Source organism: Burkholderia sp. 22313 (genome assembly GCF_052045245.1).
Lineage (GTDB): Bacteria > Pseudomonadota > Gammaproteobacteria > Burkholderiales > Burkholderiaceae > Burkholderia.
The window spans coordinates 1-51,971 of record NZ_JBQEON010000045.1 but is presented as its reverse complement, the minus strand read 5'-3'; the positions used below and the strand labels follow the sequence as shown (position 1 = coordinate 51,971).

At 64.9% G+C, this 51,971-nt stretch carries 39 protein-coding genes; 12 read left to right on the top strand and 27 right to left on the bottom strand.

What is annotated here, in order from left to right:
* Positions 1 to 53: 53 nt before the first annotated feature.
* Positions 54 to 1,276 (top strand): IS3 family transposase gene (locus tag ACTJKF_RS28145; RefSeq protein WP_440623306.1). Its coding sequence is split into 2 segments (ribosomal slippage): positions 54 to 419 and positions 422 to 1,276, totalling 1,221 coding nucleotides; the frame shifts between segments, so codons are not numbered across the junction.
* 86 nt (positions 1,277 to 1,362) lie between these two features.
* On the opposite strand, the gene ACTJKF_RS28140 is transcribed toward ACTJKF_RS28145, so the two are convergent.
* From ACTJKF_RS28140 to ACTJKF_RS28130, 3 genes are all read right to left on the bottom strand, one after another.
* Positions 1,363 to 2,613, bottom strand: a complete 1,251-nt coding sequence (locus ACTJKF_RS28140; protein WP_440628038.1) for an Hsp70 family protein — start codon at positions 2,611 to 2,613, stop codon at positions 1,363 to 1,365.
* Positions 2,614 to 2,867: 254 nt separating this feature from the next.
* Positions 2,868 to 3,473, bottom strand: a complete 606-nt coding sequence (locus ACTJKF_RS28135; protein ID WP_440628036.1) for a nitroreductase family protein — start codon at positions 3,471 to 3,473, stop codon at positions 2,868 to 2,870.
* Positions 3,474 to 3,622: 149 nt separating this feature from the next.
* Positions 3,623 to 4,906, bottom strand: coding sequence for an MFS transporter (locus tag ACTJKF_RS28130; protein ID WP_440628043.1), 1,284 nt, complete (start codon positions 4,904 to 4,906; stop codon positions 3,623 to 3,625).
* 219 nt (positions 4,907 to 5,125) lie between these two features.
* Between ACTJKF_RS28130 and ACTJKF_RS28125 the strand changes: the two genes are divergently transcribed.
* Together ACTJKF_RS28125 and ACTJKF_RS28120 are read left to right on the top strand one after the other, a co-directional pair.
* Positions 5,126 to 5,746: a TetR/AcrR family transcriptional regulator gene (locus ACTJKF_RS28125; RefSeq protein WP_440628034.1), complete on the top strand. Its 621-nt coding sequence runs from the start codon at positions 5,126 to 5,128 to the stop codon at positions 5,744 to 5,746.
* Between the two features lie 82 nt (positions 5,747 to 5,828).
* Entirely contained in the window at positions 5,829 to 6,401 is a 573-nt protein-coding gene (locus ACTJKF_RS28120; RefSeq protein ID WP_440628032.1) for a DUF1415 domain-containing protein, read from the top strand.
* 73 nt (positions 6,402 to 6,474) lie between these two features.
* Here the strand turns inward: ACTJKF_RS28120 and ACTJKF_RS28115 are convergent, their stop codons facing one another.
* The 3 genes from ACTJKF_RS28115 to ACTJKF_RS28105 form a co-directional block, all read right to left on the bottom strand.
* Positions 6,475 to 7,365, bottom strand: a complete 891-nt coding sequence (locus ACTJKF_RS28115) for a class I SAM-dependent methyltransferase (protein WP_440628030.1) — start codon at positions 7,363 to 7,365, stop codon at positions 6,475 to 6,477.
* An 89-nt stretch (positions 7,366 to 7,454) separates the two neighbouring features.
* On the bottom strand, positions 7,455 to 8,588 hold the full coding sequence (locus ACTJKF_RS28110; protein ID WP_440628028.1) for a methyltransferase: 1,134 nt from the start codon (positions 8,586 to 8,588) through the stop codon (positions 7,455 to 7,457).
* Between the two features lie 134 nt (positions 8,589 to 8,722).
* Positions 8,723 to 9,217 carry an LEA type 2 family protein gene (locus ACTJKF_RS28105; protein WP_440628027.1) on the bottom strand — a complete coding sequence of 165 codons (495 nt, stop codon included), beginning with the start codon at positions 9,215 to 9,217 and terminating at the stop codon, positions 8,723 to 8,725.
* A gap of 644 nt (positions 9,218 to 9,861) precedes the next feature.
* Between ACTJKF_RS28105 and ACTJKF_RS28100 the strand changes: the two genes are divergently transcribed.
* Positions 9,862 to 12,030, top strand: a complete 2,169-nt coding sequence (locus tag ACTJKF_RS28100) for a M1 family metallopeptidase (RefSeq protein ID WP_440628025.1) — start codon at positions 9,862 to 9,864, stop codon at positions 12,028 to 12,030.
* 135 nt (positions 12,031 to 12,165) lie between these two features.
* Here the strand turns inward: ACTJKF_RS28100 and ACTJKF_RS28095 are convergent, their stop codons facing one another.
* Both ACTJKF_RS28095 and ACTJKF_RS28090 read right to left on the bottom strand, forming a co-directional pair.
* Positions 12,166 to 13,194, bottom strand: a complete 1,029-nt coding sequence (locus ACTJKF_RS28095; RefSeq protein WP_440628023.1) for a transporter — start codon at positions 13,192 to 13,194, stop codon at positions 12,166 to 12,168.
* A gap of 187 nt (positions 13,195 to 13,381) precedes the next feature.
* Complete coding sequence (locus ACTJKF_RS28090) at positions 13,382 to 14,350, bottom strand: phage tail protein (protein WP_440628021.1); 969 nt, start codon at positions 14,348 to 14,350, stop codon at positions 13,382 to 13,384.
* 121 nt (positions 14,351 to 14,471) lie between these two features.
* Here ACTJKF_RS28090 and ACTJKF_RS28085 point away from each other — a divergent pair, with 121 nt between their 5' ends.
* From ACTJKF_RS28085 to ACTJKF_RS28065, 5 genes are all read left to right on the top strand, one after another.
* Positions 14,472 to 15,317 (top strand): M15 family metallopeptidase, encoded by an 846-nt coding sequence (locus ACTJKF_RS28085; RefSeq protein ID WP_440628019.1) that lies wholly within the window; start codon positions 14,472 to 14,474, stop codon positions 15,315 to 15,317.
* Between the two features lie 301 nt (positions 15,318 to 15,618).
* Positions 15,619 to 19,566, top strand: coding sequence for a type VI secretion system membrane subunit TssM (gene tssM / locus ACTJKF_RS28080; RefSeq protein ID WP_440628017.1), 3,948 nt, complete (start codon positions 15,619 to 15,621; stop codon positions 19,564 to 19,566).
* The gene (gene tagF, locus ACTJKF_RS28075) at positions 19,563 to 20,552 is read left to right on the top strand and encodes a type VI secretion system-associated protein TagF (RefSeq protein WP_440628015.1); all 990 of its coding nucleotides are present in this window, start codon (positions 19,563 to 19,565) and stop codon (positions 20,550 to 20,552) included. Before tssM ends, tagF begins: the two co-directional genes overlap by 4 nt.
* Positions 20,553 to 20,556: 4 nt before the next feature.
* The gene (locus ACTJKF_RS28070; RefSeq protein ID WP_440628014.1) at positions 20,557 to 21,525 is read left to right on the top strand and encodes an OmpA family protein; all 969 of its coding nucleotides are present in this window, start codon (positions 20,557 to 20,559) and stop codon (positions 21,523 to 21,525) included.
* Between the two features lie 37 nt (positions 21,526 to 21,562).
* Positions 21,563 to 22,138 carry a DUF3592 domain-containing protein gene (locus ACTJKF_RS28065; RefSeq protein WP_440628012.1) on the top strand — a complete coding sequence of 192 codons (576 nt, stop codon included), beginning with the start codon at positions 21,563 to 21,565 and terminating at the stop codon, positions 22,136 to 22,138.
* 179 nt (positions 22,139 to 22,317) lie between these two features.
* On the opposite strand, the gene ACTJKF_RS28060 is transcribed toward ACTJKF_RS28065, so the two are convergent.
* The 14 genes from ACTJKF_RS28060 to ACTJKF_RS27995 all read right to left on the bottom strand — a co-directional run bounded on the left by ACTJKF_RS28060 (position 22,318) and on the right by ACTJKF_RS27995 (position 40,714).
* Positions 22,318 to 24,612 carry a hypothetical protein gene (locus ACTJKF_RS28060; RefSeq protein WP_440628010.1) on the bottom strand — a complete coding sequence of 765 codons (2,295 nt, stop codon included), beginning with the start codon at positions 24,610 to 24,612 and terminating at the stop codon, positions 22,318 to 22,320.
* Complete coding sequence (locus ACTJKF_RS28055; protein ID WP_440628041.1) at positions 24,605 to 25,381, bottom strand: DUF3304 domain-containing protein; 777 nt, start codon at positions 25,379 to 25,381, stop codon at positions 24,605 to 24,607. The genes ACTJKF_RS28060 and ACTJKF_RS28055 overlap by 8 nt, the downstream gene beginning before the upstream one ends.
* 186 nt (positions 25,382 to 25,567) lie before the next feature.
* Positions 25,568 to 26,374 carry a DUF3304 domain-containing protein gene (locus ACTJKF_RS28050; RefSeq protein ID WP_440628008.1) on the bottom strand — a complete coding sequence of 269 codons (807 nt, stop codon included), beginning with the start codon at positions 26,372 to 26,374 and terminating at the stop codon, positions 25,568 to 25,570.
* A gap of 16 nt (positions 26,375 to 26,390) precedes the next feature.
* On the bottom strand, positions 26,391 to 27,413 hold the full coding sequence (locus tag ACTJKF_RS28045; protein ID WP_440628006.1) for a DUF4123 domain-containing protein: 1,023 nt from the start codon (positions 27,411 to 27,413) through the stop codon (positions 26,391 to 26,393).
* Complete coding sequence (locus ACTJKF_RS28040) at positions 27,413 to 29,974, bottom strand: type VI secretion system Vgr family protein (protein WP_440628005.1); 2,562 nt, start codon at positions 29,972 to 29,974, stop codon at positions 27,413 to 27,415. Before ACTJKF_RS28040 ends, ACTJKF_RS28045 begins: the two co-directional genes overlap by 1 nt.
* Before the next feature lie 65 nt (positions 29,975 to 30,039).
* Positions 30,040 to 31,161, bottom strand: a complete 1,122-nt coding sequence (tssA, locus tag ACTJKF_RS28035) for a type VI secretion system protein TssA (RefSeq protein ID WP_440628003.1) — start codon at positions 31,159 to 31,161, stop codon at positions 30,040 to 30,042.
* A gap of 39 nt (positions 31,162 to 31,200) precedes the next feature.
* A complete protein-coding gene (gene tssH / locus ACTJKF_RS28030; protein ID WP_440628001.1) occupies positions 31,201 to 33,870 on the bottom strand; it encodes a type VI secretion system ATPase TssH in 2,670 nt (889 codons plus the stop codon).
* Positions 33,871 to 33,904: 34 nt separating this feature from the next.
* A complete protein-coding gene (tssG, locus tag ACTJKF_RS28025) occupies positions 33,905 to 35,017 on the bottom strand; it encodes a type VI secretion system baseplate subunit TssG (protein WP_440627999.1) in 1,113 nt (370 codons plus the stop codon).
* The gene (tssF, locus tag ACTJKF_RS28020) at positions 34,981 to 36,816 is read right to left on the bottom strand and encodes a type VI secretion system baseplate subunit TssF (protein WP_440627997.1); all 1,836 of its coding nucleotides are present in this window, start codon (positions 36,814 to 36,816) and stop codon (positions 34,981 to 34,983) included. Before tssF ends, tssG begins: the two co-directional genes overlap by 37 nt.
* A gap of 77 nt (positions 36,817 to 36,893) precedes the next feature.
* A complete protein-coding gene (gene tssE, locus ACTJKF_RS28015) occupies positions 36,894 to 37,379 on the bottom strand; it encodes a type VI secretion system baseplate subunit TssE (protein ID WP_440627995.1) in 486 nt (161 codons plus the stop codon).
* 62 nt (positions 37,380 to 37,441) lie between these two features.
* A complete protein-coding gene (locus ACTJKF_RS28010) occupies positions 37,442 to 37,945 on the bottom strand; it encodes an Hcp family type VI secretion system effector (protein WP_006477093.1) in 504 nt (167 codons plus the stop codon).
* Between the two features lie 70 nt (positions 37,946 to 38,015).
* The gene (tssC, locus tag ACTJKF_RS28005; protein WP_006751237.1) at positions 38,016 to 39,506 is read right to left on the bottom strand and encodes a type VI secretion system contractile sheath large subunit; all 1,491 of its coding nucleotides are present in this window, start codon (positions 39,504 to 39,506) and stop codon (positions 38,016 to 38,018) included.
* 15 nt (positions 39,507 to 39,521) lie between these two features.
* Positions 39,522 to 40,037, bottom strand: a complete 516-nt coding sequence (gene tssB, locus ACTJKF_RS28000) for a type VI secretion system contractile sheath small subunit (RefSeq protein ID WP_440627992.1) — start codon at positions 40,035 to 40,037, stop codon at positions 39,522 to 39,524.
* 44 nt (positions 40,038 to 40,081) lie between these two features.
* The gene (locus ACTJKF_RS27995; RefSeq protein WP_440627990.1) at positions 40,082 to 40,714 is read right to left on the bottom strand and encodes a tetratricopeptide repeat protein; all 633 of its coding nucleotides are present in this window, start codon (positions 40,712 to 40,714) and stop codon (positions 40,082 to 40,084) included.
* A gap of 389 nt (positions 40,715 to 41,103) precedes the next feature.
* Here ACTJKF_RS27995 and tssJ point away from each other — a divergent pair, with 389 nt between their 5' ends.
* From tssJ to icmH, 3 genes are all read left to right on the top strand, one after another.
* A complete protein-coding gene (tssJ, locus tag ACTJKF_RS27990) occupies positions 41,104 to 41,703 on the top strand; it encodes a type VI secretion system lipoprotein TssJ (RefSeq protein ID WP_440628040.1) in 600 nt (199 codons plus the stop codon).
* 103 nt (positions 41,704 to 41,806) lie between these two features.
* Complete coding sequence (gene tssK / locus ACTJKF_RS27985) at positions 41,807 to 43,153, top strand: type VI secretion system baseplate subunit TssK (RefSeq protein WP_440627988.1); 1,347 nt, start codon at positions 41,807 to 41,809, stop codon at positions 43,151 to 43,153.
* Positions 43,150 to 43,932, top strand: coding sequence for a type IVB secretion system protein IcmH/DotU (gene icmH, locus ACTJKF_RS27980; protein ID WP_440627986.1), 783 nt, complete (start codon positions 43,150 to 43,152; stop codon positions 43,930 to 43,932). The genes tssK and icmH overlap by 4 nt, the downstream gene beginning before the upstream one ends.
* Before the next feature lie 91 nt (positions 43,933 to 44,023).
* On the opposite strand, the gene ACTJKF_RS27975 is transcribed toward icmH, so the two are convergent.
* From ACTJKF_RS27975 to ACTJKF_RS27955, 5 genes are all read right to left on the bottom strand, one after another.
* Positions 44,024 to 44,341, bottom strand: coding sequence for a DUF7716 domain-containing protein (locus tag ACTJKF_RS27975; RefSeq protein WP_440627984.1), 318 nt, complete (start codon positions 44,339 to 44,341; stop codon positions 44,024 to 44,026).
* Positions 44,342 to 44,517: 176 nt separating this feature from the next.
* Positions 44,518 to 44,850 carry a hypothetical protein gene (locus ACTJKF_RS27970; RefSeq protein WP_440627983.1) on the bottom strand — a complete coding sequence of 111 codons (333 nt, stop codon included), beginning with the start codon at positions 44,848 to 44,850 and terminating at the stop codon, positions 44,518 to 44,520.
* Positions 44,847 to 45,026, bottom strand: a complete 180-nt coding sequence (locus ACTJKF_RS27965; protein ID WP_440627982.1) for a hypothetical protein — start codon at positions 45,024 to 45,026, stop codon at positions 44,847 to 44,849. Before ACTJKF_RS27965 ends, ACTJKF_RS27970 begins: the two co-directional genes overlap by 4 nt.
* 471 nt (positions 45,027 to 45,497) lie before the next feature.
* Positions 45,498 to 50,171, bottom strand: coding sequence for a glycohydrolase toxin TNT-related protein (locus ACTJKF_RS27960; RefSeq protein ID WP_440627980.1), 4,674 nt, complete (start codon positions 50,169 to 50,171; stop codon positions 45,498 to 45,500).
* Between the two features lie 51 nt (positions 50,172 to 50,222).
* On the bottom strand, positions 50,223 to 51,971 hold a 1,749-nt coding region (locus tag ACTJKF_RS27955; RefSeq protein WP_440627978.1), incomplete at its 5' end, for a DUF2345 domain-containing protein.

Below are 51,971 nucleotides of genomic sequence, written 5' to 3'. Positions count from 1 at the left end.
TGACCCGTCCTAGAATAGGTTGACACTTTTTCGCCGAAGCGAAGAGGTGCCAAGTGGAGCAAGGGAACAAGCGGACGCAGCGGGACTACAGCCTGGCTTTTAAACTGTCGGTGGTGGCGCAGGTCGAAAAAGGCGAACTGACGTACAAAGAGGCGCAGCAGCGCTACGGCATCCAGGGACGCTCGACCGTACTGGTATGGTTACGTAAGCACGGCTTGCAGGATTGGGCCGATCCATCCGGCCGTGCGCGATCGGGTTGCACCATGCCAAAGCCAGACTCAAAGCCACTCACACCGGAGCAGCGCATCAAGGAGTTGGAGACGCAGTTGCGCGAGGCGCAGGAGAAAGCGGCGCTGTTCGAGGCCGTGCTCGACGTGATGCGCAAGGACTACGGGATCACCGTAAAAAAGCCTTCGGGCAGGTCGTTGCGCAAAAGCGGATCGAAAAGCTGAGCGTCGAGCGAGCCTGCCGCTACATGGGCATCAGTCGCCAAGCGTATTACAAGCGATGTCGCAGCGAGGCGCGCCGCTGCTCGCAAGCCGAGACCGTGACGGCATTGGTGCGCGACGTGCGACTGCGCCAGCCTAGGCTTGGGGCACGCAAACTGCATCACCTGCTTGGGCCGGCGTTGGTCGAGCGCGGCATCAAGCTGGGGCGAGATGGGCTGTTCGATGTGCTGCGCGCCGCGCGACTGCTGGTCGTGCCGCATCGGGCGTATCACAAGACAACGCAAAGCCACCATCACTTCCGGCGCCATCCGAATCTACTGAAACCCGGGCCGGATCAAATCGTGCCGAGCGGCCCCGAGCAGGTGTGGGTAGCCGACATCACGTACCTACCCACAGCGGGTCGGTTTGTGTATCTGAGCCTGGTCACGGATGCGTACTCGCGCAAGATCGTTGGACATCACGTTCACGACAGCCTGCAGACCGAACAGGTTAGCCAGGCGTTGAAGAAGGCGTTGCGCAGGCGCCAGAGCCGCCAGCCATTGATCCATCACTCCGATCGCGGGGTGCAGTACTGCTCGACCTACTATCAGGACATCCACCGGCGCCACGGCCTGCGCTGCTCGATGACGGACGGCTACGACTGCTATCAGAACGCGCTGGCCGAGCGAATCAACGGCATCCTTAAGGGCGAGTTCTTGTTGCAACGTCCCGCCGACCTTGCTCAGGCCGTCAAGATGGTCGAGCAGTCAGTGCGCATCTACAACCAGGAGCGGCCACATGCCGCCCTGAAATACAAAACGCCCGATGCGGTGCATCGGGCGTTTTAGCGCTTGGATACTGTCAACCTATTCCAGGACTTGACACCGGCGCGGCCGCCATTCGGCCGGCGCTGTCCGAATGGCCTTCCCTTGGTTCAGCCGAACAGCCGCTGCGCGTGAATGCCGAGCCCGGTCGCCACGCTCGCGAGGCGATCGCCGAACACCGGCTGCGCATCCGGGAACGCGCCGGCCAGCGCACCCGACAGGAACGCGAGCCCGGTCGAGCCGCCGGTGAAATACAGCGCGCCGACGTCGCGCGGCGCGACGCCCGCGAGCCGCACCGTTTCGCGCGCGGCATCGACGATGCGCGCGGTGTCGTCGACGCTCGCATCGACGAGGCGCGACGCGTCGAACGCGATCTGCAAATCCTCTTCCACGTCGTTCAGGTCGATCATCGTCTCCCCGCCCGCCGCGACGCCGATCTTCGCCTCTTCCGCGCGCGCCATCAGACCATGCCCGAGCCGCTGCTCGACCACCCGCGTGAGCCGGTCGTACTGCCGAACCTCGCGGTACAGGTGCTTCATCAGCTTCAGTTCACCCAGCCGCTTCGGCGTGTAGACCGTGTTGATCAGGTGCCAGGTCGCGAGGTCGAAGTAGATCCGGTTCGGCAGTTCGCGACCTTCAGGATCGAGCGATCGATAGCCGAACGCGGGCAGGATCGCCGCGAGTTCGACGCGGCGGTCGTAATCGGTGCCCGCGACGTGCACGCCGTGGTGTGCGAGCACGTCGTCCTTGCGCTCGAGGCGCGCCATCCGCTCCGGCCCGACCCGCACCAGCGAGAAGTCCGACGTACCGCCGCCGATGTCGGCCACCAGCACGAGCCGCTCGGCCTGCTGGCGCGACTCGTAGTCGAACGCCGCCGCGATCGGTTCGTACTGGAAATGCACGTCCGTGAACCCGACCGACTGCGCGGCCGCATCGAGCTGGTCCTGCGCGAGGCGGTCGGCGCGCGGATCGTCGTCGACGAAGAACACCGGCCGGCCCAGCACCGCGCGACCGATCGGCGCACCGGCGCGCGCTTCGGCCTTGCGCTTCAGATGCGTCAGGAAGCGCGCGATGATCTCCGTGTACGCCATCGCACTGCCATCGCCGAGATCGGTCGTGGTTTCCGCGAGCGGCGAGCCGAGAATGCTCTTCATCGACCGCATCAGGCGGCCGTCGAAACCGTCGATATAGGACGCAAGCGCCGCTCGGCCGTATTCGACCGTCTGCTCGTCGTTGTTGAAGAAAATCGCGGTGGGCAGCGTCAGGTGGTCGCCCTCGACGGGCGCGAGGCGCATGCCATCGCCGTCGGGCAGCGCCACGGCGGAATTGGACGTGCCGAAATCGATCGCGCAGTAAGTCATGGGAAGGTGCCGCAGCATGGCCGGCGCGAAAACGGAAAGGACGGGCTTTTTAACATGAAGCCCGCCGGATCACAACCGGGGCGGCCACCGGTGCCGCGCAACCGGCCCGGGGTGGGGGGCCGGCGCACTTGCGGTGTGCCGGCAACCGAGGCGGACGAAGTGCTCGACGCATCCCCGCCGCCCACCGCCCGCTTGCAGCGCGCCGGCAACCGATGCGGACGGGTTGCACGACGCATGCCCATCCGCCGGCCGGGTCAGGCTGCGGCGTCGAAACCCTTCTTCCACGCGCCCGCATAGACGACTTCGCCGATCGCATGACGCGTACGCGGCGCCTTCTCGCGCTCGCGCAGCACAGGGTCGAGCTTGTCGACGTTGCCGTAGTGGCCCAGCGAGATGATCGCCGGAATCGCGACGTCCGCCGGAATCGCGAACGCGTCGCGGAACGCCTTCGCGTCGAAGCCGCTCATCTGGTGCGCGGCGAGGCCCAGTGCGTGCGCCTGCAGCACCAGCGACATCGCGGCCGCGCCCGCGTCGTACAGTGCGGTCGGCGCCGGTTCGCCCTTCGGCGTGAGCGTGTGCGCGGTCACCGCGATCAGCACCGGCGCCGGCGCGTTCCAGCCCTGGTTGAACGGCACCAGCGTCGCGAATGCGCGCTTGAACGCTGCTTCGTCCTGCGTGCGGTCGAACACGATGAAGCGCCACGGTTGCGCGTTGTATGCGGACGGCGCCCAGCGCGCGGCTTCGAGCACTGCGTGGAGATCGTCGGCGCCGACCGGCTCATCCGAGTACGCACGCGGGCTCCAGCGGCCCGAGATCAGGTCGTGAATCGAAACAGTGGTGGGAGCAGGTTTGACGGACATGCGGTTCCTCGCTGACATCGATGAAGGGGCGCGAACGCCCGGCGAACCGCAAGCATAACCGCTTGAGCGGTCACGCGCCCGATCATCCCGCGCAATGCAAAGCACCGATCGTGCATTGACCGGCCGCACCCGCGCAGGGCCGGCCGCGCTCAGGCCGCCTGCGCGGCAGCGCGGGACGGGCCGCGGTTGATCCGCAGCACGATCAGCGCGCCGACGATGCAGAGGCCGCCGGATATCATCGACGCGATCGTATAGGTGCCGAGGCTCGCGCGCAGCAGCCCCGCGCCAAGCGCCGCGAACGCCGCGCCGAGCTGGTGACCGGCGACGATCCAGCCGAACACGACCGGCGCCGCGGCCTTGCCGAACACGTCGGTGGCCAACCGCACGGTCGGCGGCACGGTCGCGATCCAGTCGAGCCCGTAGAACATCGCGAACAGCGGCAGCCCGAAGAAATCGATGCCGAACGCATGCGGCAGGTAGATCAGCGACAGCCCGCGCAGCCCGTAGTACCAGAACAGCAGCACGCGGTTGTCGTAGCGGTCGGACAGCCAGCCCGACAGCGTCGTGCCGAACAGGTCGAACACGCCCATCGCGGCGAGCAGCGACGCGCCCTGCACTTCGGTCATGCCGTAGTCGCTGCACATCGCGATCAGGTGCGTGCCGACGTAGCCGTTGGTGCTCGCGCCGCAGATGAAGAAGCTGAAGAACAACAGCCAGAAATCGCGCGAGCGGCTTGCCGTCGCCAGCGTGCGGAACGCGACCGTGAGCGGGTTCTCCTTCGTCGCCTCCGGTGCGGCCGGCGCATCGGCGGGCTCGCCGTACGGACGCAGCTTCACGTCGGCCGGCCGCTCGGGCAGCAGGAACGCGACCAGCGGAATCACGATCGCGGCCGCCACCGCGACGACCAGCACGACCGGGCGCCAGCCGTGATGCTGCGCGATCGCCGCGAGCATCGGCAGGAACACCAGCTGGCCGGTGGCCGTGCTGGCGGTGAGGATGCCCATCACGAGGCCCCGCCGCGCATGAAACCAACGCGTGACGAAGGTCGCGGACAGCGTCAGCGCGACGACACCGGTCGAGCAGCCGACCATCAGGCCCCAGATCAGCACCATCTGCCAGCTCCGCGTCATCATCGACGACAGCGCGACGCCCGCGCTCATCGTCACCAGCGCGGCCAGGATCGTCGGCCGCAGCCCGAAGCGCTGCATCGCCGCGGCCGCGAACGGGCCCGTCAAGCCGTACAGCGCGATGTTCACCGAAATCGCCAGCGAAATCGCGGCGCGGCTCCAGCCGAGTTCGCGCTCGAGCGGAACCATCAGCACGCTCGGCGTCGCGCGCGTGCCGGCCGCCGCCAGCAGGATCAGGAAAACCACCGCCGCCGCGAGCCAACCGTAGTGGAAGCGCCCGCTGATTCGTGTCACTGCCCAGTTCATGTTCTCGTTCTCCAGTTGGCGGCGACCGGCACCCATGCGCCTGCTCCGCCACACTACCAGGCCAGCTCCGCCGCACGCTGCATCGGCTGACCCGGGCCGATACCCGGCATTTGTCTGTCGATCCGACCGGCATTGTTACCGATCGGTCACAAGTTTGTTGCGATCGTAGTGACCAGTCGGTAACATGTCAAGCAATTCATCACGCAGTCGAGGGTCATCATGTCGGGCATCGAGGCCGCCAAGCCGCCAGCACGCCGCACGCGCCGGCCGATCGCCGCAGCCGCCGCGCAGGAACATCTGCTGCGCGCCGCCGAGGAGCTGTTTTACAAGGAAGGGGTACGCGCGGTCGGCGTCGAGGCGGTCGTGGAACTCGCCGGCGTCAACAAGATGAGCCTGTACCGCCAGTTCTCGTCGAAGGACGAGCTGATCCTCGCGTATCTGGAACGGATGGATGCGTGCTTCTTCGAGCGTCTCGATGCGAGCGTCGCGAAGCATCCGGGCCAGCCGAAGGCGCAGTTGATCCAGTATTTCGTCGATCTCGCGGAGCGGGCGACGCAGAAGGACTATCGCGGCTGCCCGTTCGTCAACGTCGCGGCCGAATTCCCCGATACGTCGCACCCGGCGCGCGAGCGCGTCGCGCAAAACAAGGAACAGCTGATGAAGCGGCTCGTCGCGCTGTGCGAAGGCGCCGGCGCACGGCAGCCACAGGCGCTCGCCGAATCGCTCGCGCTCGTGGTCGAAGGCATCTACGCGGCCAGCCAGACCTACCGACACGGCGAAACGCCGATCGGCACCGCGCCCGCGCTGGCCACGCAACTGATCGAAGCCGCGTGCGCGTGACGGGCGACGCACGCCAGAGGCCGGCGTGCCCGCTCCGGCTACAATGCGGCCCTCGCTGCCGCCTCGCCCGACTGCCCTCGCCATGACCGACACCCGCCCCGACTCGCACGACGACATTCTCGCCGCCACGCGGCACTGGCTCGCGCGCGCGGTCATCGGGCTCAATCTGTGTCCGTTCGCGAAAAGCGTGTATGTGAAGAAACAGGTGCGTTACGCGATCAGCGAAGCGACGACGCTCGAGGATGCGCTCGCCGATCTCGAAACCGAACTGCGCGTGCTCGAAGCGGCCGACCCGCAGCAGGTCGATACGACCCTCGTGATCTATCCGCACGCGTTCGCGGATTTCGTCGACTACAACGATGCGCTGTTCTTTGCCGACCGGCTGGTGCGGCAACTGCGGCTCGACGGCGTGCTGCAGATCGCGAGCTTCCATCCCGAGTACCGGTTCGAAGGCAGCGCAGCCGACGACATCGAGAACTACACGAACCGCGCGCCGTATCCGATCCTGCACCTGCTGCGCGAGGACAGCATCGCGCGCGCGGTCGACGCGTTTCCGGACGCGTCCGCGATCTACGAGAAAAACCAGGAAACGCTGCGCCGTCTCGGCCACGAGGGCTGGCACGAATGGATGCGCCGGCCGGGCGACGACGTCTGACGCGTCGCGCGACGGCCGGCCGGGTGCGCGGCAGACGGGCCGCGGATTCGTCGGCTCGGTCGGCTCGGTCGGCTTATTCCGCGGCCGGTTCGACGGCCTCGCCGGCCGCCGCCGCGGGCGCCGGCACGAAGAAGCGCTCGTTCAGTTCGGCAAGCCCGAACATCCCGAGGATCTCGTTGAGCCGCTCGCCGGGCTTGCGGCGCGGCAGGTTCTTGTACTGCGCGATGATCAGTTCGTTCTTCATCGAATGCTCCCAGCCGACCAGCTCGGTCACGCTCACCTGGTAGCCATGCGCCTCGAGCTGCAGGCAGCGCAGCACGTTGGTGATCTGGCTGCCGAATTCGCGCGTATGCAGCGGATGCCGCCACACTTCCGTCAGCGCGTTCGCGAGCGACTTGCCCTTGTTCCTGCGCAGCACACCCGCGACTTCCGCCTGGCAGCACGGCACCAGCACGATGTGCTGCGCATGCTTCGCGAGCGCGAAGCGGATCGCGTCGTCGGTCGCCGTGTCGCAGGCATGCAGCGCGGTCACGACATCGACCGTTTCGGGCAGCTGCGGCGACGTGATCGAATCGGCGACCGACAGGTTCAGGAACGACATCCCGCCGAAGCCGAGCCGCTCGGCGAGTTCGGTGGAACGCGTGACGAGCGCCTCGCGCGTCTCGATCCCGTACACGTGCGACGCGAACGCCGGCGTGCCGTGCCCCGGTTGCTGCTTGAAGAACAGGTCGTACAGGATGAAGCCGAGATACGACTTGCCGGCGCCGTGATCGACGAGCGTCACATTGCTCTTGTCGGCCTGCACGCTCGCGAGCAGCGGCTCGATGAACTGGAACAGGTGATAGACCTGCTTCAGCTTGCGGCGGCTGTCCTGGTTCAGCTTGCCGTCGCGGGTCAGGATATGCAGTTCCTTCAGCAGCTCGACGGACTGCTCCGGACGGATTTCGTAGGTCTTGTTCGACATCGTGAAGCGGCGCCGGGCCACGGTCGGTTGACCGCGGCCCGGCGGCGGGAATTCGTGAGGAATGGCGATAGTTTACCGAAAATGCGCGCTCAGGCTCGCGCGCCGAGTCGCCAGAGCGACGTGACCTCGGCGCGCCGCGCCGCGTGCAGCGGATCGTCCGCGTCGGCCGACTTCGGGTGCGCCGGACGGATGTCGTCGCGGCCCAGCGCGACGAGGCCGGCTTCATCGATCCATTGCAGCAGCATCTCGCGCGGCCGCAGGCCGAGATGCTCGGCGAAATCGGACAGGATCAGCCAGCCTTCGCCGCCCGGTTCGAGATGGTCGGCGAGCCCCGCGAGAAAACCGCGCAGCATCCGGCTGTCGGGGTCGTAGACCGCATATTCGATCGGCGCGCTCGGACGGGCGGGCACCCACGGCGGGTTGCAGACGACGAGCGGCGCGCGGCCTGCCGGAAACAGGTCGGCTTCGATTACGTCGACGCGATCGGCATGGCCGAGCCGCGCGACGTTCTCGCGCGCGCATGCGAGCGCGCGCGGATCCTGGTCGGTCGCGACGATGCGCTCGACGCCGCGCGACGCGAGCACGGCGGCGAGCACGCCGGTGCCCGTGCCGATATCGAACGCCAGCGACGTCGCGGGCAGCGGCGCGCGCGCGACGAGTTCGACGTATTCGCCGCGCACCGGCGAGAACACGCCGTAATGCGGATGGATCGGCGCGCCGCCGAGCGCCGGAATCGGCACGCCCTTCTTGCGCCACTCGTGCGCGCCGACGAGACCGAGCAGTTCGCGCAGCGATACGACCGACGGCGCGCCGCCCGGCCCGTACGCTTCCTCGCACGCGGCGCGCACGTCGGGCGCGCGGCGCAGCGGGATCGTGTAGTCGGCGTCGAGCGGGATCAGCAGCATGCCGAGTGTGCGGGCGCGCTGCGATTGCGCGAGCCGGTGCAGGTTGAATGCGTCGACGCCGACCGCGGCCTTCGCCTTCTTCGGCTTGCGTTCGACTCGGCGAGCCATCGCCTGCACGAGCTGGCGCGCATTCTGGAAGTCGCCCTGCCAGACAAGCGCGGTACCCTCGCACGCGAGGCGGTACGCGGCATCGGCGGTGAGGCTGTCGTCGGCGCGCACGGCGCGCTTCGGCGGCTGCACGCCGGCTTCGGAGCGCCAGCGCACGGCATGTTCGGCGCCGTCGGCGTCGGTCCAGTGGAAAACGGGGAAATCGGTCACGCGAGCTCGGCTACGGTTGGCTACAGACAGGCGGCGCTACAGGCGTGCGCCGCGCGGACCACACCATACCGCGCTTTGCGCGCGCGGCAAAGCGGCGTTCCCGCCCCTTTCAGCGGCCGCGGCCGGGGCATTGCCTACTGGCCCCACCCCGGCGTGGCCGGCATGCGCAACGTCCCCGCATCGCTGAAACGCACGGTACCGAGCATGCCGCCGGCGAGCCGGCCACGCAGCGCGTACGGCAGCTCGCCGTTCGCGGCCGCGCCGGGCAGGTTCCACGCCTGCCGCGCGGCGGCGAACGCCGATACCGAAACGGGCACGTCGATCACCGCTTCGCCGAAACGCGGAACGACGCCCGAGCGATCGCTGACGCCGCTCGCGAACGGCGTGCCGTTCAGGTCGAGCGCGACCGACATGCCGTCGTATTCGATTGGCGTGTCATTCGGGTTCTGCACACGCAGCTTCAGGCTGAAGCGCATCTCGAGGCCCTGCCCGACCAGCGGGTCGAGCCCGGCGACCGTTACGTTCACGGGCTCGCGCGTCAGGCCGGCACAGCCGCCGAGCATGAGCACGGCGGCGAACCACAGCAGCGCGGCGCGCAGCGAAGCGATACGGAACAGGGCGCGTGGCATGGGCTGGCCTCCTTTCAGCAATCGATCAACACGTTGTCGATGCATTGTACCGAGCGCGCCGCGGCACGCGCCGATTCGTAGTTTTCACGCATCGCCGAGATCGTTAATAGATTAAAACTACGGGAACAACCAGCCAAACGAAAAGCGAATTAATGCCTTCCAGCATTCAATGGCCCGCGAAAAACCCAAGAGAAGCAATTTCTAATTTTTTCGTTTCCTTTACTCAAAACCATCAAGTATATTTACGCATCCTTCGAGCAGGCCGACAAACCTTCAAGCCGCATGACGGCGATTTTACGGAACGGCGACACGCCGTCCTTCCGTCCTGCGGCCTGGTACGGCCAGCCCCGTGGGTCGTCGGTTCAAAGGGAATGCACGCCCGCGCAGGGCGGGCGGCCCCGTGTCGTGCGCGCGAAATCAATTCAGTACAACCCGCGCCCGGCCATTTTGAACCGACAAGTTAACCGACATCCGGAAACACAGAGGGGGCAGTAAACCATGATTACCTTCACGTAGTCGGCTGGCCGTCTTTTCGAATAATCCGTCATTGCCATTTCTCGTCGCCATTGATTAACGGCGAGGGATTGCTTTTGCCGGCGCTTTCGCAGCACTGAACGATCCTTTCAACAATCGAGGTTTCAGTCATGTCGATCAACATTCACAAGATGCGTTATCTGCCGCTGGTCGCCGCACTCGCACTCGCCGGATGCGGCGGCGACGACAGCGGCGTGGGCTCGGCGTCCGCGCTCAGCTCCGCCGGCGCGCCGCACTCAAGCTCGTCGCCCGCCGTCAATACGCCGCCGGCCGCGTCCAATCTCGACAAGAGCGTGTCGCCCGTCGAACTGCCGGACACCGTGGTACCGGTCAATTACCGGCTGTGGTTCCGCCCGAACGACGCGCTGAACGCGTTCGACGGGCGCGCCGACGTCGAGATCAAGGTGCTGAAGCCGGTCAACAACATCGTGATCGCAGGCCACCGGATCAAGTTCACGAACGGCCGCATCACGCTGCAGCCGGGCAACATCCAGCTGATCGCGACGCCGCAGGACAAGGGTGACTTCTACCAGCTGCGCCCCGTGAGCGGCACGATCTCGCCGGGCAACTATTCGCTGCACATGGAGTGGTCCGGCATCATCAACTTCAAGTCGTACGACGATCCGGTCGCGAAGACGGGCGGCAGTTGCGGCAACGATCCGTATCCCGGCTGCTCGGCCGCGGAAGGCGTGTTCCGCGTCGACCTGAAGGGCACCGACGGCACGACGAGCGGCGCGATCCTCACGCAGGGCGAAACCAACCTGTCGCGCCAGTGGTTCCCGGGCTGGGACGAACCGGCCTTCCGTCCGACTTATGAAGTGACGGCCGAAGTGCCGCAGAGCTGGCGCGTCGTGTCGAATGCGGCCGAAAAGCCGGCGACCAACGTCGGCGGCGGCTACAAGCTGGTGCAGTTCGAGAAGACCCCGCCGATGCCGTCGTACCTGCTGTTCTTCGGCGGCGGCATGTTCGACACCTACGAGGACAATTTCACGAGCCCGCTGCCGGGCGGCAAGGGCGGCCTGCACCTGCGCGTGTTCACGCCGCCGGGCATGAGCGACTGGGCAAAGCCGGCGATGGACCGCACCAAGCAGGCGCTCGACTTCTACTACCGCTACACGGGCATCCCGCTGCCGCTGACGAAATTCGATACGGTCGCCGCGAACGATGCGTTCAAGGCGCAGAAGGACCTCAACTTCGGCGGAATGGAGAACTGGGGCTCGATCCTCGAGTTCGCCGACGACATCCTGCCGCAGCCTGGCCAGCCGATGTCGCAGTACGGTAACGAGGTGCTGACGCACGAAGTCGCGCACCAGTGGTTCGGCGATCTCGTCACGGCCGACTGGTGGGACAACGTCTGGCTCAACGAGTCGTTCGCGACGTTCTTCGAGACGAAGACGACGATCCAGTTCTTCCCCGACGAGTTCAGCTGGCTCGATCAGGTGAAGAACAAGTACCGCGTGATCAATCGCGACATCGGCCCGAACGCGTTCCCGGTCGCACCGAACTTCAACGACTGGGCGTCGAACGACTTCGTGCTGAGCGCGAGCGCGTTCACGTACGACAAGGGCGGCCACGTGCTGAAGACGCTCGAGAACTATCTCGGCGAGCAGACGCTGCGCAAGGGTCTCCAGCAGTACCTGGTCGATTATTCGTTCGGCAACGGCACGCCGAAGCGCCTGTGGGACGCGCTGTCGAAGGCGAGCGGCCAGCCGGTCGGTCCGATCGGCGACAGCTACGTGCGCCAGACGGGCGTGCCGCTGATCTCGCTCGACACGCAGTGCGACATGACGAAGAACCAGACGATCGTCACGCTGAAACAGCAGCCGTTCCCGAACAAGAACGCGTATCCGGGCCTGCAGTGGACGGTACCGATCACGCTCGCGTACGGCCAGGGTCTCGCGAAACACACGACACTCGCGCTGAAGGATACGCAAACGCAAACGCGGATCGACGGTTGCACGGGCGTGGTCGCGGATCCAAGCGGTCTCGACTACTACGTGGTGAACTACAGCGACGCCGCGTGGAGCGGCCTGCTCACGCAGGTCAACAGCTCGGTCGATCCGGTGCTGCTCGCCAACCTGAAGAGCGAGGCCGCGCTGCTCGTCGCGAACAACCTCGCGCCGGCTTCGCGTTCGACGTCGATCGGCTCGGTCGCTTCGCCGGCCGCGATGAAGCTGCGCCAGACGCCGAGCTTCGGCGGCATCGCGCCGACGGAGAAGGAACGTCCGTCGCTGCGCTATCAGGGCATGTTCAAGCCGCGCAAGACGCTGGTTCAGTAACGGGGTCCGGCTGGCCGGTGCCGCGCGGTTCGCGACGCCGGCCGGCGTTCAACCCTTCACGTCCTTCGGCAGGCCTCGCATGCGGGGCCTGTTTTTTTATTCGCCGCGGTTGGCGCGGCGCGGGCCAGGGCGCGGCTAGCGATCGTTGCGCCGGCGAAACGCCCACCACGCGGCAAGCGCCGTAAAGCCCGCGACCAGCAGCACCATCAGCCAGAAGCCGTGCTTGTTCTCCGAGAACGGCACACCGCCGACGTTCATCCCGAAGAAGCCGGCGACGATGTTGATGGGCAGCGCGATCACGGTCACGAGCGTCAGCGTGAACAGCGTCCGGTTGTTCTGCTCGTCGAGCCGCGAGCCGATCTCTTCCTGCAACAGCTTGATCCGCTCGTTGAGCCCCGACAGGTCGGCGAGCACCAGCGAGAATGCTTCGGTCGACTCGCGCAGCTCCTGCACGTCTTCCGAATGCAGCCAGGCGGGCGGTTTCGCGAGCAACCGGAAGATCGAGCCGGGCTCGGGCGCGAGCATGCGCTGCAGCCGCGTCAGCGTGCGGCGCATCGCGCCGAGCTCGACGCGATTCGACGTGAGCCGTTGCGACAGGAAGCGATCCTCGATGCGGTCGACGTCGACGCTCGTACGCCGCATGATCTGGATCAGCAGGTCGGCCTGGTCGTGCAGCAGGTGCACGAGCAGTTCGGCCGGCGACCGGAACCGCTCGCCGTCGCGCACGCAGGCACGCAGCGTGTCGACCGAGCGCAGCGGCTTGAGCCGCGCGGTGACCATGATGCGCCGCTCGACGTGGACGAACAGCGTGGCGATTTCCGACGGCGTCAGTTCGAGGTTGAACATCACGTCGTTGACGATCGCGCGCAACGCGCCGTCCTCCTGCTCGATGCGGGTCGAGCGCGACCCTTCGTGGAGAAATTCGAAGAAGCTGTCGGGCAACCCGAGGTGCGTGCGCATCCAGCGCTCGCTCGCGCCGTGTGCAAGATTGAAGTGCAGCCAGACGAAATCGTCCGATGCAGTCGCGTCGCGCTCGCGGCACGTGCGCAGCCATGCGGCGGCCGAGTCGGCATCGAGCGTCGCGCCCGAGCCGCCCGGAACGAAGCGGAATCCGCACACCATGCCGGACGTATCGGCGCCGTAAGTCTGTACGATCAGGTCCATCGAATCGAAGGTCGTGCGGCGCGCAGCCCGCCGCGCCTTGCGCATCGCGGCGCCACGCCGGTAAATGAAAGAAAACGTATGCCCGACGCGCATGACGCTCTCGTGACACGGCCATCACGCGCCCCCAAAAAACAACGCGCCGCCCGGTGGGCGGCGCAGTGCGATGTGCGGGGCGGCGTGACGCCGGTTACTGCCGCGTCTCCGATTGCGCGGCGCTCGGGCAGGCCGGATCCTTGCCCCAGTGGCCGTCGCAGACGCGCCAGCGGCACAGCTGATCCTCGAAGAAACCGCGCTCCGAGCAATCCTTCACGCGCGCTGCGAGCGAACCGCCCGTCGTGGCGGCCGTCCTGGTCGGCACGACCTGCCCCTTCTGCGCGGCCGTCTTCTTGTCGGCCGGCTTCGTGCGCGCGACGAGCGCGGCAAGCAGATCGGCATCCGGATCGTCCTTGCCGGACGCCTTCGCACTCGCGGTACGGACCGTCGCTTCGCGACGCTTCTTCGCCTGCGCGAGTTCCGCCTGCTGCTCCTTGTTATGCTTGCGGGCCTCCGCCTTCGCATCGGCCTTCGCATCGGCCTTGCTGCGGGCGGCAACCTTGTCGCTCTTCGCGGTGTCAGCCTTCGCGGTTTTCGTCGCCGCAGCAGCGGCGGCCGTCGCGGCGACGGCACCTGCCGTGGTAGCGCCAGACGCATCGTCGGCACCGTTCGCGAGCGCGCGCGACAGGCGGCTCGCGTCCGCGGCGGCCGGGGAAGATGCGGACGCAACGGTCTGGGACGCCGCGTCGTCATTGACGATCGTGGCCGGTTGCGCAGCAGGCGCCGCCGAGGCGGCGTTCTGTGCGACCTGCACGGCAGCGCCGCTGGCCGGCTCGGCCTTCGCCGGTACCTGCGCGGGCGCGGCGGCAGCGACGGCGACGGCCGGCTCGGCGGATTGCTGCTGCCAGCGCCACGCTCCCCAGCCGCCGACGGCGACCACGAGCGCGACGATGGCCGCGATCGGCCCCTTCAGCGAACGGCGCGGCGCTTCAGCGGGCGACGTGACACGTCCTTCCAGATTCGCGAGAATGCGCGACTGCTGAGGTCCGTCCTGGCCTGCCGGCTTGGTATCGGACAACAGGCTGGGCGGGGTTTTCGAATTTGAATTTTCCGGCGCACTCATTCAGCGTCTCATTGAATCCTGGTTTAATTCACCGCGATAATATAGCCCGGCCTCTCAAAGCAGCCTGATTCTAAGAGCAAGCATTGCAAAACACAATCAATTCCAATTTCCGGGGATATCTTTGATTGCCGTCGCACTCGTCGCCTATTTCGCCCTTGCCGTCGCGGTCGCGGCCCTGTTGCTTTTACCGGGTATCCGCGCGACCGTTTTCGAATCCGTCGCCCAGTTTCACGGCCGCCTGACGCGCCGTGCGAACCATCGCGCCGCCCGCACGCGCCGTCAAATTGTTAAATCGGCAACCGTTACGCGCGGCGCTTTAAACGATGTGCAAAATTTACTGGTTCGGCGGCGCTTGATGATTATGGTGTCGGCAGGTATTCTTGCGACGCCGCCATTGGTGGCCATTGCGTTACGCGGTCGGCAATTGTTTCAGTACGACGACACGGCGCGCGTGCCCGACGAGAAGATCGCCGCGCTGCTGCAGGGCGAGCAGCTCGTGCCGCCCTCGCCGTTGCCGCCGGAAGTCTTTGCCACGAAGGAAGTCGAACAGGTGCGGCCGGCGCTGAAGGATGCGAGCCGCGACTGGAACCTGCTGGATCCCGATTTCCGCACGCGTTTGCTGCTGGTCTACAAGATCATGCACGAACAATATGGTTATGAAATGGCGCTGCTGGAAGGTTATCGGAGCCCGGAACGGCAGAACCGGCTCGCGCAGATGGGCACCAACGTGACCAATGCGGCGGCCTTCCAGAGTTATCACCAGTTCGGGCTCGCGGCCGACAACGCGTTTCTGCGCGACGGCAAGCTGGTCATTTCCGAGAAAGATCCCTGGGCGATGCGCGGCTACCAGTTGTACGGACAGGTTGCCGAGCAAGTAGGCCTGACCTGGGGGGGCCGATGGAAAATGATGGATCTCGGGCACGTGGAATACCATAAACCCGGTTTTAAACTGGGACGCGGCAGCTAGTCAGGGCTGTCGAACAAGAAATAATGAGGGCGGCATGGGGCTTTTTAATCATCCGGCAGGAAAGGATTTGGGCGGCGCAATCGATCGGGCATTCCGTTGCGCGATTTTTTCAGGCCGCCGCTTCCGTTTTAATTCTCACAGCGTCCTTTCATTATTGCGCGCGCCTTCTCCGATGCCGCGGGCGCATTGATGCCAGCCCCTTCATCCCGTTTGACAGCATGGCGACACATCGCGGCGCCACGCTTGCCGCTCGGCGCGCCTGCGTCGCCTCACCGAAAACGCACCGGAACCTGAACGTCCTATGCAACGCATCCTCAACGTGCTGACTCATCCGCGTACGCTCTCGATTGTCGGGATCGTCGCGCTAGCGGCGATTCTCTTCATCGTCGCCGACATGCTGCAGCTGCCGCTCCTGTGGGCGGCGATCGTGTTCGCGGCGATCCTCGTGCTGTGGCTCGGCGTCGCGTTGTGGCGCCGCTGGCGCGTGAAGCGCGCGAACCAGCAGCTCGGCCAGGTGCTCGAAGAGCAGGCGGAAACCGGCAAGATCGCCGCGCCGGCCGCGGCCGCGCTCGCGCCCGACGCGAAGACCGCCGACCTCGACGTGCTGCGCACGCGCCTGTCCGACGCGGTGAAGACGATCAAGACGTCGAAGATCGGCCAGGTGTCGGGCGGCTCCGCACTGTATGAACTGCCGTGGTACATCGTGATCGGCAACCCGGCGGCGGGCAAGAGCAGCGCGGTGCTGAACTCCGGCCTGCAGTTTCCGTTCGCGGACAAGAACAGCGCGGTGATCCACGGCATCGGCGGCACGCGTAACTGCGACTGGTTCTTCACGACCGAGGGGATCCTGCTCGACACGGCCGGCCGCTACTCGGTGCACGAGGAAGATCGCAGCGAATGGCTCGGCTTTCTCGGCCTGCTGAAGCGCTACCGTCCGAAGGCGCCGATCAACGGCATCATCGTCACCGCGAGCATCGCCGAACTCACCGGCAACCGCCCCGAATTTGCGATCAACCTCGCGAAAAACCTGCGTCAGCGCGTTCAGGAGCTGACGGAGAAGCTCGAGGTGTTCGCGCCAGTCTACGTAATGTTCACGAAGGCCGACCTGATCACCGGCTTCACCGAATTCTTCAGCAGCAGCGACAAGCACGAGTACGACCGCGTGTGGGGCGCCACCCTGCCCTACGAGCCGGACGACAAGCGCGACGTCGTCGCGCAGTTCGACACGCACTTCGAGGAACTCTACGAAGGGCTGAAGGAAATCAGCGTCGCGCAGCTGTCGCTGTCGCGCGGCAACCAGCTGTCGCCGGGCCAGTTGAGCTTCCCGCTCGAATTCTCGACGATCAAGCCGTCGCTGCGCGCGTTCCTCGCGACGCTGTTCGAGAACAACCCGTTCCAGTACAAGCCGATCTTCCGCGGCTTCTACTTCACCAGCGCGCTGCAGGAAGGCGAAACCAACAGCGCGGCCGCGCAACGCATCGCGAGCCGCTTCGGCCTCGACGCCAGCGCGCTGCCGAAGCCGCACAGCGCGTTCTCGAAGAACGGCTTCTTCCTGCGCGACCTGTTCTCGAAGGTGATCTTCGCGGATCGCCAGACCGTGCGCCAGTTCGCCAGCCCGACCAAGACCCGGTTGCGCTACGCGACCTTCTTCGGCTTCGTCGCGGCGCTCGCGCTCGCGCTCGGCGGCTGGACCTGGTCGACGATCGGCAACCAGCAGCTCGTCGCGAACGTGCAGGCCGACCTCGACAACGTCACGCGCCTGCAGCAGGGCCGCAACGACCTGCAGTCGCGCCTGCAGGCGATGGACATCCTCGAGGACCGGATCGAGCAGCTCGAGCAGTTCCGCCGCGACAAGCCGATGTCGGTGTCGCTCGGCCTGTACCAGGGCGACCGGCTCGAACAGCATCTGCTGACCGAGTACTACAACGGCGTGCGCCAGATCCTGCTGGCCCCGGTGTCGCAGAACCTCGCGTCGTTCATGAAGGACGTGAACGCCCACCCCGAGCAACTCGTGCCGATGACGCGCCCGCCCGAATCGGGCGCCGTGCAGGGCGGCACGATTCCGGTGTCGACGAATCCGCCGGGCGCCACGCCGCTCGCCGGCGCCGCGCAAGGCGCATCCGCGGCGACGGCCGCCGCCGCGCCGCAACAGCCGGCCGCACCGCAGGGCGGGCTGTACAGCGATGCGTCGCCGACCAACGTGCAGGACGCGTACAACGCGCTGAAAACCTACCTGATGCTGTCCGACAAGCGTCACGTCGAACAGGCGCACCTGACCGACCAGCTCGCGCGCTTCTGGCGCGGCTGGCTCGAGACGAATCGCGGCAACATGCCGCGCGACGAGATGATCAAGAGCGCCGAGCGCATGATCTCGTTCTATCTCGCCCGCGTGAACGACGACGACTGGCCGATGATCGACGCGAACCTCGCGCTCGTCGACCAGACCCGCGAGAACCTGCGCCGCGTCGTGCGCGGGATGCCGGCCCGCCAGCGCGTCTACGAGGAAATCAAGGCGCGCGCGTCGACCCGCTTCGCGCCGATGACCATCGCGCGCATCGTCGGCGACGGCAACCAGGGGCTGATCGCCGGCAGCTACGCGATTCCCGGCACGTTCACGCGCGAAGCATGGTTCGACTACGTGCAGCCGGCGATTCGCGACGCGGCGACCAAGGAGCTGCAGGCGAAGGACTGGGTGCTGAACACGTCGACGCAGGACGACCTGACGCTGGAAGGCAGCCCCGAGCAGATCCAGAAGACGCTGGTCGGCATGTACAAGACCGAATACGCGCAGCACTGGCAGAAGTTCATGCAGGGCATCGCGGTGCAGGGCTTCAGCAGCTTCGGCCAGGCCGTCGACGGGATGAACCGCCTCGGCGATCCGCAGGATTCGCCGATCAGGAAGGTTCTCGAAACCGCGTACGACCAGACGTCGTGGGACAACCCGTCGCTCGCGAACGCGACGATCAAGAAGGCGCAGACGGGCGTCGTGAACTGGGTGAAGCAGTTGTTCACGCGCACGCAGGCCGGCCAGATGGCGGCTGCGAACATCGACATCAACGGCAATCCGGCCGAGGTGCCGATGGGTCCGATCGGCCAGGAGTTCATCGGGCTCGCGCGGATCGTCGCGATGCACGACGGCACGTCGATGCTCAAGGGCTACATGGACACGCTGTCGAAGGTCCGAACGCGCTTCAACGTGATCAAGAACCAGGGCGACCCCGGCCCCGGCGCGCGCCAGCTGATGCAGCAGACGCTCGACGGCAACGGCTCGGAACTCGCCGATTCGCTGAAGTTCGTCGACGAGCAGATGCTGACGGGCCTCACCGATTCGCAACGCAAGTCGCTGCGTCCGCTGCTGGTGCGTCCGCTGATGCAGGCGTTCTCGGTGGTGATCCAGCCGGCCAGCGCCGAAGTCAACAAGGTGTGGAACGCGCAGGTCTACCAGCCGTTCCAGAGCTCGCTCGCGACCAAGTACCCGTTCGCGGCGAGCGCGAAGGTCGAGGCCGGCGCCGGTGAAATCGCGCAGGTGTTCGGCCCGGACGGTTCGATCGCGAAGTTCGTCGGCACGACGCTGGGCCCGCTCGCGGTGCGCCGCGGCGACACGCTCGCGGCCCGCACGTGGGGCGACATGGGCCTCGGCCTCACGCCCGACTTCACGAACGGCTTCGCGCGCTGGGTCGCCCCGCTCGCCGGCGGTGCTGCAGGCGGCGCGGCCGCGGCGGCCGAACCGCAGACCGTGTTCCAGATCCTGCCGCAGCCGAGCACGGGCACGACGGAATACACGATCGCGATCGACGGGCAGCAGCTGCGCTACCGCAACACGCCGCCGCAGTGGACCAACTTCGTGTGGCCGAACCCGCAGGGCTCGCCGGGCGCGACGCTGTCCGCGACGACCTTCGACGGCCGCACGGTGCAGCTCGTCAACGAGCCGGGCCGCTACGGTCTCGAGAAGCTGATCAACTCGGCGCAGCGCAAGCGCCGCCCGGACGGCACCTTCGATCTCACGTGGGTCCAGGGCAGCGTGAACGTATCGGTGACGATGCGCATCATCAGCACGTCGCAGCCGACGAGCGGCGGCGGCGACCAGCCGCAGCAGCAGAGCCTGCGCGGCCTGCAGCTGCCGTCGTCGGTCGCCGACGCGAGCGCGGGCGCCGCGCAGAACGCGACGCAGGCCGGCGCGGGCGCGCCGGCCGCGGCACCGGCCGTCACGGCCGCCGCTGCAACCAATGCACAGGGAGGGGCGCAATGACGCAAACCGTTCAGGCGCAGATCGCCTACTTCGGCAAGATTCCGTCGCGCGGCGACTTCGTGAAGAGCGCGCACAATCCGCAGCTGCTGCAGACGCTCGATCGCTGGATCGCGCAGGCGCTCGAGCTGCTCGCGGAAGATCCGCGCTGGAAGATCGTCTACGAGGATGCGAAGCCGATGCATTTCGCGTTCCTCGGCTCGCGCAGCAAGCTCGCGATCGCGGGCCACATGGTCGCGAGCCACGACGTGTCGATGCGCCGCTTCCCGTTCCTCGGCGCGACCGCGCTGGAAGTCGACCGGCCGCTCGCCTTCCTCGCGCGCAGCCCGCTCGCGTTCGCGCGGCTGTGGTCGCGCGTCGCCGCGCAGATGCCGCCGCTGCTCGCGAAGGAGGAGCCGCCCGGCGCGCTGCAGGCGCTCGGCGACACGCAGGTGCCGATCGATATCGGCGGCCCCGGCACGTCGCATGACGGCACCTTCAACGACTTCATCGAACACCAGTCGCTGTACGGCCTGCAGCAGATGCTGCTCGAAAGCGGCCATCCGGTGCGGCTGCGCGGCGCGATGCTCGCGCTCGGCTCGCTCTTGCGACCCGTGATGCAGAGCGGCTCGTCGCACATCGAGCGCGGCCTCACGTTGCCGCTGCCCGTCGATCCGTTCTATCGCAGCCTCGTCGCCGCGTTCTGGCTCGAACTGATCGCGCCGTTCGTCGCGCAGGCCGACTTCGAGCTCGCGATCTTCATCGGCACGATCGCCGAGCGCGAACGGCTGATCATCGGCTTCAACGGCGCGTCGTCGAAGACGCTGCTGAGCGTCGTCGATCCGCAAACCTACGCCGCCCACAACATCGACATCGACGATCCCGAGTGGATCGACGCCCATGCGCAAAACGATCAGCAGATCAGCAAGCTCGTCAGCTACCTCGACCAACCGCAACTCTCGCTGCGCGTCGCCATCGACGCCTTCCGCGAAGCGTTCATCGGAGGCTGACGGGATGCCACGCACGACTCACGTCCGGCGCGCGCGCTTGTCGCGCCTTTCGCGCTTGTCACCTTTCGTTGCCGCCCTGCTCGCCGCCGGCCTCGTCGGCAACGGCGCGGCCTACGCGCAGAACACCGGCGGCGCGACCGTCACGCCGGTCGGCAACGGCACGGTCGCGACCGCCGCGCTGCCCGCTAGCCAGAACGCCGGCACCGCGCCGGGCTCGGCATCCGGCACGGTGGTGCACGGCACGGCCGGCACCATCGCACCGCCGCCCGCGAACGCGACGCCCGGCCAGGTGGTGGTCGGCGGCAAGGTGCCCGACGAGGCGACCAAGGCCGCCGTGCTGCAGAAGCTGCGCGATACCTACGGCGCGGCGAACGTGGTCGACCAGATCGAGGTCGGCGACGTCGCGACGCCGCCGAACTGGAGCGCGAACGTGCAGAAGCTGCTCGGCGCGCAGCTCAAGCAGATCAGCAAGGGCCAGTTGAAGATCAACGGCACGCAGATCGAGATGAAGGGCGAAGTGCACAACGAGGCGCAGCGTCAGCAGCTCGCGAGCGACATGGCGAACACGCTGAACCCGACCTATACGATCAAGAACGGGCTGCGTGTGTCGGCGTCCGAGCAGGGTGTGCTCGACCAGACGCTCGCCAATCGCACGATCGAGTTCGAGACGGGCAGCGCGACGCTCACGCCGCAAGGCAAGCTGATTCTCGACCAGATGGCGGCCGCGCTGTCGAAGATGCAGAACCGCACGGTCGACATCATCGGCCACACCGACAACTCGGGGAACCGGACGTCGAACATCGCGCTGAGCCAGGCGCGCGCGGATGCGGTGAAGGGGTATCTGATCACGAAGAGCATTCTGCCGCAGCAGATGACGACAACGGGCGTCGGGCCGGATCAGCCGATCGCGCCGAATGACACGGCGGATGGGCGGGCGAGGAATCGACGGATCGAGTTCCGGGTGGGGCAGTAGGCAGAGATTAGGGCGGCTACTGAATCCAGCCATTCCAGTGAAATTCGCACTGCGCTGCTTGCGGTCGGCCATTCTTTTGTTCGTTGGCGCGGTCTTCGTGCTGATGGGTATAGTTGGCACGATCAATTCCGCCATCCTCGTTCGCGCTCGTGCGTGGCCTCACGTCCCCGCCGTTGTCGAGCAATGTGAGTTGTCTCTGCAATACGGCAAATCCGATGCAACATGGGAGGCGCGTGCCGTGTTCCGCTATCGAGCGGGACTGACGCGGCAGTACGAGACGACGTGGCAGCCTGCCGGGTCGCCGGTGTATTCGCGTTCGGCCGCATCGAACATCAGCCGCGAACAGTTCGCCGCGTTCACGAAGACTTATTGCAGTGCGGCCGCAGACGATGGCCTGCGCGTTTCGCTGATGTTTCCGGGCATTGCCCGGCGCAACGAAGCGGTTGAGGGTGGGGCTTGGGTGCGTGAAATTGGGTTCGGTCTGTTTGCCCTGATTGGGGGATTGATGCTGTGCGCGGGAAGCATTTCGATGCTGCCGTGGATCGAGGATCGGCCAAGGCACGCGGTGAAGCGCAAGGCGCGGCGCGCGCGGAATCGAGTCAGCGGTTCGTGATGCGCACGGGCTGCGTTCCCCCTGCCAGGCGGCTGATCGCCGTAGCGCGTAGCCCGCAATCGGACCTTCACTGATCGCGCGCCTGTTTCGGGTTGAATACGGCGATTAGCGCTCGAGATCGCTCGCCGCCGACAAACCGTGACGCATGACGCACGGGCCCGCTCATCCAGCAACGCCGCTCAATGAATGGGGGGCGTTGCGCCGCCCTTGTAGCCCCGCGCCCATTCCTGGCTTTGCTTGGCGGCCTGATCGATACGCGCCGCGGCAAGGTCGTCCTTCTTGCGCTGCTTCGCTTCCTTCGCGAGATCGCTCGACCCGAACGTATCCTTGTCGCGAGTCCGGAAGTACAGTGACGGTGCCAGCACATGGTCCTGCCAGCTCGTCAGCAACGTGTCGTGGACGAGCATGTCGAACAGCGCCATGATTTCCGCCGGTAGCGGATGCTTGCCTTCGATCCCCTCCTTCCAGGCCGACACGAGCTCCATCTCGGCTTCAGGCAACATCGCCGCCTCGACCGCATCCGCGCTGGCCTTGTTATTGGAATCCCACGAATCCGGCATGTTGCGGATGCGCTCGGCGGATTGCTTCAGGCCCTCCTGATACGACGCGCTGCGCAGCTTCTTTGCCGCTTCCTTTTCGAGACGCTCCCACACCGTCGAATAGTCTTTCGGCGCCTCCGCGATCAACTTCTCATAGCGCTTTTGCGCCGCGTCGCTCGCCACCTTCATTCCCCGAAGCTTCGCCTGATCGTCCTGGCTACGGCTGGCGAGCATGCTCATGTTGATGCCTTGTCGCTGCAGTTCCCAGTCGAGTTGCGACTTCGCGGTCTTGCGCTGCAGGTCGGCGTCGCTCATGTTGCGCTTCCAGTCGGCGACGGGGTCCGCGATCGTGCGACGGAATTCGGGATCCATGTAGCGGGCGGAAATCCAGCGCATGAAGACTTTCGAATGCTCCATGAAGTCGGCGCCGGGTTTGCGGGGGACGAGGGTGCGGTAGGCGTTCACCAGCGCCCTGATTCGATAGTCCTTACCGCCGTACTTGATCGGATCCGAGAGCTTGAAGCGCTTGAACACCGGCGCGTTGTACAGGTACAGATCCTCCATGGTGTCCATGACGGCGCCCGCCTTGACCGCTTCCAGCAACATGTCCTGCAACGGAACTCTCATCAACTCGGCATTGAGCCCCAGCGATCCGCTCGGCGCGCCACCGACGACATCGCAACTCGTGCCCGGATAGAGAAACTGTTCGCCGCGGGTTTTCTCGAGACTGTCGAGACGCTGATAGAAACGCATCTCATGCGCTGCGGCGAAATGGACGCAACGCTGCACGCTAGCCGGTATCGCGAGAGGCCGATCCTTGAAGCTGGTCTTGAGCATACCCAGATAAGGCACCATTCCGATCAGCTCGCCGGCTTCCTCCGACATGACGGAAGAAACGGCATCGAGCAATCCGACGAACTTGATCTGAATAGGCACGCCTTCAATCGCGAGATCCGTATCGTCCCGGCGCTTGTATTTCTCCGCCAGATCGTTGATGAACGCGCGTGCAAGCACGCACCCGCGGTCCGCGCCGAACACCGACACCTCGATGGCGCGAACTTTCGGCATCTGCTTCTTCACGGCCTCGTACGCGGCTTTAAACTGATCCTTCGCTGCGATCAACCGGGTATCGACACCCGTTCCAAACGCCTTCGCCATGACGGCATTGTCTCGCACGATCGGCACGTTTTCCATCGCTATGCCGACAAAAAGACTGCGCGCTACCGCCCAGCCCGCCTTCATCGGGGCGCCTTTGACGTTGTTCTTGAAGTCGTTCTTCGCGTTGCGCCACAGCAGCGTTCCAGTCGCCTTGGTTCGTTCCCAGTAACGCTCCTGCGAGGCATTCAACACGTTCATCACACGCCGCGCCTGAGCGGGGATGTGCTCGATGTCCTTGCGAAGATCCTGGAATGCCTTGTCGATTGGTCGAAGCGAAAAATCCCCCTCGAGAAACCCGTCGAGGAGTTGCTTCTTGACGTCGTCGACACGCTTTTTCACGCTGACCTGCTTGAGTGGTGTATTGACGCGCGTGAATGATTTGGCGACCGACTCCACTCCGCTCAGTGCCTTCTTGCCCGTCATCTTGGCGGCGGCCACGCCCGCATTGATCCATTCGCTGGCCTTGGCCGATTCGTTCAGCGGCGTGCCCAATCCCGAATAGTAGAAGCGGAGCCAGAATTGATTCGCGGGTCGCCTCGGATCCTCGATGTCGCGATGCGCCTCCCAAAGCCGGGCGATATTGGAATACTGCGAACTCGATTGATCGTCGAGATCGCGATGGCGTCCGAACGCATCGAAGAAAAAGCCCATCCGAATCGTCGCTCCGCACGGCATGCAATCGCCCTTCGGATACATCGTCTCGTTCTGCCTCGCGATTTGCGCGTAGACGGATGTCGGCGTTGCGTCATCCGGATCGAGTTTGACTTTCTCAGCCATGCTTTTTCTCCTCTACGCGCGGCGGTGGAACCAGCCCGTCGGGAATGGACGGCACCGTGACCGGCGCGAACGTGTCGCTCGTCAATTCGGACAGGATATTTTTTGGCAACGATTGCATCGACTTCGCAAAGGCGCCCGGCTTGCCAGCATCCGCCTGCAACATGCGCTGGATCTCCGGATGCGCGTCGAAGCGATTGTTCACGAGCAGTGCGTAGTAGGCGTACTGCTCCAGATCATCGAGATCGGTCAGGCGATATTTGAGCCATGCCATCGCGACGACCCGCGCAATACGACGAAACTGCTGGTCTTCACGCTCGTCGTACCGTTTGCTCAGTTGCACCTGATATCGGCTCGCCATCCAGCGCACCACATCGATCGTCGGAATGCGCGACTCGTCCATCAGCACGCCAGGAAACTGGAGCTCGACGTGACGATCCGGATAGAAGTGAACCTCGAGAATTCGATCGCCGACCTTCTCCGGAACCTGCGACGGCGACAGCGTCGCCTTTGCCTCTGCGTGAAGCGTTTCCTCGTTGCCTTTGTGCCACTGGTCGACGTCGACATAATTCCATTTGACCGTGAACTCGGTTCCTTGGAGCTTGTAGCAACACGTCACCCCGCCTCCGCCACCCGGCAGGCTATTGCCTCCGCCGGCCTTGTTTCCGTGGGCATCGGTGATCGTAAATCCGTCCAGGTTGTACGGCAGATAGTTGTGAGCGATAACCGAAACACCGCTATACGTCGGCTCCGACTTGCTGCACGCCGCCATGGCCGTCACGAGCAGACACCCTGCCAGGACACGGCTCGCCAGACTCGAAAATCTCGTCGATCTATTCACTGATGTTTTCCTTCCGAAGATTGTCCAGCATGCGTTACAGACGTATCGGCGCATCGGAATCGTTCCGCCTGTCGCGCAAGCCGCCCTTCCCTCGTTCCGCGACCGCTCTCCGCACAATCAACCATGCAAGGACTCGTCCACACGCGCTGACGGCAGCAAACCGTCAGCTATCGACGGCGCGGCTACCGACACGAATTTCCCGCTCGCCACTTCGGAACGCACGTGATACGGAAGCGACAGCGCCCACTTCGCAAATGCACCTGGCTGGCCCGCTGCGCTCCTCAATATGCGCCGAGCCTCCGGATGCGTATCGAATCGACTGTTCACGAGCAAACTGAAGTAGGTGTACTGCTCCAGATCGTCCCGGTCCGTCAGACCGTATTTCAACCACGCCGACGCGACGATACGAGCGATACTGCGAAACTGCTGATCTTCGCGCTCGTCGTATCGTCTATCGAGTTGCGACTGGTACTGCTTAATCCACTTCACGACGGCGACGATCGGCAGACGTGCATCATCAAGCAATTGACCAGGAAACTGAAATTCGACATGTCGATCCGGGAAGAAACGCACTTCCAGAATCTGGGCCCCCACGTCGTCGGGCACCTGAGACTGGGGCATCGATACCTTCGTCTCACCATGCAACATCTGCTTGTCGCCCTTATGCCACTGGTCGACATCGTAGTAATTCCACTTGACGACAAATTCCGTGCCCTTGAGCTTGTAGCAACACTTCATGCTACCGGCACCGGCACCGGCACTCGGCGGATCATCGCCGCCGCCACTCGCCGTATTGCCAAATGCGTCGGCGATCGTGAATCCACTCATGTTGTGCGGCAGATAATTCCGGACCATCACCGAAATCCCGCTATACACCGCCTCCGATTTCCCGTAGGCGCACAACGCCGCCGCAAGCAGGCACATCCCCAGCACGGAGAACCTATGCCACGCCACGACGCGCCTCCAGCGATTCCCGCTCATGCGCATCGCGAATCGCATCCCACGTCGCGTCGTCGATCGTCGCCAGCGCGTCATTGAGCGTCGTCTCGCCTTGCGCCACGGCCTCGAGGCACACCTGCACCGCCGGATGCTCGTCGAACCGCGGCGAGACCAGCACGCCCGTCATCACGTAGCACTGCAATCCCGCTTCTTCGACAATCCCGTGCGCGGCAGCGCGATCGAGTTGCTCGACAACCTGGTCATGCAGTTCAGCATCGGACAAGTGGTCGACCACCGCCCCCATCGTCTCCCGAAACTTCAGCACGAGTTTGTCCGGATAACCGAGCTCGATCAGCTGCGCATGTTGCTGCTCGTTCAGCCCCGGCGCATCGCCCGCCGGCATCGCGCCTTCGATCACCGGCGTGTCATTGCGCCACACGACTTCATCGAGCCGCCGGTCGCGATACCGGATCTCGCCGAACGGCGCGACGAATTGCTGCGCCTGCGTGTCGCTCCACACCTGTCGAAGCCGCCCGAATACGTGGTTGTCGAAGAAAAACAGGTAGTACGCGCGGCCGTTCGGCAGCGTGTACTTCACGTACTGCCGCAAATGCGCGTCGAGCGCGTCGAACGACCACGCCGAGCACAACCACGTCACCGCATGCAGATCGACCGCATCCAGCCACAACTGGCGCAGAACACGATGCTGCTCGGCATCCTCGTCGTCGAGCGCCTGACGGTCGAATGCAATCAGGTATGGCGCGATATCCGTATAGGCCTCCAGCCCGGTATCGGTCCAGAGCGACGCGTGGCGCAGGCCGCGCATGGCTGCGAGCTGCGTGTCCAGCTCCTGATAGCCGCGCGTGTCGACGAGCACATAAAGCCGCAGCGCGCGGCCGTCGTCGGCCTCGCGCTCCAGCGACGCCTTCAGCGTTTCCACGAATGCGGGCCATTCAGGCTCGCGAGGATTCGGCAGATCCGCGGCCATCTCGACGGTGTCATCCGCATCGTTGACTTCGTCCATCAATTCGCCTCGACCATCGATTCACGACCGCTGTGCGCATTCAGCACGCATTGCTTGCACGTACCGCCCGGCATCGCGGGCAGCGGGTACTGCATGCTCGTCGGCCCGCTGAACTGATGCTGAGCCCCCTTGAAATCAATCTTCCCGGGCGCGTGAATCTCGATGTTGCCGCCCTTGATCCGGATATACGCGCCGCCCGACGTGAGCAGAATCTCCTGCTTCGCCGCCACATCGACCGCCTCGGTCGCCGCCACCATCTTCACGGTCTTCTGCGCGGTGAGTTCGATGTTGTCCGCGTGCGCCTGGACCTCGACGTTGCCCTTCGCGGCGAACAGCTTCATTCCGGCGTTCTGCGCGAACAGGCTGATGCGATCGCGGATGCCGGCGATCAGCGACTTCCCGCTGGTGATGAACGTGCTCTGGCCGCTAACGATATTGGTCTGCCGGTCGCTTGCCAGATGCACCGACTGCTGCGACGCCATCCCGATCCCCGCCGGGCTCGCGAACAGCATCACCGGCTCCTTGAACGCATTCGCGTTCCCCGTCCCGCCGCCGGCGGTCCTGCCACCGCCCGACGTCGCCCCGGCCACGCTCTCCTGAGTCGCATCGGCGAACTGCTTCAGCGCATCGCGGCCGGTGTCGAGACTCTCCGCCTGATGCATCTCGCTGACCTGCGACATCGACTCGACCAGCCCCTGCGCATTGCCGAGCTGCTGCTTCGCTTCGCTCACGTCGAGCGGCTGGCTGTTCGCCTGTTTCGGATGCGTCGTCACATACAGCCCCTGCCCGGCACGCATCGCACCATACGCATCCGTGCGCAGATCGAAACCGGAGCCAAGATACGCACCGCGCGTATTGCCGTTCTGCTCGATCAGATAGCCGAGGTGAAGCAGCGAATTCGCGCTGCTGCTGAACAGGCGCACGCGGTTCTGCCCGGTCGCGTCATCGAGCACCATCTCGTTGTGCCCCGATCCCGCATACTCCTTCGACCGGAAGCCCGACAGGATCCCGTCGCCATGCCACTGCGGCTTGGCAGCGCCGTTGTACACGCGGTGCATGACGATCGGCCGATCACAGTCGCCGCCGATATAGCCGATCAGCACTTCCTCGCCGACGCGCGGAATATGAACGCCGCCGTAACCGCCACCGGTATCCGACTGCACGACGCGCATCCAGCACGACGCCGTCTCGCGGCCTTCGCTCTGCCGGTCCCAGACGAACATCACCTTGATCCGGTTCAGCGCGTCGGTGTAGACCTCCTCGCCCTTCGGGCCGACGACGACGGCCGTCTCGAGCTGCATCGCGGGTTTGCGGTGCTCGAACGGGCTGCGATACGGCACGCTCGCGCGCTGCGCCTCGACCTCGACGAGATAAAACCCTGCAGAGCCGTCGTCATGCCCGACTTCGAACGCAGCCGCTTCCCCGCGGCCGGCCTTCACCTGCGCCAGCTCGGCCTGCAGGCTATGCGGGAAGTTCGCTTCGTGGTCCGAGACCGGCAGGTTGTTCTCGATGTAACGCGTGACGCCGATGGCCGCGAACACGCGGTCGCTCGCCAAATCGCGGTCGTGCTGGGGATGGCCGACGAGGGTGAAACGCCGCCCGGCGTCAATCGAGCGCACACCGCCCACGCCGAAGAAACGCTTCGCCCGCGACTCCCATTCCTCGAGGCGAATCTTCGACAGGTGTTCGCCGCGGTCCTGGCCGGAATACGTGTACGCGCCGGTGTATTCATAGATCTCCGCCTGGCCCGGCAAGTCGCCCTGACCGTCCTTCGTCGGCAGCGACGTGCCGTTCGGATTGCCCGCCGACGACGGCGACTTGTAGTCGAACGTGCGCGTCGTGTGCAGCGTGCTTTGCAAGGTCCGCGACGCGGCCCATTGCGTGAAACCGGCGGTTTCGGTGCCGCTGCCCGAACGGTCGAACGTAACGGTATTCGGCGACAGGGCGTCGACCGCATGCAGGTCGTCGGTGATGACGAACGTATGCGACTTCCCGTCTTCGCCGTGCCGCCAGAAGCCGAACAGCCCTTCGTCTTCCATCAGCCGATGCACGAAGTTCCAGTCGGTTTCACTCTGGCGACAGTACGACCGGGACGGCAGCGGCTTCGACAGCGCGAACTGGTATTGGCCCCTGGCCTGCGGATGGCGGTCGAACACGTCGGCGAGGATCGCGTCGACCGGCTGGTCCTGCCAGTACCGCATGTCGCTGCGGAACTTGAGGAAGTGCATCCACGACGCGAAGCGCAGCTGGTAACTCGACAGGCTGCCGTCGGCGCCGAGCCGTCGCGCCGTGTGGATATAGCCGTTGATCGGCAGATACGACTTGTCCGCCTGCTGAATCCACAGCGTGATCGGCTGCGCGATCAGCGTCTTGAGCTCGACGTCGCTCGCGGTGGATACCAGATCGAGTGCCACGCTGAAATCGCGGCCGAGCCCGGAACGGGCCACGGCACGGCGCGGCACGAGCGCATTGTTCGGCAGCGACGGGATGTCCGTCTTCAGCAGGCGATCCTGCTGAATCAGGCCACCGCGAATCGCCTGTGCCAGTTCGGTCACGTTCATGCGTCACCCTTCTTTTCGTTCATCGCGAACCCGGCGGGCCCGCGCTCTCAGGTCAAAGCGGCTGCTTACGACTGCTCGTCGGGCCTCACCCCGAGCAGCTCGCGGATATGCGACAGCGAGCCGTCGTCCTTCACGACGCTCTCGAGCCACTTGTGCAGCGGCATGTCGGCCCATTCGGCGGCCTTGTCCGCGAGATACGCGACCGGGCTGTGCGGCTCGGTCTGGCGGAAGTAACGCGCGACCGCACGCAACTGGTCGACGGCCTGCGCACGGTTCTGGATGCCGGCGATCATCTGCGTCACCGGCGGACGCGGAGCGGTCTGCGACTGCACATGGGTCTCCTCGGTGTGGAACGCGCCGCCGAAGCTCGGCTCGACGCGCTCGGGCTGCGCCTGCGGTGCCGACGGCGCATGCGGCGCGCTGCCCGTATAGCCCTGCTCGCGCGCGAAGCGTTCGGCGAGCCGGTACACGGTTTCGAACGCATTGCGCGCCTGGCGGAAGCTCGGCGCCGAATCGCCGGCGCGTTCGACGAGCCGCTCCTCGAACGCGTCGAGCGAGATCTCGAACGCCTTCAGGTTCGCAAGCAAGGTCGTGTAGAACGCGATCGGCGTCACGCGCCGCGACGCATCGACCTGCTCGACCGACGGCTTGCCGCGCGCGATGTCGTCCGCGTGCTCGGGGTCGCGCTTCACGGCCTGCGCCACATGCTGCGCAACTTCCCAGTCGAGCGTGGTGAACGCGTTCGACGCGCCCTCCGTCACCGGAATGCCGCGCAGCAGTTCGGCGGTGCGGCCGGACAGCCACGCGACGTTGCCGAGCCGGTATTCGACATCGTCGCCTTCCGGCAGCGGATGCACGGTGTCCCAGTAGTCGCGGCACAGGCCTTCCAGCAGCGCATAACCGTCGGTGAGGCCGGTGATGCCGTCCTCGAGCGCGAGCGCCTCGGTCAGCCACACGGCGAGCCGCAGGTCCTTCGTGCGCGTGCGCAGCAGTTCGCCCGCGTGATCGACGACGAAGCCCCAGTCGGCCTCCTTGATCTCGGTCACCCACTCGCCCTGGTCGAGCGTCGGATCGTCATGGCGCCGCGCGTCCTGGATCGCGTCGAATTCGTTCGAGAACAGCAGGTCGTCGCCGCTGGGCGACGCATCGCTGATCGGTGTCAGCAGTTCGGGGAGATGGATCGGCATGATTCGGTCAGTTCATCAATGCGGGTTGCGCGGCCGCGCTCATTCGACGGCGTACGCAAATTCGCCGGCCTCGTCCGCACGCACCGCGATGCGCGCGATGGCCGCGCCGTCGGCGATCCGGCCGAGCACGTGGCCCGCGATCTCCGGCAGCAGCGTGCCGTTCAGGATATGGTCGACGTTGCGGGCGCCCGAATCGACCTCGGTGCAGCGCGCGAGCACCGCATCGACGAGCGATTCGTCCCACTCGAACGCGGCCTTGTGGTTCGCTTCGATGCGGCGGCGGATCCGTTCGAGCTTCAGCTCGATGATCTCGGCCAGCACGTCGTCGGAAATCGGGTAGTACGGCACGACCTTCATCCGTCCGAGGAACGCCGGCTTGAAGGTCTTGTACAGCTGCGGGCGCAGCGTCTCGGCGAGTGCGTCCGGATCGGGCAACTCCTCGGCCGGCTTGTTCAGGCACGCCTGCATCACGGCGGCCGAGCCGACGTTCGACGTCAGGATGATCAGCGTGTTGCGGAAGTCGATCTCGCGCCCTTCGGCGTCGTCCATCGTGCCCTTGTCGAACACCTGGAAGAACATCTCGAGCACGTCCGGGTGCGCCTTCTCGACCTCGTCGAGCAGCACGACGGAATACGGATTGCGGCGCACGGCCTCAGTGAGCACACCGCCCTCGCCGTAGCCGACGTAGCCCGGCGGCGAACCCTTCAGGCCCGACACGCTGTGCGCTTCCTGGTACTCGCTCATGTTGATCGTGACCATCTTGCGCTCGCCGCCGTACAGGATGTCGGCCAGCGCGAGCGCCGTCTCGGTCTTGCCGACGCCCGACGGCCCGACGAACATGAACACGCCGCGCGGCTTGTTCGGATCCTCGAGGTTCGCGGTCGCCGTGCGCACGCGCTGCGCGATCGCATCCAGCGCATGGTCCTGGCCGATCACGCGCGCGGTCAGCAGCGGCTGCAGGTTCAGCACGGTGTCGATCTCGTCCTTCACCATCCGGCCGAGCGGAATGCCGGTCCACGCGGCGACGATCTCGGCGACGACGTGGCCATCGACCTGCAGTGGCACCATCGGCTCGCCGCCCTGCAGCGCGTGCAGCGCCGCGACGCGCTCGGCCAGCTTCTCGCGGGTGGCCGGCACATCGACCGGCGCGCCGTCTTCCGACGGGCCGCGCGCGTGGTCGAGCGTGTTACGCAATTCGGTGATCTCGGCGACGATCACGCGCTCGGCTTCATAGCGCGCTTCGTCCCCGGCCAGTTGCGCGAGCGCCGTGTCGCGCGCGCCGCGCAGCTCGCCGAGCCGCTCGTCGTGCGACGCGCCGCCGGCCGCCTCGCGCTCCAGCGACGCGATTTCCGCATCGATCCGCTCGACGCGCTTCCTTGTGTCGTCGATGGCCGCCGGCGTCGCGCTGTGCGCGAGGGCGACCTTCGCGCACGCGGTGTCGAGCACGCTGATCGCCTTGTCCGGCAGCTGGCGGCCGCTGATGTAGCGATGCGACAGGCGCACGGCCTCGGTGATCGCGTCATCGAGGATCCGCACGTTGAAATGCTGCTCCATCAGGCCCGACATCCCGCGCAGCATCGCGGCCGCGAGCGGCTCGCTCGGCTCCTCGACCTTCACGACCTGGAAGCGTCGCGCGAGCGCCGCATCCTTCTCGAAGTACTTCTTGTATTCGCTCCACGTCGTCGCGGCGATCGTGCGCAGCTCGCCGCGCGCGAGCGCCGGCTTCAGCAGGTTCGCCGCGTCGTTCTGCCCGGCCTGGCCGCCCGCGCCGATGATCGTGTGCGCCTCGTCGATGAACAGGATGATCGGATGCGCGCTCTTCTTCACCTCGTCGATCACGCTCTTCAGGCGGTTCTCGAACTCGCCCTTCACGCTCGCGCCGGCCTGCAGCAGGCCCATGTCGAGCACGTGCAGCGCGACGCCGCGCAACGGCGGCGGCACGTCGTCGGCCGCGATCCGCAGCGCGAGCCCCTCGACGACGGCGGTTTTGCCGACGCCGGCCTCGCCGGTCATGATCGGGTTGTTTTGCCGGCGGCGCATCAGGATGTCGATCGCCTGGCGAATCTCGGCTTCGCGGCCGATCACCGGGTCAATCTTGCCGTCGCGCGCGCGCTGGGTGAGGTTGGTCGTGTAGGTGTCGAGCGCGGGCGTCTTCGACGGGCCGGCCGCGGGCACGGCGCCGTCGTCAGCTGCTGCGACGTCGCTGCCTTCCTCATCCGGCTGGCGCGGCTCGGCCTCGCTCGAACCGGCCATGATCTCGTCGAACTTGTGCTTCAGGTCCGTCACGTTCATTTCCGCGAACTGCGACGACATGCGCTGCGCGAATTGCGCGAGATCGGGCGCGGTCAGCAGCGCGAGCAGCAGATGGCCCGAGCGGATGCGGCCGAGCTGCGAATCGAGCGACGCGATCAGCCACGCCTGCTCGAACAGCGCGATCAGGTGCACGGAAAATACCGGCGTGCGCGTGTTGCCGGTCTTCAGCCGCGTGAGTTCGCGCTCGAGATCGGCACGCAGCGCATGCGGATCGACGCGGCTCGCGCGCAGCGCGAGCGGCAGGTCGCCCGTCGCTTCGTCGAGCAGCGCGAGGAACAGGTGCTCCAGATCGACCTCGTAATGGCCGCGCGCCAGGCACGCGCTCGCGGCACGCTCGGCCGCATGGCGGCAGAGCGGGTTCAGTTTCGTGATCAGGGTCTTCAGAGGCGTGCTCATGGCGTCGATCTCAGGTTCGATTGCGTGTTTGTTGTTAGGGTCGGAATCGGTGAATCACGTGCAGCTCGTAGCGGGCATCCGAGCGATCGTCGACCGCGTCGCGCGTGCAGAGGAACGCGTCCCAGCCGAGCCGCGAGCCTGCGCCGAGCACGCTCGCGCCGACCTCGGTGCGCTTCAGCACGAGCTTCACCTCATATTCGAGCGTGACGCCCGCGAGCAGCGTCAGCATCCGCTCGAGCGCGACGGCCTGCGCACCGCCCGGCAGGAACGCCTCGTAGTCGCGCTTGGACAGCGGGCCGACGACGATCCGCGCGCGCATGTCGCGCTGCCACACGCGCTCGCCGACGAGCGCCGTCGCGCCGAGCACCGCGTTGACCTCGCCGAGCACGCTCAGCTGATCGGACGGCACGTCGTACCACTTGCCGACGAACTGGTCGATCTTCACCGGCACGCGGAAGTAATCGGACAGCGTGCGCTGCAGGTACGCGGCCGACATCGGCCGGTGCCGCGCGGCGAGCGCGTAGCCGGCGACGGCCTCGTCGAGCACGCCGCCCGTGCCGGCCGCGAGGCTGTCGCGCACCTCGTCGCTCGGCACGCCGGCGATCGCGAGCAAGAGCGGCAGATAGCGCTCGTCGCGATCGAGTTCGTAATGGAACGGCAGCCGGTACTTCTTCCACGCGGCGTAGAACAGCGCGGTCGCGCGATTCGAGAACACGTCGAAGAACGCGCGCGCCGCGTGGTCGCGCTTCAGGTGCTCGCGCGCGACGATCTGCTCCGTGTAATGCAGCGGCAGCGCGCCCTGCCCGCCGAGCAGCCCGAAGAACGCGGGTGTCAGCTCGACGTGGCCGAGTTCGCCGGCCGCGAGCGCGGTGCCGCGCTCGTCGCCCGAATCGAGCAGCGTGCCGTCGTCGTCGAACGAGCGCGCACCTTCGATCTCGCTCGGTGGGAAGCCGAGCGACAGCGAGTTGCGGAATTCGATGCGCTGCGCGACGACGTCGCCCTGCCGCCACGCGCCGGGCGCATCGGACGCCTGCCGCGCGAACAGCCCTTCGAGCACGCGCACCGCCTGGAAGAACTCGAAGCGGTGCGGCTCGTCGAGCAGCGCGTCGACTACGCCAGGATCGATTCGCCGGTTCGGGGCTTGCATCGGATGATCTCCTCGCCGGTGCGCTTCGACACGACGACCAATTGAACGAAACTGTTGAGATGGACGTACAGCCCGAAGAAGCTGTCGAGCACGCGCACGAACGACGCGAGGCTCGCGCCGACGAAGTGCTCCTCGTCGATCGTCAGGCGGATCTCGATGCCGCGCACGAAGGTCGCGAACGGCTTGCCGGGCAGCCACTGCACCGCGCCGCGCTGCTCGATGCCGGCGAGGCCGTCGATCTGCCGCATCGACACGGCGGTGCGCCGCAGGTCGTACAGCGTCAGCATTTCCTTGAGCGGTGCGAGCCCGTGCGCGACCAGCGACACGTGGTTCAGCGCGAGGTGCGACACGAGCCGCCAGTGCGCGGAGCGGCCGCGCTCGAAGCGCACGCTCTGCGTCGGGCGCCGCAACAGCGAAATGCCGCTCGTCTGCGCGCCGCCTTCCTGGAACAGGTCGCCGCCTTCGAGGCCGAATGCGAGCATCGCCGGCAGGTCGCGGTTCGTGCAGGTGAGATCGAGGCTCAGCGTGTCGGTTTGCGGCGAGGTCGGCTCGAAGTCGATGTCGACGATCGAGATCTCGGTTTCGTAGCCGGGGCTTTTCTGCGCGACCCAGTCGTTGCGGCGCGCGAACCAGTAATGACCGATCCGCGCCGCTTCGCCGTGATGCAGCGAATAGAACGGCCGGAACTCGATCACCGATTCTTCATGCGCCTGCTGCCGGACGAGCTTCACCGAATCGATCGAGTACACCTCGTACGCGAACGCGCGGCGCGCTTCGGCGATCACCGGGTAGGACACCGCGCGGTGCGTGATGCGAATCGGCTCGCCGTGCTGGCGGAACAGGTTGACGATCGGCGTGCAGAACAGCCGGAAATGGCTGGCCGTCAGCAGCTCGAGCAGGCGCGCGACGTGCGAATCGCTGCGCACGTCCTGCAGCACGAGATGTAGCGTCGTGCGCTGGCAGCGGCCCGACGCGCGCGCGATCGCCGCGAGATCGAAATCGACGAAATCGAACTTGTCGGGGAACGCGAAGTATTCGGTGAGCAGGCGATACGCGGGGTGCGACTTCTCCGGGTAGTCGATCAGCGCGTCTTCCTCGTCGAAGCCGGCGTGCGCGACCGGCAACTTGCGCAGCGCAGTCCAGCGGCCGTTGCGCTCGGGCTCGACATACGCGCCGAGCACGTTGACGAACAGGCAGTCGGTCAGCGCGGCGACGAACGACTGCTCGCCGTGCAGATGCGCGCGCAGCGTCGGCAGCTTCAGCGCGCCGAGATCGAGCTGCGCGGCGAGCGACTCGAACGTGATCGAGATCACGCCCGTCGCGTTCGACGGCAGCACCGTCGCGCTCGGCGCGAGCGCGACCGGCATGTAGCGCGCCTCCGAGATGCGGATCGGCGCGAGCGTCACGTCGTAGGCGGTGCGGAACCGGCACTGCACGCCGCGGATCGGACGGCTTTTCAGCTCGGTGCCGCGGTCGATCACGACCGGTTCGGTCTGCTGGCCGGGCGACGCCGGCGTGAACTGCGCGATCGAGCACGACGGGAACGGCCGCAGGTAGTGCGGATACAGCACTTCCAGCAGCGCTTCGGTGAATTCGGGGTAGTCGTCGTCGAGCTTCTTGTTGATGCGCGCGCCGAGCAGCGCGAACGACTCGATCATCCGCTCGACGTGCGGATCCTCGCAATGCTCGCCGGACAATGCGAGCCGCGCCGCGATCTTCGGATAACGTTCGGCGAAATCTCGCGAATAGCGCCGCAAAAACGATAATTCGCGCTCGTAATACGGCAGCAATTCTTCCATCGACGACCCCGAACCTCAATATTTCCTGCCGGACCCTGATCCGCCACCGGGCGGTCCGGCCCGCTCGGCGGCTTGATTTACAGCATTCTGGCCGCGCGCGTGCGCGTGACCGAATACTGCAGCGTCGACGGCTGCAGCATCGCGTCGAAATTCACCGGCTCCTCGGCCGGATGCACGACGAGCAGCGCCTGGATCGCGAAGTAAAGCGCGTTGGTCGACTGCTCGTTCAGCTCGAACGTCACCTGCACCTGCTGCAGCCGCGGCTCGTGGCGCGCGATGGCTTGCTGGATCGACTTGCAGATGAACGCGCGGTCGTAGTGACTCGCGAGGCTCAGCCCCGCGAAATCGTTCAGCCCGTAGGTCAGCACCGACTTCTGGCATTCCGGCAGCGCCGCCAGCTCGATTTCGGTATGCGCGATACGGGAGTTGAGGATCGCCTCGACGTCGCGGGCGACCGTGTTCTTCAGCTCGTCCAGCGACAATTGCCGCATCGCGGCCGAGGCCGGCAAATGCGGTTCGTCGTCGAACAGCTTGTCGAGAAAACTGGGTTCGAATCGTTTCATCGGCCGGCATGCACAGCGAAAACGGCAACGGGACGCCGAGCGCCCCGTTGCCGCAACCGACCTTAGACCGCGTAGGTCTTGTCGTTCTTCGTCAGGCTCCAGGCGCCCTGCGTGTTGCCGCCCTGGTTGCCGCCGATCTTCTGCTGGGTCTGCTTCCACTGCACGGCTGCGTACTTCAGCGAGAACGTCTCGAGCGGCAGACCTTCTTCGCGAACGCTCGGTGCGATGCTCGAGATGATCACGTACTTGAGCTTCACTTCCAGATACTGCACGCGCTTGCCTTCGCCGTCCGCGCGCGAGAAATGGACCGTCACTTCATCGAACGTGGTGCCGCCCGATGCGTGCTGGTACAGCAGCGGGCTCGACGAATCGATTTCCTTCGTGAAAATCATGTCGCCGTGCTCGCAACGCGTCATCGTGTGACCGCCTGCGGTCGATGCCGTTGCCGAACGCGGCTGAACGATCGAGTGATCCCACGATTTCAGCTCGATCCAGCCTTGATGGTCCTTGTCCGCGGATTCGCCCTTCACCGCCGGACTACCAAACTGCAAGTGCATATGTAACATGGCCCTTCGACTCCCCAAAGAGGTGGTTTTAACGTCCTACCCAGGCGGCCCGCCCGGGCGATTTACTCGCTTATGAATTTGCCGGTTTGGGCAGATCAGCGACAAGTCGCAGAGAAATCGAGAGTTCGTCGAGCTGAAAGTGCGGCCGCAGGAACGCGACCGAACGATACGAGCCCGGCTTGCCCGGAATCTCCGACACTTGTATGGATGCCTCGCGCAGCGGGAATTGCGCCTTCTGCTCCTGCGATGCGTTGTCGTCGAGCAGGACGTACTGCGAAATCCACCGGTTGAGGAAAGTCTCTACGTTCTGCGCCGATGCGAAGCTGCCGATCTTGTCCCGCATCATCGCCTTCAGGTAGTGCGCGACGCGCGATACCGAGAAGATGTACTGAAGCTGGGCGGACAGGACGGCGTTCGCGTTCGCGCTGTCGGTGCTGTATTTTTTCGGCTTCTGCACCGATTGCGCGGCGAAAAACGCTGCGTAATCCGAGTTCTTGCAATGCACGAGCGGGATGAAACCGAGGTCGCTCAGTTCCTTCTCGCGGCGATCGGTGATCGCGATTTCGGTCGGGCACTTCAGCGCGACTTCACCGTCGTCGGTCTTGAACGTGTGGGTCGGCAGATCCTCGACGAGGCCGCCGCCTTCGACGCCGCGGATCGCCGCGCACCAGCCGAAGTCGTCGAACGCGGCCGTCAGGCGTGCCGCGAACGCCCACGCCGCGTTGCACCACAGGTACTTGTCGTGTTCGGTGCCGTCGACGTCCTCGACGAAGTTGAAGTTCTCCGCGGTCTGGCCGTCCTTCGGATTGAACGGCAGGCGACCGAGGAAACGCGGCAGCGTGAGGCCGACGTAGCGCGAATCCTCGGAATCGCGGAACGACTTCCACTTCGCGTATTCGACCGTGTCGAACACCTTGCCGAGATCGCGCGGCTTGCCGAGGTCCGAGAACGACTCGAGGCCGAGCAGCTCCGGCGACGCCGACGCGATGAACGGCGCGTGCGCGGCCGCCGCGACGTGCGACATCTGCTCGATGAAGTACATGTCTTCCGGCTGGCGCGAGATCTCGTAATCGCCGATCAGCGCACCGAACGGCGAGCCGCCGAACGTGCCGAACTCTTCTTCGTAGACCTTCTTGAACAGCGCGCTCTGGTCGAACTCGCTCGCGCCCTTGAAGTCGCGCACGAGGTCGCGCTTCGGTGCGTGCAGCGCCTTGATCTTGATCGTCTGGCCGGTGTTGCTTTCCTTGACCAGGTAGTCCATCCCGCGCCACGTGCTTTCGAGGCGCTGGAATTCCGGCGCATGCATCACCGCGGACAGCTGCGTGGAGATCAGGCGGTCGAGTTCCGCGACGCGTGCGTCGATCGTCGCCGACAGGTTGTCCGACACGATCACCGTGCCATCGAGCACCTGGTGCACGAGCTCGCCGATCAGGTCCTTCGCGCGCGCATGCTCGGAATCGGATTTCGCGACCTTGCTCTTCTCGACGATATCGTCGAGCAGCGAAGTCCCGGCGGCGTATTCCGCGCCGCTCGCTTGGGCCGCAGCCGTTTGCTGGTTCATCTCAACACTCCGTCGTCATTCGCCGTCTTGGTCGCCGCCCGTGCCCTTCGCGAGCTCCTGCAGCTGCTGCGTGTTCTTCAGCACCTCGGACAGCAGATCCTCGAGCTTGTCGTTGCCGGCGAGCTTGTTGCGCAAATCGGCCAGCTTCGAGCGCGCCTCGAGCAGGCGGCGCAGCGGCTCGACCTGTTCGACGACTTCGTCCGGGCTGAAATCCGACAGCGAGCGGAACTTCAGGTCGACCGCGAACTTGCCGCCTTCCGGGCTCAGGCGGTTTTCCACCTGGAACGCGGCGCGCGGCTCGATCGCCTTCATCACGTCGTCGAAGTTGTCCCGGTCGATGTTGACGAACTTGCGGTCGCGCAGCTTCGGCTGCTCGACTTCCGACTGGCCCGCCAGATCGCCGACCACCCCGACGACGAACGGCAGTTCCTTCACCTCGATCGCATCGCCCTTCTCGACCTCGTAGGTCAGCTGGACGCGCGGCGGCCGTATTTTCTGCAAGCTTTTCTGAATGCTTTCTTTCTTGGCCATCTCGACGGCTCCCAGGTTAGTTGTGGTTATCGCGTCAGTTGCGATCAGCGCAGCGCGCTGAACGGGTCCGCGCCGCCCTTTTGCGGTGCGGAGGCCTGCGGCGTGGCAGCCGGCGCGGTCGCTGCTGCCTCGGCGGCCGGTGCCGCGCCGGCCTTCGAACGATGAACCACGCGGCGCGTCGTGCGCGGCTTCACGGCCCGCTGTTCCGGCGGGAACAGTGCCGATTCGCCGAGCGTGTCGCGCAGTTGCTTCGCGAGCGCCTGCGCATCCGACTTCGCGTCGCCGGCAAGCGACGAATCCTGACGCAGTTCGCCGAGCGACTGCGTGGCGATCCGCAACCCGGCGACGGCCAGCACGCTCTTCGCCTGACGATCGGTCGCGTCGCGCTGCAACGCTTCCTGCGCGGCGACGATGGCCTGGCCATAGTGGTTCTGGGCAAACTGGATCTGCGCGATGCGCGACCACGGTTCCTCGCGCGTCGGATCCGACTTCGCGAGTTGCTGATACAGGCCGAGCGCCTTGTCCTGGTCACCCGACTTCGCAACGGCGTCCGCATCGGCCAGCGACTTGTTGAACACCTCGGCAGTCGGCGGCGCCGGCGGCTGGCTCGCACAACCGGCGATCACGCCGCAAGCCAGCACTACCCCAGACAGTTTTGCGAAGAGACGGTCTTTCATCGTTATATCCACCGGCGCGTGAGTTTTAAAATCGTTGAGAATCTGGTTCTTTTGCTTTGCACGAAGCGCGCGGGTATAGTACCGATCAATTTTTCATAATTCAATCGCTGCGTGCAGAGTAATTCCTTTTAAAACCGCGAGCCCCCCCCTCGAAACGCCTCCGGCAACGGCCCAGCGGCGATTTTTGTTTCGACGGGAGCGCGCAAGTTTTACTGGCCTGGCGGCGCATCGCCGGGTCAGCGGAAAAAATTTCCGGAGGCGCGCCGCGGCGCATGCATGCTTAATAGTTGAACGGCAGATAAGCCGGGCATACGCGGCAACGCGGAAATACCCGGCAGTTTTGACAGGGGAGTTAAAGGCGGCACGCCGGAAACACGATGAGATCGTCCATGATTCGCTATGCGCTGCCGCTGATTGCCTGCGCGCTCCTGGCCGGATGCGCGGCCGCCCCGTTGCTCGGCTCCGCAGCAAGCGCCGTGCTGCAGGCCGCCGGCGTCGGCAAGCCCGACCTGCCGGACGCCCAGAAGCCGCCGCGCAACATCGGGCTCACGCTCGCCGCCGCGTCGAACCTGAATGCCGCGAACGATCGCAAGCCGCTCGCATTGGTGGTGAGGCTCTACGCGCTCAAGGATCCGACGTCGTTCCAGCAGGCACCGTTCGACGCGTTCACCGATCCGACCAAGGAAAAGGCTGCACTGGGCGCCGATCTGCTGAACGTGCGTGAAATCACGCTGATCCCGGGCCAGCGCTATACGGCGACCGAAAAGGTATCGCGTGAAGCGCAGGCATTCGGCATCGTCGCGCTGTTCCGCGATCCCGCAATCCAGCGATGGAAACTGACGTTCGACCCGGTGAAGTCGGAGAAATCCGGCATAATCATCGGCCTGCATAATTGCGCGATGACCGTTACCGACGGCACCGTCATCGCCCCGCAACAGGGGGCGCCTTCGCAACCGCTGAATATGCTGTCGTCGGTGACGTGCGGTTAAACATGACGCGCGAGTGTCAATTAACAAGAGTTAACAATCTGGCGATTTAATTCGGGCACGAACAAATCGATTACATCGCAACGCCACATTAACCGGATTTGACATGAGTTATTCGGCCAAGGTGCTTTGGGGGGAAGGGCTGTTCCTCCGGCCTCAACACTTCCAGCGGCAGGACGCCTACCACGAGGCGCGCCTGTTCGAATCCATCCAGGCGATCCAGCCGTACAACTGGGGCGTGCGCTCGGTGCGCATCGACCGCGATGCGCTCGGCAGCAACGTGCTGCGCGTCGCCGCGCTGGCGCTCGTGTTTCCGGATGGCGCGCTGTATGCCGCGCCGCAGGCCGACGACCTGCCGCCGCCGATCGCGCTCGACACGCTGCCCGACGGCATCAACGAATTCGTGTTCTACCTCGCGCTGCATCCGCTGCGCGAGAACAGCACCAACTACAGCGACGATCCGGCTTCCGGCTTCATGACGCGTTTCGTCAGCGAGCAGACGAGCGTCGCCGACAACTTCACCGACGCCGCCGAAGCCGACATCACGTTCCTGAAGACGCAGGTCAAGCTGATCGCGCACAGCGAGCCGCGCGACCAGCTGCTGTCGGTGCCGCTCGTCCGCGTGCGCCGCACCGCGACCTCCGGCTTCGAGATCGACGACAGTTTCGTGCCGCCGTGCCTCGCGATCGAGGCGTCGCCGATCCTCCATCAGCGGCTGCGCCAGCTGGTCGACGCGCTGCAGGCGAAGGTCAACGCGCTGTACGGTTTTCACCGCGAACCGTCGAAGAACATCATCGAATTCCGCTCGGGCGACATCGCGTCGTTCTGGCTGCTGCACACCGCGAACGCCGCGTTCGCGACGCTTGCGCACCTGCATCAGCATGCGGCGCTGCATCCGGAGCGGCTGTTCCAGGAACTGCTGCGCCTCGCGGGGCAGCTGATGACGTTCTCGAAGGGCTATACGCTCGCCGACCTGCCCGTGTATCGCCACGACGATCCGGGCCCGAGCTTCGCGCGTCTCGACCTGATGCTGCGCGAGCTGCTCGACACCGTGATCTCGACGCGCTACTTCGCGATCACGCTCGACGAGGTGCGTCCGTCGTTCCACCTCGGCCGCCTCGATTCCGGCAAGATCGACGACAAGACCGAGTTCTACCTGGCCGTGTCCGCGGACATGCCGAACGTCGAGCTCATCGATGCGGTGCCGGCCCGCTTCAAGGTCGGTGCGCCCGACGACGTCGACAAGCTCGTGCTGTCGGCGATGCCCGGCGTACGGTTGTCGTACACGCCGCAGGTGCCGCCCGCGATTCCCGTGCGACCGGGCGCGTGCTATTTCTCGCTCGATTCGCGCGGCGCGCTGTACGAGCGCATGCTGCAGGCCCAGTCCGCGATGATCTACGCGCCGACTGGCATCAATGACCTGAAATTCGAACTGATCGCGGTCACATCATGAGCTACGCGCCCTCCCTGTTCGGCGACAACGCGCCGGCCCCCATTCATACCCCGGCGTCGACCGACGCCGCGTTCCAGGCCCGTTCGCTGCTCGACCTGCTGTACGACGGGTTCTTCATGCTGTTCCTGCTCAAGAACGGCCGCGAGCCGGACAGCGCGCGCGAGTTCAGCACGAAGATCCAGGAGTTTCTGTCGGATTTCGAGCGGGGGGCGAAGAAGCTCAATATTCCGGCCGAGGACGTGTATGGCGCGAAGTTCGCGTACTGCGCGGCCGCCGATGAAATGGTGCTGTCGTCGCAGTTCAAGATCCGCGCCGACTGGGAACGCAGGCCGCTGCAGCTCGTGCTGTTCGGCGAGCAGCTCGCGGGGGAAAAGTTCTTTCAGTATCTCGAGGAATGTCGCGCGCAGGGTGCGGCGCGATTGCAGTCGCTCGAGGTGTTTCATATGTGTCTGCTGCTCGGGTTTCAGGGCAAGTATCTGCTCGAAGGGCCGGAGAAGCTGGCTTATCTCACCGCGCGGCTGGGCGATGAGATCGCGCATATGAAGGGCAAGCGGGCCGCATTTGCGCCGCATTGGCCGCTGCCGGATCAGATCGCGCACCGGTTGAAGCGCGAGGTGCCGGTTTGGGCGATTGGGGCCGTGTTCGCGCTGGTCGCGTTGCTTGGGTATCTCGGGCTCAATACCTATCTGAAGGACAAGACGCTGCAGGCGTTGGCGCCTTATTCGCAAGTCATCAAGGTCGGGCCGGAATCGGCGAATTTGACGATTTCGTTGCCTTGAGGGGCGAGGGCTTCGTTCCGGCGTTGATGCTTCATAAAAAAAAGATCGCTTGGCGGTCCTTTTTTGTTTGTGACGTGCTCGCAGCGTGCTGTCAGAACAGGATGAATCCATCGTTTTCGACGTAGAACACGAACGCGTCGAACAACTGCGCCACGCTCGGTTCATCGACTTGGTCGTGCGCGTTGATCACGATGTCCTCGATCGTCGCGCTGTCCAGCGTCACTTGCCAGCCGGGTTGTCGGGCGACGGCGGGCACAGCATCGTCTTCAGCATCTTTGGTGTCTTCGGAGAATGCACCCTCGGTGTCGAGCGTCCATGGCATCGGCGGGAGAGAGAGCCATCCGGAGAAATCGCCCGGACGTTCGAGAATGTGTTTCAGCGACACTTCGGTCGCGGGGGTGGTCGACATGGGGATTGCGGTAATCACTGAGGTAAATCGGCATGGCAATATGACGGGCGCACGAATGTGCATGCGCCGCTACGCTCGTGTCAACGAGCCGTGATTATGCCCATTCCGCACATTATCCGGATACGAGAAGGGGCACCGCACTCGATGTGCTGCCCGGCGCCTCCCTCGCCCCGTCTCTACCCGTGTTCGACAATACGGTATTCGTCGGGCCTCACCCACGATACCGAACGACACGGCGCGGTGATCGCTCCGGTTTCCCGGTAATGCTCGACGAGTTCCTGCGGACTCCAGTCCCGGCCAGCCGAAAAGAGTGCCTTGAGGTCCATCAGCATTCTCACCAGATGCTGACGGTCCGCATCATCTGAAATCGGCCGCACCCACTGATCTCCCTGCTGATTGAACCCGGAGGCCTGCAACCTGGCGATATGCGCAGGCACATCCGAAAGGACAACGCACCGGTTGCCTGCAATATCGATCACGACGGTTTCGTTTTTCGGGATCAGCGTCATTTTCTAACCTTCACGTCCACAAGCGTCTTGACGTAGTCATTGTCTGTCGTCGGAATGGAATTGACCACCATCTCCGGTGCACCGCCCGGCAGATGGTTCCCCGGCCCGCGGAAGAACTGGTTCCCTTCCATCGGACTGCGTGGTTCGAGATTTTGCAGGCCGTTGACCTGGCGCACCTTGAATCCATCCTGCAAGGCTCCGGGTCCCCTCAGGATATGCCTCGCCAACAAAATGACGGATAGGTCCGGCGAGCCCGACCGGGCCTTTGCGAGCGAACCATCAGCTACTCGGAAATAATATTGATGCCGGTTGTAGTGCCCCCCCGATCTCATGATCGAAGCCGGTCCGGCGAATGGACGGGGGGCCGCGCATGCCGTGAACTGCACCCCGGCATTCAACTAGTCGTGCGAGGCAGTCGAGATCTGCAAAACCCTCATCAAGTTCTCTTCTCTTGCACCGGCTCTTCCCGCATCGACATCAATCGAAATATTTCCACATGAACAATATACATTGTCATCTGGCATTGAAGGCAGAATAGTCCAACATCTCAAACACTGGTAAAAGATGGTTTGTGAAGCGGGTAACGGTGTTCCCGGCGTGTAATTCAAATCAACGATCACTAGTCGTGGCTTTGCCATTTCGGACCTTTATCTCTTTGGCCTGCCGCAAGGGCCGGCAACTTCGGTTAGCTCACCGTCTTTAAGATGTGCCTCCACACTACGAGGCAATTGGTATTGCGTCCCGCCCCCGGGTTGTCGGAACCAAGGTTCAGCAGGCCCAGCTCTTACGCCCTCAATCGGTTTAGCGACTGTGTACACGTGGTATTCGCTGTTATATGAAGACTCTGGTAGAGCCCGTTGACCGAATGGTGTACCAGCTGGAGCCACGAATCCGCCGCTGGGCCGCCCAAATCTATCAATCTGCATTCCCGGCGGCAGAGTGACCATCGAGTCTTGACTCGCAGCGAACCCATAATTGGATGGCCATCCCGGATTTTTTGCAAATCGCCCCTGCGCGTCCCGCCATCGGCCTGCAGCATCTTGCGCAACGGTTGCTGGATTAAACGCGCATCGTGCTAGACCGAGCGCATCAGTCCAGCCTACTGGATTGGGCGCGTATTGATAAATATTGATGCCACCGACCAATCCGATCGGGTCATTGCTTACAAACCGGCCGTTGCTCGGATCGTAGTACCTGTGTCGATTGTAGTGCAGTCCAGTTTCTTCATCAGCTCGCTGGCCTGGGAATCGCAACGGATTCCTTACCACGATCCCCGCCGCCTTCGACGCGCGCGCAATCACCTCCCGCGCTTCGCCCCACGCCTTGTACGAAGCCTCCCACACAACATCGCCATCGTCATCCGTTAGCAACTGCGGCGTACCAATCTGGTCACAGTGGTAATAGAACAGCGCCGCGTCGCCTCGCCGCTCCGGCACCTTCTGCAGCGGATCTTCCTCCGGCACGTAACGGTCGGTACTCTTCCACTCCGGTGTCACGATCCCGTCGACAGGTTCCGCCACATACTGCGCCAGCGGCACGAACGTCCCCGGCTCGTAGAGATAGTGCGTGCCACGTTCACCATCACTTTCATACGCGAGCGTATCGCCATCCCACCCGAACACCGTCCGCTCGCCGTTCACCTCCTTCGCAATGCGGCGACCAAACGCATCATAGAAATACCGCGACTGGCTCTGTCGCGACGTCTCCGCAACCCGCGCCGACTGCAAGCGATTGAACTCGTCCCACTCGTATTCCTGCTCACCCGACGGCGTACGCTTGCGCACCAGATTCCCGCGCGCGTCGTACTCGAAGTGCATCCCCGCATATGCCTTCAGCAGGTTGCCCATCACCTTCGGCACCTCAACCGGCAACGTGCTTTCCGGCCGCACCGGGCTCGGACGCGATGCAGGCGTCTCCGTAGTTCGCACCGGATCGATGATGTTGCTCGCCGGATCGAACGCAAATCGTTCCTTTGCGACCGGACTGACCGCCTCGATCAACCGCCCGACCGGATCGTATCGATAGTCGGTCCCGCCCTTGCGGCTGTCCTCGATCCGCGAGAGTTGCCCCACCGCGTCATAGCGATACCGCCGCTCGGCAAGCGGCGCAGGCGACGTCGACCGCTGGATCGTCTGCTGCAGCACGCGTCCTGCCGGATCGTAGTGCGTGCGCTGCCCGACCTTGCTCGACAGCACACGGACCGTCTCGCGATGCAAGTCATCACGCTCGAACTGCACACGCTCCTCGCCGTCGAGCAGCATTCCGTGCACATGCCCCGAGCCGTACATCAACCAGTCAACCGCATGCCCATCCGGCCGCACCGTCCGTCGCCGATTGCCCAGCTCGTCGTATTCGTGATGCCACACATAGCTACGCCGTTCGCCGAACAAATCGTACGCGTGATGTTCGCGCACCAGATTGCCAGCCGGATCGAAGAAGAACTGCACGCGGCTGTATCGGTTCACCGCATCGATCAACCGGCCGCTCGGGTCGTAGGCAAACCGTTCCTCGCTTTCCCCCGAGACACGCTTCATCAGACGGCCGCTCGCATCGACGTCGATCGACGTCACGCAACCCGCTTCATCGACCGAAACGAGGCTGCCGCTCTCCTTGTCGTACTGATAGCGCGTCGACTTGCCGTCGAAGCCGACTTCCTCGATCAACCGCCCCGCCGGATCGTAGTGGAACTGATACGTCGCAAAGTTCGCATCGGTCAGCGCGCTCAAGCGACCGAGACGATCGTAGCGATACGCGAGCGTCTGCCCAAGCGCATCCGCGCGGCTCGCAATGCGGCCAACCGAGTCATAGCCGTATCGCGTGGATCGATTGAGTTGATCCGTATGCCGCAACAGGCGACCTTCAGCGTCGTATTGCACCTGCTCGACGCCAGCTGGCGAACGAATCTCCGTCAATTGGCCATTCGGACCATAGCCGAAAGCGACGATGCCGCCCGACGCATCCTTGGTCTCGATCACGCGACCAATGTCGTCGTAGCGCCACTCCGTCTTCTTTCCGGAGCAATCCGTGTAGCTCGATAGCTGCCCGGCGTCGTTGTATTCGAGCGTCTTCGCGCCACCCTTCGCATCGACGATCTGCGTCGGCAATCCCTTGTCGTTGTAACCGTACTTCGTCGCGTGCTCGAGCGGATTGATTTCTTCGACGAGATTGCCCGCCTCGTCGTACTTGCGCTGCCACACATGCCCGTTCGGATCGACGAGCCGGATCATCTGATCCTTGTCGTCATACGCCATCTCGACAACGCTGCCGTCCGGCCGTTCCTGCCGAACCAAATTGCCGCGTGCGTCGTATTCGCTCCGTTCGATGCTGCCGTCCTGCCGGATGTGCAGCACCAGATTGTGATGCGCATCGCGCCGGAACCACTCCTGATTGCCGTCCGGGTAGACGATCCGGTACACGTAACCGTGAATGTTGAAGTAATACCGCGTCATCTGACCGAGCGCGTCGGTCACGTAGGTCAGACGGATATTCGGATGCCACGCGAGCCGGAGATCGAGACTGCCGTCATCCGCGTATTCGCGAATGCATTTGGCGTCTGCGTTGTCGTCGGCATCCGCGCCATCCCATTCGAGCGTCATCCCGCGACCCGTGCGATCGGTATAGCGCGTCACCAGGTGGCGGCGATATTGATACGTCCGAGCGTTACCGTGACGATCGACCGCGCGCACGAGATCGCCGTCCGCATCGTATTCGTAGCTCGCCAGCGCGCGGCGCTCGCCGTCCTTCAGCACGTGCTCGATCTGTACGATACGGCCATGCTTGTCGTGCTCGAACGCCAGCACATTGCCGCTTGCGTCGATCAGACGCGCAAGGCGGTCGAGCGTATCGTAGTCGAGCGTGATCGTGTTTCCGGCGCGGTCCTTCTGCATGGCAAGCCGGAACGCTTCGCCACGGCGCTCGTACACATGCAGCGCGTCATGACCGTATGCGATCGTCACCCACGTATCGTCGAGCCGCGACAGCGTCAGGTTCTCCGACAGATCGTCGTGCACCGCGCCGGCCGCGAGCGCCGGATAGTCGATGCTGCGTCCCTCCGCATCGCGATAGATCCACTGACCGTTCTTGATGTCGATTCGCGTCGTATAGGGCGTGATCCATCGCGCACCCAGTTCGCCGTTGTCATATGCGGACAGCCGGGAGCGATACGTACGCGCCCAAACGAGCGGCAGCGCGCCCGGCAGGTCGAAATCCACGTGCGAGAACGTCTCGTCGCCGAATGCGAAATCGATCGATGCCGGCGATGCGCCGAGCCCGCATGCCTTGCATGTGCTCTTCCCCGCCCCTTCTGCCGGCGCTTGTTCGCGGGTCGTCTCCAACCCTTCCTGCTCCCGCGTCTTCTTCGCCTGACTCCTCCCGGCGGGCTTGACGTCCGCACTCTGCTCATGAAGCTTCGCGCGCGCCTTGACGCGCCCAACCGCCTCGATCAGCTGCAAGACCAGCCACATCATCTTGCCTTCTTCGCTGCCAGCAAGCGAACGGATCGACGTCGCGATCTTCGGCGCCTCGGTCCGAAGGAAGGTCACCGTGCCGCGAAACGGCTCGAGCCACGCATCCGGCGCGAGCTTCGCCATCGTGCCCGCCGTCTTGTTCGCGGCCTTCTTGCCGAGCGCCTTGGTGCCCTCATACGCGAACTGGATGCCGTCGCCGACTCGGCTCGGGCTATACCACGGCCGGTTGTCCGCCATCTTCTTCGCGAGCTCTTGCTGACGTTTCAGATTGGCATTGGCATCGAAGAGCTGCCCGTGCAGCGCCTTGTCCATGCCGGTCGCCAGCGCGATCATGAGCTCCTCGGCTTTCGACGCGCATCCGTTGAGCAGCTCGACGAGGCCGGCCTTCAGCTTGTTGAGAAAATCCTCGATCTCGGTCGCGCAGGTCGCGTTGATATGCGTGACCAGAACGGAGATGAGCGCCGCGCCGAGATTGTTTCGCGTCGCGAGCAATTCGTGACGGACGAGCGCAAGCAGCGGACGCGCCGACATCCGGAACGGCGCGAGCGTCGGCGGAATCGGAATGATGCCGAGCAGGTTGATCGCGAGGCTCATGTAATCGAGCACCTGACCGCCGCGCTTCTCGACGATTTCGGCGATATCACCCAACGCGTCGACCATCGCCATGATGTTGCCGACGATCGGCACGGCACCGGCAAACGTCTTCACGTCCTCGAACGTGATGTGGTTGCCGCTGATCCGGCGCAACCACGCGTCGAAGCGGTTACCGACTGCCGCGACGTCCTTTGCGGCAACATCGCTGAGCCAGGTGACGGCCTGTTCCTGCTCTGCGCCCGGTGGAAGTTGTTGTGCCATGTCGTTCTTCGTTCAAATCGTTTTTTTCAAGACGGCTGACAAGCCGCCCTCTCAGGATTTCAGCGGTCCGCCAAACCCGCTCGTCGGCAGCTTCGTGCCGCCTGCGGACGACGCCACCGTTGTGGCGCCCTTGCCGGCGATCCCGGCGACGCCGGGCAACGCGCCCTGCAGCGCACCGGATGCCGCATTCGCAGCCGGCGCGGCCAGCGCCGCGAGCCCGCCCTGGCGCGCCGCCTGCACCATCCCGGCCACCTGCTTCGCGGCACTGCTCAAGCTCGAGGCCTTCTGCAACGCCGACGCCACGCCCGCTCCACCCAGCGCACTCGCGGCAGCCGGCAATGCGGAACTCGCGAGCCCGCCGAGCGCAGCGCCCGCGCCGCCCCCGCTGACGAGGCCCATCGCCGCTGTCGTCGCGGCAGGCGCCATCCCCTGCAACTGACTCGCGAGTTGCCCGCTCGCCGCGGCCTGCGCGGCTTCCGGCGACGGCTCGACCGGCTCTGCCGGCCACTTCGCCTGCTTGAAATAATTCGCCGGCTGATCCGACTCGCGCGGGTCCTTCCCGAACTCGACACGCACCGCGCCCGGCGGCAACCCGCTCACGACCGTATAGCCGCTGTTATCGAGCGCACCTTTCTTCAGCACGGCGCCATTCACATCCTTCACCGTGAACAGCCCGCCCTTCACCGCCTCGCCGTTCACGTACTTGTGAAACAGCTCCAGTTGCCCCGGCTGATCCGGCCGCGGGCTCGGCAACGGATACCCCATGCTCGCCGGCCCCGCGAACGTATGCGACGCGCCCTTCACATCCACCGCGCCAGGCGTATGAATCTCGATGTTTCCACCCTGGATACGGATATACCCGCCGCCGCTCGTCAGCAGAATCCCCTGATCGGCCGCGATCTCGATCCGATCGGTTGCAGATACAACCTTCACCGCCTTCTGCGCGGTCACCTCGACGTTATCCGACTGCGCCTGGATCTCGACCTTGCCCTTGCCCGCGAACAGCTTCATCCCCGCGTTCTGCACGAACAGGCTCAGCTTCTGCCCGATGCTGCCGATCAGCGACTTGCCCGCCGCGACATGCACGCTCTGCCCGCTCGCAATATTCACGTGATCGTTCGCGACCATGTGCAGCGACTGCTGCGTCGACATCCCGATCCCCGACGGGCTGCCGAACAGCATCACCGGTTCCTTGAACGCATTCGCGCTGCCCGTGCCGCCGCCTGCCGTGCGCCCGCCGGACGCGCTGCCCGACGCACTGTCCTGCGTCGCGTCGGTGAACGCGCGCATCGTGTCGTGTGCGTCCTTGAGGCTTTCCGCCTGATGCTGCTCGCTGGCACCCGACATCGCCTCAACCAGGCTCTCGCCCGTCACGAGCTGCTGCTGCGCTTCCTTCACGTCGAGCGGCTGGCTGTTCGGCGCTTTCGGATGAGTCGTGACGTACAGGCCCTGACTCGCCCGCACCGCGCCATACGCATCCGAGCGCAGATCGAAACCACTGCCCAGATACGACCCACGCGAATTGCCGTTCTGGTCGATGAGGTAACCGAGATGCAGCAGGCTGTTCCCGCTGCTGCTCATCAGCTGCACCCGGTTCTGCCCGGTCGCGTCGTCCATCACGAGATGGTTGTAGCCGCTGCCCGAATACTCCTTCGATCGATACCCGGACAGAATCCCGTCGCTATGCCACTGCGGCTGGTTCGCGCCGTTGTACACGCGCCCGACCGCCAACGGCCGGTCGCAATCGCCGCCGACATAATCGATCAGCACTTCCTCGCCGATCCGCGGCACATGCACGCC

What these genes read in the sequence shown, in the direction of transcription:
- tssA (WP_440628003.1), bottom strand. Translation starts at nt 31,161, where the DNA reads ATGCCGATCCATCTCCCCGAACTGCTGACACCGATCAGCGATGCGTCG.
- ACTJKF_RS28010 (WP_006477093.1), bottom strand. Translation starts at nt 37,945, where the DNA reads ATGTTACATATGCACTTGCAGTTTGGTAGTCCGGCGGTGAAGGGCGAA.
- ACTJKF_RS28040 (WP_440628005.1), bottom strand. Translation starts at nt 29,974, where the DNA reads ATGAACGTGACCGAACTGGCACAGGCGATTCGCGGTGGCCTGATTCAG.
- ACTJKF_RS28120 (WP_440628032.1), top strand. Translation starts at nt 5,829, where the DNA reads ATGACCGACACCCGCCCCGACTCGCACGACGACATTCTCGCCGCCACG.
- ACTJKF_RS28130 (WP_440628043.1), bottom strand. Translation starts at nt 4,906, where the DNA reads ATGAACTGGGCAGTGACACGAATCAGCGGGCGCTTCCACTACGGTTGG.
- tssJ (WP_440628040.1), top strand. Translation starts at nt 41,104, where the DNA reads ATGATTCGCTATGCGCTGCCGCTGATTGCCTGCGCGCTCCTGGCCGGA.
- ACTJKF_RS27960 (WP_440627980.1), bottom strand. Translation starts at nt 50,171, where the DNA reads ATGGCACAACAACTTCCACCGGGCGCAGAGCAGGAACAGGCCGTCACC.
- ACTJKF_RS28045 (WP_440628006.1), bottom strand. Translation starts at nt 27,413, where the DNA reads ATGGACGAAGTCAACGATGCGGATGACACCGTCGAGATGGCCGCGGAT.
- tagF (WP_440628015.1), top strand. Translation starts at nt 19,563, where the DNA reads ATGACGCAAACCGTTCAGGCGCAGATCGCCTACTTCGGCAAGATTCCG.
- ACTJKF_RS28100 (WP_440628025.1), top strand. Translation starts at nt 9,862, where the DNA reads ATGTCGATCAACATTCACAAGATGCGTTATCTGCCGCTGGTCGCCGCA.
- tssH (WP_440628001.1), bottom strand. Translation starts at nt 33,870, where the DNA reads ATGAGCACGCCTCTGAAGACCCTGATCACGAAACTGAACCCGCTCTGC.
- ACTJKF_RS28125 (WP_440628034.1), top strand. Translation starts at nt 5,126, where the DNA reads ATGTCGGGCATCGAGGCCGCCAAGCCGCCAGCACGCCGCACGCGCCGG.
- ACTJKF_RS28135 (WP_440628036.1), bottom strand. Translation starts at nt 3,473, where the DNA reads ATGTCCGTCAAACCTGCTCCCACCACTGTTTCGATTCACGACCTGATC.
- ACTJKF_RS27975 (WP_440627984.1), bottom strand. Translation starts at nt 44,341, where the DNA reads ATGTCGACCACCCCCGCGACCGAAGTGTCGCTGAAACACATTCTCGAA.
- ACTJKF_RS28115 (WP_440628030.1), bottom strand. Translation starts at nt 7,365, where the DNA reads ATGTCGAACAAGACCTACGAAATCCGTCCGGAGCAGTCCGTCGAGCTG.
- ACTJKF_RS28050 (WP_440628008.1), bottom strand. Translation starts at nt 26,374, where the DNA reads ATGTGCCTGCTTGCGGCGGCGTTGTGCGCCTACGGGAAATCGGAGGCG.
- ACTJKF_RS28055 (WP_440628041.1), bottom strand. Translation starts at nt 25,381, where the DNA reads ATGGCGGCGTGCAGCAAGTCGGAGCCGACGTATAGCGGTGTTTCGGTT.
- tssM (WP_440628017.1), top strand. Translation starts at nt 15,619, where the DNA reads ATGCAACGCATCCTCAACGTGCTGACTCATCCGCGTACGCTCTCGATT.
- tssF (WP_440627997.1), bottom strand. Translation starts at nt 36,816, where the DNA reads ATGGAAGAATTGCTGCCGTATTACGAGCGCGAATTATCGTTTTTGCGG.
- tssE (WP_440627995.1), bottom strand. Translation starts at nt 37,379, where the DNA reads ATGAAACGATTCGAACCCAGTTTTCTCGACAAGCTGTTCGACGACGAA.
- ACTJKF_RS28095 (WP_440628023.1), bottom strand. Translation starts at nt 13,194, where the DNA reads ATGGACCTGATCGTACAGACTTACGGCGCCGATACGTCCGGCATGGTG.
- ACTJKF_RS27995 (WP_440627990.1), bottom strand. Translation starts at nt 40,714, where the DNA reads ATGAAAGACCGTCTCTTCGCAAAACTGTCTGGGGTAGTGCTGGCTTGC.
- ACTJKF_RS28140 (WP_440628038.1), bottom strand. Translation starts at nt 2,613, where the DNA reads ATGACTTACTGCGCGATCGATTTCGGCACGTCCAATTCCGCCGTGGCG.
- ACTJKF_RS28070 (WP_440628014.1), top strand. Translation starts at nt 20,557, where the DNA reads ATGCCACGCACGACTCACGTCCGGCGCGCGCGCTTGTCGCGCCTTTCG.
- icmH (WP_440627986.1), top strand. Translation starts at nt 43,150, where the DNA reads ATGAGCTACGCGCCCTCCCTGTTCGGCGACAACGCGCCGGCCCCCATT.
- ACTJKF_RS28105 (WP_440628027.1), bottom strand. Translation starts at nt 9,217, where the DNA reads ATGCCACGCGCCCTGTTCCGTATCGCTTCGCTGCGCGCCGCGCTGCTG.
- ACTJKF_RS27970 (WP_440627983.1), bottom strand. Translation starts at nt 44,850, where the DNA reads ATGACGCTGATCCCGAAAAACGAAACCGTCGTGATCGATATTGCAGGC.
- tssG (WP_440627999.1), bottom strand. Translation starts at nt 35,017, where the DNA reads ATGCAAGCCCCGAACCGGCGAATCGATCCTGGCGTAGTCGACGCGCTG.
- tssK (WP_440627988.1), top strand. Translation starts at nt 41,807, where the DNA reads ATGAGTTATTCGGCCAAGGTGCTTTGGGGGGAAGGGCTGTTCCTCCGG.
- ACTJKF_RS28060 (WP_440628010.1), bottom strand. Translation starts at nt 24,612, where the DNA reads ATGGCTGAGAAAGTCAAACTCGATCCGGATGACGCAACGCCGACATCC.
- ACTJKF_RS28090 (WP_440628021.1), bottom strand. Translation starts at nt 14,350, where the DNA reads ATGAGTGCGCCGGAAAATTCAAATTCGAAAACCCCGCCCAGCCTGTTG.
- tssC (WP_006751237.1), bottom strand. Translation starts at nt 39,506, where the DNA reads ATGAACCAGCAAACGGCTGCGGCCCAAGCGAGCGGCGCGGAATACGCC.
- tssB (WP_440627992.1), bottom strand. Translation starts at nt 40,037, where the DNA reads ATGGCCAAGAAAGAAAGCATTCAGAAAAGCTTGCAGAAAATACGGCCG.